We start from the raw sequence: 42,277 nt of genomic DNA on the forward strand, positions 1-42,277 counted from the left end.
ACATCGAGATCCACTGGGAACCCGGCCACGGCTGGCAATTCACCGACCAAAACGGCCAACCACTCCGACCAGAATGAGGATCAACCTTTCCCGCCGAAGCGGGCGCAGGCAGTCCGGACGCCGCAGTCCGGACGCCGCAGTCCGGACGCCGCAGCCTCAGAACAATGAGCCCTTGAACACCACGGACTCAATAATTCCGAGCAACCCGAGAATCATGCCGAGCACGGCTTTCCGCTTGCCGATCGGCGCGTACCCGAACTGGCTCATCAGCGACGCCCGGTTGTAGCCGAACGCCGAGAACCCGATCGCGGCGATCCCCACCAGCAGGATCGGGTTCACCACCACGCTGACGAGCCCAAGGACCAGCCCGACCGTCGCCGCGGTGTTTCGCCCCGTCGTCTCCTCACGTGCGCAGTCACCGCTCGCTGCCGGTCGGTCCGGTGCGGATCTGCCGGGTTCGGGGACCGCCGACTCGAGACCTGCTGCCATGCTTCGCCACCGTTTCTTCCCCGGGTGTCTCGACACCCTCCAGCGGAGGGCTCGACTCTGCGGCTACGACTCTAGAGCGGCCGGCTGTGCCCGCTGGGCGTGCCACCCGGACATGACTGCGACATGACGGCCACCCGAAGGAGACTCCTGCCCCAGACGGGACGGTCGCCCCAGATTCGCGGCTCCGCGCCCGACCCGAGCGAGCCCGACCGCCACGCCTGAGACGATAGGGGGGTGTCCACCCTCACCGACCGCCCGCTCACGCTCTCCGCGCGGATGCCGGCGCAGCCGGACGCGGACTCCCTCTACGAGGCATTCATCGCCTGGGCGACGGATCAGGGTCTCGAGCTCTACCCCGCACAGCAGGAGGCGCTGCTCGAGCTGGTGACCGGTTCGCACGTGATCCTGTCGACCCCAACCGGTTCCGGGAAGTCGCTCGTCGCCATCGCCGCCCACTTCGTGGCACTCGCCCAGGGACGCCGCACCTACTACACGGCGCCGCTCAAGGCGCTCGTCAGCGAGAAGTTCTTCTCGCTCGTCGCGGCGTTCGGGTCCGAGAACGTCGGGATGATGACCGGCGACTCGTCCGTGAACCCCGGCGCACCGATCATCTGCTGCACGGCCGAGATCCTCGCGAACATCGCCCTGCGGGAGGGGGGCGCCGAGGGCGACCCGACCGTCGTCGGGCAGGTCGTCATGGACGAGTTCCACTTCTATGCGGACCCGCAGCGCGGCTGGGCCTGGCAGATCCCCCTCCTCGAGCTTCCCCAGGCGCAGTTCCTGCTCATGTCGGCGACGCTCGGCGACGTCACGTTCTTCAAGGAGGACCTCGAACGGCGCACCGAGCGCTTGGTCGCGGTCGTCGAGAACACCGAACGACCGGTACCGCTGACGTTCAGCTACGCCATCGAGCCGCTGCACGAGCTGCTCGAGGAGCTCGTCAACACCCACCGCGCGCCGGTCTACGTCGTGCACTTCACGCAGGCGGCCGCCGTCGAGCGAGCCCAGGCGCTGATGAGCATGAACGTCGCCACCCGCGAGCAGCGCGACCAGATCGCCGTCGAGCTGGGGGCGTTCCGGTTCGGCCCGGGCTTCGGCCGCACGCTGTCTCGCCTGCTGCGCCACGGCATCGGCGTGCACCACGCCGGGATGCTGCCCAAGTACCGGCGCGTCGTCGAGCGCCTCACGCAGAAGGGCCTGCTCAAGGTCGTGTGCGGAACCGACACCCTGGGTGTCGGGATCAACGTGCCGATCCGCACGGTCGTGCTGACCTCCCTGGTCAAGTACGACGGCGTCCGGATGAGGCACCTGTCCGCGCGGGAGTTCCACCAGATCGCGGGCCGCGCCGGGCGGGCGGGCTACGACACCGTCGGCGAGGTGATCGTGATGGCGCCCGATCACGTCATCGAGAACCGCAAGCAGCTCGAGCGCGCCGGGGACGACCCGAAGAAGATCCGCAAGGTCGTGCGCAAGAAGGCCCCCGACGGCGCGGTCAACTGGACGGACAAGACGTACGAACGACTGCGCGACGCCGCCCCCGAGCAGCTGACCTCGAGCTTCGCGGTCTCGCATGCGATGGTGCTCAACGTCCTGGCACGTCCGGGCGAGCCCATCGCGGCGATGAAGCACCTGCTCACGGACAACCACGAGCCCGAGTCCGCCCAGGGCCGGCACGTGCGTCAGGCGGTCGCCGTCTACCGCTCCCTGAAGGCGGCCGGCGTCATCGAGCGCGTGCCACGACCGGACGGGCACGGCCTGACCGTCCGGCTCACCGTCGACATCCCGGCGAACTTCGCGCTGAACCAGGCCCTCTCGCCGTTCGCGTTCGCCGCCCTGGACCTGCTCGACCTCGAGTCCCCCACCCACGCGCTGGACGTCGTCTCGGTCATCGAGTCGACCCTCGACAACCCGCGCCAGGTGCTGTCCGCGCAGGCGAACAAGGCGCGCGGCGAGGCGGTCGCGGCCATGAAGGCCGACGGCCTCGAGTACGACGAGCGGATGGCGCTGCTCGAGGACGTCACCTACCCGATGCCGCTCGCGGAGCTCCTCACCGGTGCGTTCGTCACGTACCGTCAGACCAACCCGTGGGTCGCGGACCTCGAGCTCTCCCCCAAGTCGGTCGTGCGTGACATGCACGAGCGCACGATGACGTTCGTCGAGTACGTCTCGTACTACGCGCTGGAGCGGACCGAGGGCGTCCTGCTGCGCTACCTGGCCGACGCGTACCGCGCACTGCGTCAGACGGTCCCCGAGGAGAGCCGCACCGAAGAGCTGGCCGAGCTGGTCGAGTGGCTCGGCGAGCTGGTCCGCCGCACCGACTCGAGCCTGCTCGACGAGTGGGAGCGGCTGCGCAATCCGGCCGACGACGGCTCGGACGCGGTGGTCGATGTGGACACCGAGGACGCCCCGAAGCCGATCACGACGAACAAGCGTGCCTTCCGCGCCCTGGTCCGCAACGCCCTCTTCCGGCGGGTCGACCTGGCCGCTCGCGAGAACTACGCCGCGCTGGGCGCGCTCGACGGCGCCGACGGCTGGGACTCCGAGGCCTGGGCCACCGCGCTCGACCCGTTCTACGTCGACCACGACGCGATCGGCATCGGCCCGAACGCGCGCGGCCCCAAGCTGTTGCAGATCACCGAGCGCACCGGTGAGGAGGGCGCGCGCTGGGAGGTCCGCCAGATGCTGGACGACGAGCCCGCCGGCGACCACGACTGGTTCATCGGGGCGGTCGTGGACCTCGCTGCCAGCGACGTCGCAGGTGAGGCAGTGCTGCACGTGACCGCCGTCGGCCCGATGTAGGGGGCAGTACACATGGCCAAGAAGTCGACCAAGCACTCCGCCGGCGGCACCCCTGCCCTCGTCGCCCTCGATGGCGCCGGTGTCGCCCACTCGGTGCACCCGTACGAGCACGATCCCGCGAGCGGGCTCGGGTACGGGCTCGAGGCTGCCGAGGTCCTCGGGGTCGAACCCGCACGGGTGTTCAAGACCCTGGTGACCTCCGTCGACGGCGCGCTCACGGTCGCCGTCGTGCCCGTCACCGGACAGCTCGACCTCAAGTCCCTCGCGCACGCCGTCGGCGGCAAGAAGGCCGCGATGGCCGAGCAGGCTGCGGCCGAGCGCGCGACCGGCTACGTGGCTGGCGGGATCTCCCCGCTCGGCCAGCGGCAGCGGCTACGCACGGTGGTCGACGTGACCGCGACCGGCCACGCGACGGTGTTCGTCTCAGGTGGCCGCCGCGGGCTCGACGTCGAGCTCGCGCCGGCCGATCTCGTCCGGCTGACCGACGCCGTCGTCGCCCCGATCGCCCGGGCATAGCGGGCCCGCATCAGGCGCAGCCGGGCAGAGCCGGCGCCAGCTGCGGTCAGCGCGCCCCGAACGGCGCGTCGCTCGAGACGATGTCCTTCCCGAGCGGCATGAGAGAGACGGGGATGAGCTTGAAGCTGGCGATCCCCATCGGGATCCCGATGATCGTCACGCACAACGCGATGCCGGTCATCAGGTGGCCGATCGCGAGCCAGATCCCCGCCACGATCAGCCAGATCACGTTGCCGATTGCCGAGCCGACCCCCGCCGACGGCTTGTCGACCACCGTGCGACCGAACGGCCAGAGCACGTAGTTCGCGATCCGGAACGACGCGATGCCGAACGGGATCGTGACGATCAGGACGAAGCAGATGATCCCGGCGACGGCATAGCCGACGGCCATCCAGAAGCCGGCCAGGACGAGCCAGATGAGGTTCAGGAGCGTGCGCATGCCCCCAGCCTGCCGCACTCGGGCCGCGGACTCACACCCGGATAGGGTGCCGTTCCATGACTGACGACGACGCCCACGTGGCGGGGATCGCGACCCGGCTGGGCGCGGTGCGCGCCCGGATCGCGGCCGCCGAGCACGATGCCGGCCGGCCCGCGGGTGCGGTGCGGCTCCTGGTCGCCACCAAGACCATGCCCGCGAGCCTGATCCGCGCCGCGATCGGCGCGGGGGTCGACCTGATCGGGGAGAACCGGGTCCAGGAGCTCGTCGCCAAGGGACCCGAGCTCGCGGGGCTCGGCGTCGAGATCCACCTCATCGGCCACCTGCAGGGCAACAAGGCCAATCCGGCCCTGCGCTGGGCGACCTGCGTCCAGAGCGTGGATTCCCCGGAGATCGCCGCGCGCCTCGGCGAGCGCAGCGCCGAGGCCGGGCGCGTGCTCGACGTCCTGATCCAGGTCAACGTCTCGGGCGAGCCGACCAAGTACGGTGTGCTGCCCGACTCGGCGACGGACTTTGCGGGCGCCGTCGCGGGCATCCCCGGCCTACGTCTGCGCGGCTTCATGACGATCGGGGCGAACTCCCCCGATGCCGGGCTCGTCCGCGCGGGCTACGCACACCTGCGCGAGCTGCGCGACGCCGTCGTCGGCTCGGGTCTGGCGGGCACGACGGACGTCACCGAGCTGTCCATGGGCATGAGCGGCGACCTCGAGCTCGCGATCGCCGAGGGGGCCACGATCGTGCGGGTCGGTACCGGCGTGTTCGGCGCCCGCCCCCGGTAGCCGACGCAGCAGGTCGTCGCCGCTGATCGCCTCACGGGACGCGCGTGAGCCACTCCGGCGTACCGAACTTGGTGCTGACCAGGTGCTCGGCCCGCGCGACCTCGGCCTCGCGGAGCTCGCCGTCGACCGTGTCGTAGCGCCCGCGGAAGTGGGTCTTGAACGCCTCGATGACCTCGGTACGCGGGCGGCCGGTCTGCGAGCGGACGGGGTCCACGCGCTTCTTGGCGCTCGTGGTGCCCTTGTCGGAGAGCTTCTCGCGCCCGATCCGCAGCACCTCGAGCATCTTGTCGGCGTCGATGTCGTACGCCATCGTCACATGGTGCAGCACGGCTCCCCCGGCCAGGCGCTTCTGCGCGGCGCCGGCGAGCTTGCCGGCCGGGGAGGCGATGTCGTTCAGGCCGGAGAACCCCGCGATGACGCCGACGTCGGCCAGCGCACCGATCACCCAGTCGTCCAGGAAGGCATAGGACTGCTCGAAGCTGAGCCCGTCGACGAGGGAGGCGGGCACCACGAGCGAGAACGTGATGCAGTTGCCCGCCTCCATGAACATCGCTCCGCCGCCCGAGATGCGCCGCACGACGGTGATGCCGTGCTTGTCGGCGCCGTCGGGGTCCACCTCGTTGCGCAGCGACTGGAACGAGCCGATGACGACGGCGGGCTCGACCCACTCCCAGAACCGCAGCGTCGGGCCGCGTCGGCCGGCCGCGAGCTCCTCGGCGAGCACCTGGTCGAGGGCCACGTGCAGCGCGGGCGCCTGCGGGCCGGTGTGGATCAGCTCGAAGGTGTGGTCGCGCCAGCTCGTCGCGTGGCCCAAGGCCCGCCGCACGGCGATCGCCACCGACTCGGCGGTGAACCCTACGAGCGTGACCGTGTCGTCGAGCGCGGCCTCGATCGCCCGGGTGAGCTCCGGAACCTTCGCCTCGACGAGCTGCCCGACCAGGGCGGCGTCGATCCGCTCGAGCGCGTCGTCGGGCTCGAGGAAGAAGTCACCGCTGATGGCAACCGACGCCAGCAGCCCGTCGGCGACCACGACGTCGGCCGCCACCAGCTTGCCGCCCGGAACCTTGTACTCCCCCCGCAGGGCGACGAGCTCGGCGGCGTCGCGGGGCTGGACGGAATCGGGCATCGACACGGGGATTGTCACGAAATCATCCTACGACCGGCCGGATGGCAGGCTGCCCGCGAGCCCTGCCCGTCGACGGTCAGCGGCGGGCCACGCCCGCGCGCAGCAGGCCGTAGACGATCGAGTCGACGATCGCCTCGAACGAGGCCTCGATGACGTTGGGGCCGACGCCGACGGTGCGCCACGTCGTCTCCGCACCGGAGTCCATGGTCTCCACGAGCACGCGTGTGACCGCGTCGGTGCCGTGCATCGTGTCCATGATCCGCACCTTGAAGTCGATCAGCTCGAGGCGCTCGATCTCGGGATACGTCGTGACCAGCGCCTGGCGCAGCGCGTGGTCGAGGGCGTTGACGGGCCCGTTGCCCTCACCCGTCGCGACGGTGCGCGTGCCACCCGCGGTGAGCTTCACGGTCGCCTCGGCGTTCGCATGGTCGAGGGTCCCGGGGAGCGTCTCGACGATGACCCGCCAGCTCTCGACGTCGAAGAAGGCGAGCCGCTCGCCGTCGACCTCCTCGCGCAGCAACAGCTCGAACGAGGCGTCCGCGGCGTCGTAGGTGTAGCCCTGCGCCTCAGCGTCCTTGATGCGGTTCATCACCCTGCCGAGCAGTTCGCTCTGCCCCGCCAGGTCGATGCCGAGCTCGCGACCCTTGAGCTCGATCGACGCGCGACCGGCCATGTCGGAGATGAGCATGCGCATGTCGTTGCCGACCCGGATCGGGTCGATGTGCTGGTAGAGGTCCGGATCCACGCGGATGGCGCTCGCATGCAGCCCCGCCTTGTGGGCGAACGCGCTCGCACCGATGTAGGGCTGGCGTGCGAACGGGCTGATGTTGGTGATCTCGCTGATGGCGTGCGCGATGCGGGTGGCCTCTCGCAGGCCGCCGGAACCGACGAGCAGGTTGCGTCCCTGCTTGATCTCGAGGTTCGCGACCACGGCGATGAGGTCGGCGTTGCCCGTGCGCTCGCCGTACCCGTTGACCGTCCCCTGCACATGACCTGCGCCGGCGCCGACCGCCGCGAGGGTGTTCGCGACCGCGCAGCCGGAGTCGTTGTGCGCGTGCATTCCCAGCCGGGGACCATGCCCGACGGCGGCCTGCACCTCGCCGACGATCTGCGCCACGCCGTCGGGCAGCATGCCGCCGTTCGTGTCGCACAGCGTGACGACCTCAGCGCCCGACCCGAACGCCGCCAGGATCGCCTCGAGGGCGTAGCCGGGGTCGTACCGGTAGCCGTCGAAGAAGTGCTCGGCGTCGAGCACGACGCGCCGCCCCTCGCCCACCAGGAGCGAGACGGTGTCGGTGATCATCGCGAGGTTCTCCGCGGCGGTCGTGCGCAGCGCGCGCTCGACGTGGCGGATGTCGGTCTTGGCGACGAGGGTGACCACCGGCGTCTGGGCATCGAGCAGCGCCCGCACCTGCGGGTCGTCCACTGCCTTCACCCCCGCCTTCCGGGTGGCCCCGAAGGCGGCGAGCACCGCGTTGGTCAGGTGCAGCTCCTTGGCCGCCCGAGCGAAGAACTCCGTGTCCTTCGGGATCGCACCCGGCCACCCGCCCTCGATGAAGCCGACCCCCAGCTCGTCCAGAAGCGGGGCGATGGCGAGCTTGTCCGCGACGGAGAGGTTCATCCCCTCCTGCTGCGCGCCGTCGCGCAACGTCGTGTCGTAGACGTCGAATGCACTGTGCTGCGAGTGGTCGCTGGTCACGATGAACTCTCTTGAGCATGGAGACGGTGACGTGCCGGGAGACAAGAGTCTTCGTCGATCGCGTATCCCTGTGCGGGGAGCTGCCGGCGGGGGGTGGTGCCGGACTGGCGATCGACGGGCTGTCGGGTAGGGGGGTGGGCCCGACAACAAAAAGACCCCCCGAGGGTACGGGAGGTCTGCGCGTTCGGCGGTCTGCCGAACGCGCTACACGATAAGGAGCTGGAACAGTGGCACGGGGTGATCATGGCACAGACGTCCGGGGCGTGAGAACTCCCGTCCACCTGCTGGATGAACGGGAGTTCGGAGCCAGCTGCTACACGAGCCGGCGGAGCCAGGCGTGACGGTCCGTCGCACGGCCGTACTGGATGTCGGTGAGCTCACCGCGGATCCGGGTGGTGACCGCGCCGGCGGCACCGTCGGCCACGGTGAGGTTGAAGTCCTCCCCCGCCAGCCGGCCGATCGGGGTGATGACGGCCGCCGTCCCGCAGGCGAAGACCTCGGCGATCGAACCGTCCGCGATGCCGTCCTGGAGCTCGGTGAGCAGGATCGTGCGCTCGTCGACCTCGTGCCCGGCGTCGGTCAGGAGCGCGATGATCGACGAGCGGGTGACGCCCTCGAGGATCGATCCGGTGAGCGCAGGCGTCGACACCCGGCCGTCGGCGTGCACGACGACGACGTTCATCCCCCCGAGCTCTTCGATCTGGGTGTTGGTCGCGGCGTCGAGGAAGCAGACCTGCTCGCACCCGCGCTCGTGCGCCTCCTGCTGGGGCAGCAGGCTGGCGGCGTAGTTGCCACCGCACTTGGCTGCGCCCGTGCCGCCGGCACCCACCCGGTGGTAGTGCTGCGAGACCCAGATCGACACCGGCGCGACCACGGCGCCGAAGTACGACCCGACGGGCGACGCGATCACGAGGAACTCCGCCTCGAGCGTCGTGCGCACACCGAGGTACTTCTCCGAGGCGTACATGAACGGGCGCAGGTACAGGCTGGTCTCGCCGCCCGACGGCACCCAGGCCACATCCGTGCGGACGAGGGCGGTGATGGCACCGAGGAAGTCCTCCTCGCTCAGCTCGGGCAGCGCGAGCCGGCGGGCCGACGCCGCGAACCGGGCCGCGTTCGCCTGGGGCCGGAAGGTCCAGATCGAGCCGTCCGCGTGGCGGTACGCCTTGAGCCCCTCGAAGATCTCCTGGCCGTAGTGCAGCACGGCCGACGCCGGGTCGAGCAGCAGCGGCCCGTACTTCACCACGCGTCGGTCGTGCCATCCGGTGCTCGCCGACCAGCTGATCCGCGCCATGTGATCGGTGAAGACCGTGCCGAACTTGGGCGCGGCGATCTCCGCCTCGCGCTCCGCCGTGGGTACGGGCGTGTCGCTCAGGCGCAGCTCGAATGCCGTGGAGCTGTCGCCGCGCGCACCGAGGGCGTCGAGATCGGAGGTCGTGGTCATGAGGAGGGCCTTTCAGCAGGTAGACGAGAACGACGGTACCCGCGGTCGCGGCCGGGTTCGTGGCGGCGGTGCGGGCGGGGCCGGTCGAAGGTCAGCCGCGGATCCGCGCAGCGAGATCGGTACCGACCTCGGTGGTCGACCGCACCCGCCCCACGTGCGCGAGGCGATCGGCGAGGTCGGCCGCCACGGCGCGCTCGACGCGTGCGGCGGCGTCGGGCAGCCCGACGTGGTCCAGCAGGAGCGCGACGGACAGGACCGTCGCCGTCGGGTCCGCCTTGCCCTGGCCCGCGATGTCCGGAGCCGAACCGTGCACGGGCTCGAACATCGACGGAGCGACGGACTTGCCCGCGGCGTCGCGGTCGGGGTTGATGTTGGCCGACGCGGCCAGCCCGATGCCGCCCGTGATCGCCGCGGCGAGGTCGGTGAGGATGTCACCGAACAGGTTGTCGGTGACGATCACGTCGAACCGCGCCGGGTTCGTCACCAGCAGGATCGTCGCCGCGTCCACGTGCAGGTAGTCGACGGTCACCTCCGGGAACTCGGCGTTGACGGCCTCGACGGTGCGGCGCCACAGGTGCCCGGCGTGCACCAGCACGTTGTGCTTGTGCACGAGGGTCAGCTTCTTGCGCGGCCGGGCGGCCGCACGGGCGAACGCGTCGCGGACCACGCGCTCGACCCCGAACGCCGTGTTGACGCTCACCTCGTTGGCGACCTCGTGCGGCGTGCCCACGCGGATCGCGCCGCCGTTGCCGACGTACGGCCCTTCGGTCCCCTCGCGCACGACGACGAAGTCCACCTCACCGGGCGCGGACAGCGGGGAGGTCACCCCGGGGTACAGGCGGCTCGGCCGCAGGTTCACGTAGTGGTCCAGCGCGAACCGGAGCCGCAGCAGCAGCCCCCGCTCCAGGACGCCCGACGGGACCTGCGGGTCGCCGACCGCGCCGAGCAGGATCGCGTCGTGCGTGCGGATCGCTGCGAGGTCGGCATCGGTGAGCGTCTCACCGGTCGCGTGCCAGCGCTTGGCACCCAGGTCGAAAGCGGTGGGGTGCACGACGACGTCCTGCCCGCTCAGCGCCGCGTCGAGCGCGAGCAGCCCCTGCTCGACGACCTCCGTACCGATGCCGTCGCCAGCGATCACTGCCAGTTCGAGGGTGCGCGTCATGTGGGTCATCCTATCGCCGCGTCCCACCCATCGGGACGACTATCTCGAGATGTGGTCCGCGGTGGCGTCGTCGGAGGGGCTCCGACGGGGCGGGTACCGCAGCTCGAACTGCTCCAGCACCAGCTGGACCGACTCGTCGAAGCCAGAGCTCTCGACGGCGGGATCGACCGGCGCAACCCCGTGCGCTGCCTGGCTTCGGGAGAAGTAGGCCTGATGGCCTATCCGCCATGCCTCGAGCGACAGGTCGTCCTCACCCTCGAGCCGGGCGAACTCGGCGTCGACCTCGGCGAACGCGGCGATGCGCACGGAGGTGGTCCGCACGAGCGCCCGCGGATGCCCGCGACCATCGAGGATGATCGACAGGTCACCCTCCTGAGGGAGGGCCTCCGTTCCGGTCCCGCCCTGCGCGTCCGTGGCGGTCTCGTACTCCCAGACGCCGGAGGAGCACGCGGTCTTGGTGCCGTTCAGCACCGCCGCGAGCAGCCCGTCAGCGAGCTCCGGTGAGTCGCCGAACGCCCACGCCGGGGGCGGGATGCTCTCCGTCGGGCTGGGCCCGACGATCACGCCCAGCCGACCGAGCCCGACCTGTCGCCGCGCGAGCTCCCAAAACGCCGCGACCGCGTCGCCGTCGGGCAGGTCGACCTCATCGGACAGGTTGACCCCGTCGGACAGGTTGACCCCGTCGATCGATTCGCCGTCGCTTCGCTCGGCACCGTGCAACCCCGCGCTGTCCGTCACGCCACCATCCTCCCCCGCCGGGCAGCACCGGTCGGCCCGCTGGCCGACCCGACTGGCCCAGAACGACGATCCGCCCGTCGAAGGGTGCTTCGACGGGCGGATCGTGACTCACTCGCGACAGCGCGCGGTCAGCGGCCCGCGGAGCCCTCGACGTAGTCCGTCTCCGACGGCTTGACCCACGCGAAGAGCTTGCGGAGCTGGCGTCCGACGGCCTCGATGGGGTGCGCCTCGCCCTTGGCGCGCAGCGCCTTGAACTCGGGCGCGCCGGCGTCCTGGTCGTCGATGAACCGCTTGGCGAAGGCGCCACTCTGGATGTCCGCGAGGACCGCCTTCATGTTCTCCTTCACGCTCGGGTCGATCACGCGCGGCCCGGAGACGTAGTCGCCGTACTCCGCGGTGTCCGAGACGCTCCAGCGCTGCTTGGCGATCCCGCCCTCGTTGATGAGGTCGACGATGAGCTTGAGCTCGTGCAGCACCTCGAAGTAGGCGACCTCCGGCTGGTAGCCCGCCTCGGTGAGCGTCTCGAAGCCGTACTGGATGAGCTGCGAGACGCCGCCGCACAGCACGGCCTGCTCGCCGAACAGGTCGGACTCGGTCTCCTCGGTGAAGGTCGTCTTGATGCCGGCCGCCCGCAGGCCGCCGATCGCCTTGGCGTACGACAGCGCGAGCGCCCACGCGCCGCCGGTCGCGTCCTGCTCGACGGCGACGATCACGGGCACGCCGCGCCCGTCGACGTACTCGCGCCGCACCAGGTGTCCGGGCCCCTTGGGCGCGATCATCACGACGTCGACGCCGGCCGGCGGGGTGATGTAGCCGAACCGGATGTTGAAGCCGTGCGCGAAGACGAGCGCCGCGCCGGGTGCCAGGTTCGGGGCGATCTCGTCGCGGTAGACCGAACGCTGGGCCTGGTCGGGGGCGAGCACGACGACGACGTCGGCCTCCTTGACTGCGTCCGCGACCGAGAGCACGCGCAGGCCCTCGTTCTCGGCCTTGGTGCGGGACGCGCTGCCCTCACGCAGGCCGACGCGGACGTCGACGCCGGAGTCGCGCAGGTTGAGCGCGTGCGCGTGCCCCTGGCTGCCGTACCCGATCACGGCGACCTTGCGGCCGGCAATGATGGACAGGTCGGCGTCGTCGTCGTAGAAAAGCTCTGCCACGGTGGATCTCCTTGAGTGGGGGTGGTTCAGCGGACGGGTGGGGTGGGGGTCAGGCCGGTCGGCTGACGCGGTCCATGGCGCGGTCTGTGATGGAGCGGGCACCGCGGCCGATCGCGACGGTCCCGGACTGGACGATCTCGCGGATCCCGAACGGCTCGAGGGCGGCAAGCAGTGCATCGAGCTTGTCGGGTCCGCCGGTCGCCTCGATCGTCAGGGCGTCGGGCACGACGTCGACCACGTGCGCCCGGAAGAGCTCGACGACCTCCAGGACGCCGCTGCGCTGGGCGGGCTCGGCCCGGACCTTCACCAGCATCAGCTCACGCTGGACCGACGTCGGCCCCTCGAGCTCGACGATCTTGATGACGTTGATCAGCTTGTTGAGCTGCTTGGTCACCTGCTCGAGCGGCGCATCCTCGACGTCGACGACGAAGGTGATGCGCGAGATCTCGTCGTGCTCGGTCGGCCCGACCGCGAGGGAGTGGATGTTGAACGCCCGGCGGGCGAACAGCCCCGCGACGCGCGTGAGCACGCCGGGCTTGTTCTCGACCAGGACGGAGAGTGTGTGCCTGCTCATTGCCATTGTCCCCTCAGTCCTCTCGGTCCCACGCCGGGGAGATGCCCCGCGCGTACTGGACCTCGTCGTTGCTGACCCCGGCGGTGACCATCGGCCACACCATCGCATCGCGTGAGACGGTGAAGTCGATCACCACGGGCTGGTCGTTGATCTCCATCGCGCGCTTGATCGTCGCGTCGACGTCGCCCTTGCTCTCGCACCGCAGGCCCACGGCGCCATAGGCGTCGGCCAGCTTGACGAAGTCGGGGACGCGCACCGTGCCGTGGCCCGTGTGCAGGTCGGTGTTGGAGTAGCGCTCCTCGTAGAACAGGGTCTGCCACTGGCGGACCATGCCGAGCGAGGAGTTGTTGATGACGGCGACCTTGATCGGGATGTCGTTGATCGTGCAGGTGGCGAGCTCCTGGTTGGTCATCTGGAAGCAGCCGTCACCATCGATCGCCCACACGACGCGGTCCGGTGCGCCGACCTTGGCCCCCATCGCGGCCGGGATCGCGTAGCCCATCGTGCCCAGGCCGCCGGAGTTGAGCCAGGCGTTGGGACGCTCGTACTTGATGAACTGCGAGGCCCACATCTGGTGCTGGCCGACGCCGGCCACGAAGATCGACTCCGGCCCGGAGATCTCACCGATCCGCTGGATCACGTGCTGCGGCGCGAGGTGCCCGTCCTCCGGCTCGGAGTACCCGAGCGGGAACGTCTCGCGCCAGTCGTTGATCTGCCGCCACCAGCCCTCGAGGTCCGGCTTGCCGCGCTGGGCGTGCTCGCGCGCCAGCTCGGGCAGCAGGTCGGCGATGACCTCGCGCAGGTCCCCGACGATCGGCACGTCCGCGGTGCGGTTCTTGCCGATCTCCGCGGGATCGATGTCCGCGTGCACGATCGTCGCGTGCGGCGCGAAGCTCGACAGCTTGCCGGTCACGCGGTCGTCGAACCGTGCTCCGAGGGCGACGATGAGGTCAGCCTTCTGCAGCGCGGCGACCGCGGCGACGGTCCCGTGCATGCCCGGCATGCCGAGGTGCTGCGGGTGCGAGTCGGGCAGGGCCCCGCGCGCCATCAACGTCGTCACCACGGGGGCGCCCGAGGCGTCGACGAGCTGTCGCAGCTCGGCGGACGCGCCGGACCGGATGGCACCGCCACCGACGTAGAGCACAGGCCGGCGCGCCGTCGCGAGCAGCCGCGCGGCCTCCCGGATCTGCTTGGAGTGCGGCTTGGTGACCGGGTGGTAGCCCGGCAGGTTGAGCTGCTGCGGCCAGGAGAAGGTCGTGCTCGCCTGCATCGCGGACTTGGAGATGTCCACGAGCACGGGGCCCGGGCGACCGGTGGAGGCGATGTGGAACGCCTCCGCGATCACGCGGGGGATGTCGTCGGCGTTGGTCACGAGGAAGTTGTGCTTGGTGATCGGGAGCGTGATGCCGACGATGTCGGCCTCCTGGAACGCATCGGTACCGATCATCGACGCACCCACCTGACCGGTGATCGCGACGAGGGGGATCGAGTCCATGTTCGCGTCGGCGAGCGGGGTGACCAGGTTGGTCGCCCCGGGGCCCGACGTCGCGATGCAGACGCCGACCCGGCCCGTCGCGTGCGCATAGCCCGAGGCCGCGTGGCCGCCACCCTGCTCGTGCCGCACGAGGATGTGGCGGACGCGCTCGGAGTCCATGAGCGGGTCGTACATGGGCAGGATCGCGCCGCCGGGGATACCGAAGACGACGTCGACACCGACCTCCTCGAGGGAGCGGACGATCGCCTTCGCGCCGGTGACGGCTTCCGGCCCGATGGCGGCCGGGCGGGCGACCGCGGCGAGGCGGCTCGGCGCGGATGTGTCAGGCGTCGCTGCGCGCGAGCTGTCCGACGCGGACGTGCCGCGCAGACCGCTGCCGCGCGGCGGCGCCGGGTGGTGTCCCTGGACCATCGATCTCTCCTAAGACGTCGGTGCGGGTGCTGCTCTGCACTGCAGACTGCGAGATGCACGTGCCGTGACACAAAAAAGCCCCTCGGCCCAAGCGGGCTGGACGAGGGGAGGCGCGTTGCCGTTGATCCGTTGGATCTTTAGGCGACGCGCTCGTTAACTACGAGAATCGACTGCACCGGACGTACGTTACGCCCGCGCGGGGTCCGATGTCACTCCAACCCATCGCTGTCTCACATCGTGGTTCACGTGACCATCCAGTGGAACGCCCGGTGGGGGCGCCGTCGAGCTCGTCGAGGGCACCCGCACCGGTCGGGGTTCCGATTGCAGTCAGCAGCACCGCGCCAGCGTCAGCAGCACCGCGCCAGCGTCAGCAGCACCGCGCCAGCGTCAGCAGCACCGCGCCTGGACGGGAGAGTCGTGGCGCGAGCGCCAGTACTCGCGGATGCTCTCCGGTTCCTCGCCCGGGTGCACCCGGGCGAGGTGCGCGACGTAGCGCTCATAGTCGTGGTCACCCATCAGGGTCGTCCAGTACCACCGCACGCCGGCCGCCGCCCGCGCCACGGCGGCCCTCAATGGGTGCCGGTCGCGACGGGCCGGCGATCACCCTCGCGGCCACGGGCGTCCCACTCGGCCTGGATGGCCTTCTCGGTCGGCGTGGCGAGGAGCCCGCTCGGCGCGAACAGGTGCGACGGCAGCGCGGGGTCCTCGCTGGTCGGCATCCCCCCGAGCTTGATCGAGCGGACCATGACCGACACGGCCGCGCCCACGACGATCAGCACGAGCACCGCGAAGACGATCGACAGCGTCCCCTGGATGAAGGTGTTCCGGATGACGGCATCGATCGCCTGCGGCGTCGCCGCCGAACCGAACGTCTGCGCACCGGACGCCTTGGCCTCGAGGAAGGCCTGGTGGTTGGCCCAGTACCCGATCTTCGGGTTGCTCGAGAAGATCTTCTGGTACGACGCCGTCATCGTGATGATGAGGTCCCAGATCAGCGGGGCACCGGCGACCCAGGCCCACTTGCCGCGGCCCTGCTTGACCAGGACGGCGGTCACGACGGTCAGCGCGATCGCGGCGAGGAGCTGGTTGGCGATCCCGAACAGCGGGAACAGCGTGTTGATCCCGCCGAGGGGGTCGGTCACGCCCATGAGCATGATCGCCCCCCAGCAGGCCACCACGATCGCCGAGCAGAACCAGGCACCGAAGCGCCAGGACGGGTCCCGGAAGCGCTTGGCCCGCCCGCCCAGGTTGCCGATGGTGTCCGAGAGCATGAACCGGGCGACGCGAGTCCCCGCATCGACGGTCGTGAGGATGAACAGCGCCTCGAACATGATCGCGAAGTGGTACCAGAACGCCGCGAGCGCGGACCCGCCGAACACCCCCGAGAGCACCTGGGACATGCCGATCGCGAGCGTCGGGGCCCCGCCGGTGCGGGAGATGATCGACGCCTCGCCGACGTTCGCCGCCGCCTGGGAGATGTCGGCCGCCGTCATGGGCGCACCGCCGAGCCCGAGCGTGTTGACGTAGGCCGCCGCGGTCTCCGGGGTGCCGCCGGTGAGGGCGCCGGGGGCGTTCATGACGAAGTAGAGGTTCTGGTCGATCACGAGCGCGGTGACCAGGGCCATGATCGCGACGAACGACTCGGTCAGCATGCCGCCGTAGCCGATGATCCGTGCCTGGCTCTCCTTCTCGAGCAGCTTCGGCGTCGTCCCCGAGGCGATGAGCGAGTGGAACCCGGACAGTGCCCCGCACGCGATCGTGACGAACAGGAACGGGAAGAGCGACCCGGCGAACACCGGACCGTTGCCCTCGAGCGCGAAGGTCGTCACGGCGGGGGCGTGGATCTCGGGTCGGACGAACAGGATGCCGATCGCGAGCAGGGCGATCGTGCCGACCTTCATGAAGGTCGACAGGTAGTCGCGCGGCGCCAGCAGGAGCCACACCGGCAGGATCGAGGCCGCGAAGCCGTAGGCGATCAGGCACCACGCGATCGTGACGGGCTCGAGCGTGAACCAGGACTGGCCCCAGGCGGTCTCGGCGACCCAGCCGCCGGAGATGATCGCGAGGAGCAGGAGCACGAGGCCGATGACGGAGACCTCGGAGACCTTGCCCGGCCGCAGCGTGCGCAGGTACACGCCCATGAACAGCGCGATCGGGATGGTCATGGCGATGGAGAACACGCCCCACGGGCTGGCCGCGAGCGCGTTGACGACGACGAGCCCGAGGATCCCGATGACGATGATCATGATGACGTACACGCCGACCAGGGCCGCCGTCCCGCCGACCCGACCGAGCTCGTCCCGCGCCATCTGGCCGAGGCTGCGGCCGCCGCGGCGCACCGAGAGGGTCAGGACGAGGTAGTCCTGGACGCACCCGGCGAGCACCGCGCCGAAGATGATCCAGATGGTCCCTGGCAGGAACCCCATCTGGGCGGCCAGCACGGGCCCGACGAGCGGGCCGGCCCCCGCGATGGCGGCGAAGTGGTGCCCGAACAGCACGCGCCGGTCGGTCGGCATGAAGTCTTTGCCGTTGTCGTACGTCTCCGCGGGCGTCGCCCGGTCGTCACGCGGCTTCACGACGTTGTACTCGATCAGGCGCGCGTAGAACCGGTAGGCGACCACATAGGTCGAGACCGCCGCGAGGACGAACCAGACGGCGTTGACGCTCTCCCCGCGGAAGAACGCGATCATCGCCCACGAGACCGCCCCGAGCAGCCCGATCGCCGCGAACAGGAGGCGCTTGCGCGGGGTCATCGGTGATCTGTCGATCACCCCGACCGGGGGTGAGGTGGGATCGGTCCGAACCAGTTCGACGGCGATGTCGGCCACGAGGCTCCTGGGTGGGTGGGGTCACTCACCCGGGCCTGAACGGCGGCGATGTCGTGACAAAGATCAGACTAACCGACGAAAGACCCGCGCTTCCCACGGCCGGGCGATATCAACGCTTCCGGCGTCCGGGTAGTTCCCGAGCACGAGCTCGGCGTCGGCCCAGATCTCGGCGGCGGGCAGCACCACCAGCTGTTCGCGGTCGGTGAAGTTGCCCACCACGAGCAGCTCGGTGCCCGCCAGCCGACGCACGAAGGCGTACACCGCCTCGTCGTCGGCCATGAGCATCGTGAAGTCCCCGAGCGCGACGGCCGGTTCGGTGTGCCGGAGCTCGATCAGGCGCCGGTAGAAGTGGAAGACCGACCCCGGGTCGTCGTGCTGCGCGGCGGCGTTGATCTCGGAAGAGTTCGGGTTGACCGCGATCCACGGCTGGCCGGTCGTGAACCCCGCGTGCGGGCCGTCGTCCCACTGGACCGGGGTCCGCGCGTTGTCGCGACTCATCACCCGCAACGACTCGAGCAGGTCGTCCTGGGTCGCGTGGCCGTGCGCGATCGCCTCGGCGAAGTAGTTGAGGGTCTCGATGTCGCGGTAGGAGTCGATGGACTCGAAGTGGGCGTTCGTCATCCCGAGCTCTTCGCCCTGGTAGATGTACGGCGTGCCGCGGTGCAGGTGCAGCACCGTGGCGAGCATCGTGGCGGAGAGCTCGCGGTGCTCGCCGTCGTCGCCGAACCGCGAGACGATGCGCGGCTGGTCGTGGTTGTCCCAGTAGAGGCTGTTCCAGCCGCTCTCGGCGAGGCCGGCCTGCCAGCGACCGAACGACGCCTTCAGGTCCGTGAGCCGCAGCGGGTGCACGTCGAACTTGTTCGCCCCGTGGTCGAGGCCGACGTGCTCGAACTGGAAGACCATGTCGACCTCGGCGCGGGCCGGGTCGGTGAACAGCACCGCCTCCTCGACGGTCACGCCGGGCATCTCCCCCACGGTGAGCGGCGCGGACTCGCGTCCGGCGAAGACCTCGCGGTTCATCTCCTGCAGGTACTCGTGGATCCGCGGGCCGCACCCGTAGTGCGGCTGCCCGTCCCCGTACAGCGCGCCGTCGTGCACGATGCCGTCCGGCAGCGAGCCGTCCGCGCGCACGTCCTTGGAGATGAAGTTGATGACGTCCATCCGGAATCCGTCGACCCCGCGGTCGAGCCACCACCGCATCATCGAGTAGATCGCGGCGCGCACCTGCGGGTTCTCCCAGTTGAGGTCCGGCTGCTTGCGGGAGAACAGGTGCAGGTAGTACTCACCGGTCAGCTCGTCGAGGTCCCAGGCCGGACCGGAGAAGAACGAGCCCCAGTTGGTCGGCTCGGCCCCGGGAGCGCCGGCCTCCATGTGCGGCCGGGCCGGCCGCCACCAGTACCAGTCCCGCTTGGGGCTGTCGACCGACGACCGCGACTCGATGAACCACGGGTGCTCGTCGGAGGTGTGGTTGACGACGAGATCCATGACGAGCTTCATCCCGCGCGCGTGCACGTCGGCGAGCAGCGCGTCGAAGTCCTCGAGCGTGCCGAACGACGGGTCGATCGCCTGGTAGTCGCTGATGTCGTACCCGGCGTCGTCCTGCGGGGAGGCGTACACGGGCGACAACCAGATCACGTCGACCCCGAGCCGCTCGAGGTGGTCGAGCTTGCTGGCGATCCCCCGCAGGTCACCGATCCCGTCGCCGTTCGAGTCGGCGAAGCTGCGCGGGTAGACCTGGTAGACGACGGCGCTCGTCCACCAGGGTGCGGCGGTGGTGGTCACAGAAGAGCTCCTCGTGCTTCGACGAACGGCGGGATCTGGTCAGGTCCGGTCTAGCGCAGTTCCGCACCGGGGTCGATCCGCCGCGCGTGCAGCAGGACGGACCGTTCCGGGAAGAGCACCGGGGCGCGCAGCCCGACCACCGCCAGCGCCCGTCCCGTCGACCGCACGCCGGTCCCCCACCACGGCAGCGCCGACTGGCCGGTGCCGACGATCTGGTCCCCGGGCGCGAGCGGGCGCACCTCGTAGGTCGCGTCGGCGGCCAGGCCGGGCAGGGTCACCGATCCGGTCGGGTAGCAGACGCTGGTCTCGCGCTGGGTCAGGGCGTAGATGGCCTCGCCGCCGTCGGGAGCCACCACGCCGTGCAGCCGCAGCGCGGGGTCGGGCTGGTCGGCATGCACGACGACGCCCGAGTGCAGCAGTGCGCGATGCGCGCGGTGGGCAGCGACCCACTCGGCGAGGCGCGCGAGCTCGTCACCCGTCGCGGTCGTGAGGTCCCACTCGATCCCGAGGTGGCCGAAGAACGCCGCCGCCGCCCGGAAGTCGAGCGCGTGCGTGCGCCCGGTCGTGTGCGAGACGGGGCTCCCGATGTGGGCGCCGATCATCTCGGGCGGCACGAGCAGCTCGGTCCACCGCTGGATCTGGTCCCGTTCGAGCGGGTCGATGCAGTCGCTCGCCCAGACGCGCTGGGTGAACTGCAGGATCCCCAGGTCCACCCGGGCGCCCCCGGACGCGCAGGACTCGATCTCGACGTCGGGGTGGCGGCGCCGGAGCTCGGCGAGGAGCGCGTAGAGCGCAGCCGTCTGACCGTGGACCCCCGCGACCCCGCGCGGGCCGTGACCGGCGTCGATGAGGTCGCGGTTGTGGTCCCACTTGAGATAGGCGATGTCGTTCTCGGCCAGCAGGGCGTCGAGCCGCTCGAGGATGTGGTCGTACGCCTCGGGCCGGCCGAGGTCGAGAACCTGCTGGTTGCGCGCACTGGGCGGGGTGCGCCCACCGGTCTGCAGGATCCAGTCGGGGTGCGCCCGCGCGAGGTCCGAGTCCGGGTTGACCATCTCGGGCTCGACCCAGAGCCCGAACTCCATGCCAAGACCGCGCACCCGGGTGATCAGCGGCGCGAGCCCGTCGGGCCAGACGTCCGCATCGACGTACCAGTCCCCCAGGCCCGCCGAGTCGTCGCGGCGGTGGGAGAACCACCCGTCGTCGAGCACGAATCGCTCGACCCCCACGGTGGCCGCGGCCTCGGCGAGCGCCGTGAGGCGGGTCAGGTCGTGATCGAAGTAGACGGCCTCCCACACGTTCAAGGTCACCGGCCGGGGCCCGCGGGGGTGCTCGGGCCGCGCCCGGAGGTGCTCGTGGAACCGGGTGGCGAGCTCGTCGAGCCCGTCGCCGTGCGACCCGAACACCCACGGCGACTCGTAGCGCTCGTCGGGCGCGAGCAGGATCTCACCCGCGAGCAGGAGCTCGCCGGCGGCGAGGAACGAGACTCCCGAGATGGTGCGCTCGGCCAGCAGCCGCTGGTTCCCGCTCCAGGCAAGGTGCACGCCCCACACCCGGCCGGAGCGGGCCCCGAAACCCTCCTCGCCGGCCACGAGCAGCAGCGACGAGTCGGCGCCCGGCCGCCCGCGCCGCCCCTCGCGCAGGTGCGTCCCGACGTCCCACCGCTGCCGCTGGGGCGAGCGCTCGCGCAGGTGGCGCCCGGTCAGGTCGAGCAGCTCGGTCGCCGCGTCGGGCACGGGGAACGTCGCCAGGACACCGGTGAGCTCGAAGGTCTGCGCCCCGAGGTTGCGCACGGTCGCCCGTTGGCGCACCAGGCCGGCTGCGGTGACCTCGAGCTCGAGGGTCACCGCCAGCTCGGCCGCGGGATCGATCGCCTCGACCACGATGCCGGGCGCGTCCGGCGAACCTGTCGTCCGCACTGCGGTCGTCCGCACTGCAGTCGTCCGCACTGCAGTCGTCCGCAGCGCCGTCGAGAACGCGGCCCCGTGACGGTGACCGGTCAGACCCGGAGTGCCCAGCCACCCGCTGGACTGCTCCGGGAGCAGGCTTGCCGACGGCGTCTGATCCGTGCTGCCCGACACCCGTTGCGGCGCCTGGGCGTCGACCAGCGAGGCGAGCAGGTCGGGGGCGAGGTCGCCGAGGTCGGCCCCCCAGTGGACGATCCGCGGCAGGCTCTCGCCGCGCGCGTCCACGACCACGCTCGTACCGCCGGCCCGCAGGTGCAGGATCGATGCAGGGCACCCGTCGGGCATGAGACTCCTTCGTCCAGGTGCCGCCGGTGCGGTGGCGACCAGGGGGACGAGGGTATCCGCGCCGACCGCGATCCCCCGCGACCGCGATGCCCGGCGACCGCGATCCCCCGCGACCGCGATCGACGCCGTGATCAAGTCGCGCGCCGCCGACGCTCAGACGAGGACCGCACCCACCGACGCCGACTGCACCAGCTTGACGTACTTCGCGAGCACGCCCCGGGTGTAGGCGGACCGCAGCGGCTCCCAGCCTTCGCGACGGGCGGCGAGCTCGGCCGGGTCCACGAGCAGGTCGAGCCGGGCGTGCGCGACGTCGAGCCGGATCCGATCGCCGTCGCGCACGAAGGCGATGGGACCGGCGTCGACCGCCTCGGGGGCGACGTGCCCCACGCACAGGCCGGTCGTACCGCCCGAGAACCGGCCGTCGGTGAGCAGCAGGACGTCTTTGCCGAGTCCGGCGCCCTTGATCGCTCCGGTGATCGCGAGCATCTCGCGCATCCCCGGGCCGCCCTTCGGTCCCTCGTACCGGATCACCACGACATCGCCGGCCACGATGGTGCCGTCCGCCAGGGCGTCGAGCGCCAACCGCTCGCGCTCGAAGACCCGCGCGGTGCCCTCGAACACGTCGGAGTCGAACCCGGCGGACTTCACGACCGCGCCCTCGGGCGCCAACGTCCCCTTGAGGATCGTGATGCCACCGGTGGCGTGGATGGGGTTGTTCAGCGCGCGCAGGATCTTGCCGTCCGGGTCCGGCGGGTTGATCTCCGCGAGGTTCTCCGCGACGGTCTTGCCGGTGACGGTGAGGCAGTCGCCGTGGATCAGGCCGGCGTCGAGCAGCGCCTTCATCACCACCGGTACGCCACCGACCCGGTCGACGTCGCTCATCACGAACTGGCCGAACGGCTTGAGGTTCCCGAGGTGCGGCACCCGGGACGCGACACGGGTGAAGTCGTCGAGCGTGAGGTCGACCTCGGCCTCATAGGCGATCGCGAGCAGGTGCAGGACGGCATTCGTCGAGCCGCCGAACGCCATGACGACGGCGATCGCGTTCTCGAACGCCTCCTTGGTCATGATCTGCCGCGCGGTGATGCCGTGGCGCAGCAGGTTGACGACGGCCTCGCCAGACCGGATCGCGAAGTTGTCGCGGCGGCGGTCGGCTGCCGGCGGCGCGGCGGACCCGGGCAGCGACATCCCCATCGCTTCGGCGACCGACGCCATGGTGTTGGCGGTGTACATCCCGCCGCAGGCGCCCTCGCCGGGGCAGATCGCCCGCTCGATGCGGCCCAGGTCCTCGGTGCTCATGAGGCCCTTGCGGCACGCGCCGACGGCCTCGAACGCGTCGATGATCGTGACGTCCTTCTCGGTGCCGTCCTCGAGCTTGACCCAGCCCGGCGCGATCGTGCCCGCGTAGAGGAACACCGACGCGAGGTCGAGGCGGGCGGCGGCCATCAGCATGCCGGGCAGCGACTTGTCGCAGCCGGCCAGGAGCACGGAGCCGTCGAGGCGCTCGGCCTGCATCACGGTCTCGACGCTGTCGGCGATGATGTCGCGCGAGACGAGCGAGAAGTGCATGCCCTCGTGGCCCATGGAGATGCCGTCGGACACCGAGATCGTGCCGAACTCGAGCGGGAAGCCGCCGGCCGCGTGCACGCCGTTCTTGACCGCCTTCGCGAGCCGGTCGAGCGACAGGTTGCAGGGCGTGATCTCGTTCCACGAGCTCGCGACGCCGATCTGCGGCTTGGCGAAGTCGTCGTCGCCGAGCCCGACGGCGCGCAACATGCCGCGTGCGGCCGTCGCCTCGATGCCGTCGGTCACCAGCCGGCTGCGCGGCTTGATGTCGACGCCGTCGATGGCCGTGGCGCGCGGGGCGCCGGTCGTCGTGGTCGGGGTGCTTGCCGTCTCGGTCTTCGCCGTCATGACCGGGAGTCTAGGACCGCAGGTGGCAGCCTCGGCGGCTCGGATCGCTGGCCGGACACTTCCCGCGCCGACCGGCTCAGCCCTGGCGGTCCTGCTGGCGGTCCTGCTGGCGGTCCTTCCAGGTGGACACGCACGCCTCGTTGCCCTCGGGGTCGGCCAGCACCCAGAACGAGGGTGCGCGCCGGTCTGAGACGAGCCGGCCGCCCGCGGCGATCGCGGCCGCGACCCGATCGGGTGCGACGTCGTGCGGCACATCGACGTCGAGATGGATCCGACCTCGCTGCGGTCGGGGCGCGTCCATCTGCTGGAACCACACGACCGGCCCGACGCCGTCCGGGTCGACGAGCGCGGGCGAGCCGCCGAGGTCGGGCACGACCTCGTCGCGGTAGGCCAGCACGGCGCGCCAGAACGGCAGCACGCTCGGGATGTTCAGCGCGTCGATCGCGATCTCGAGGCTGTGCGGTCGGGCCGGTTCGCCGGCGATCCCGAGCTCGTCGGCGACGGCCGAGATCCTCGCCGCAAGATCGACGTCCTTGGCGGTGAGTCCGCCGGCGTCGTGGGTGGTGAGCGTGATCCGCACGCGGGGGTAGCGCAGGTCGACGTCGGGATGGTGGCCGGCCGCCTCGGCGAGGTCGGCGACCCGGCGCACGAGCTCGACCCCGCGGACGAACGTCTCGGTCCGGAAGCTCGCCTGCAGCGCCCCGAGCACGACCCGCCAGTGGCGCGCATCGACGGCGGACTGGACGGCGGCGTAGGTCAGGGTGGCGGCCATGCACTCACTGTGCCACCGGAGATGCTGGGCCACCGGAGATGCTGGGCCACCGGTCGCGAACACCCGCGCGAGGGGACTTGCAGTTGACGTAGCGTCAACTCCTATCGTCGAACTCGTGGCCGGATCTCCCGGCCTCGTGATGAAGGAGGTCGCCCGATGAGGGAGATCACCCGGGACACTGCGCGCACCTCAACCGAGGGCACATGGCTCATCGGGGACCTCGCCCGGCTGTCGGGCGTGACCTCGCGCACCCTGCGCCACTACGACGCGATCGGCCTGCTCGCTCCCCGCGGTGCGGGGCCCGGCGGCCGGCGCTTCTACGGGCGGTACGAGCTGCTGCGGCTGCAGCAGATCCTCGTGCTGCGCGAGCTGGACGTGCCGCTCGCGACGGTGGCCGAGATGCTGTCGAGCGGGACCGATCCCGCCGGCAACGACGCCGCTCTGCTCGCCCAGCTGCTCGAGCACCTGCGCGAGCACCAGGAGCGGCTGCTGGCCGAGCGGGACCGGTTCGACCGGCTCGCGCGGACGGTCGCCGCCACCATCACGGCACTGACGAAAGGTGAGGACATGGCAGCGGACAGGCTCTACGAGGGCTTCGACAACAGCGCCTACGACGCGGAGGCGCGCGAACGCTGGGGCGACGAGCCCGTCGACCGCAGCAACGCCGCATGGGCGCGCCTGGGCCCGGCCGGTCAGGCCGAGCACCACCGGGAGACGGCAGCGATCGGCACCGGCCTGGCTGCCGCGATGGCCGACGGCGCCACGCCCGACGACGACCGGGTCCAGGCGCTGGTGGCCCGGCACTTCGCGCAGATCGTCGTCTTCTGGACCCCGACCGCGGCGGCGTACGCGGGCCTGGGCCAGATGTACGTCGACGACGAGCGGTTCACCTCCACCTACGACGCGTTCGCCCCGGGGCTGGCCGTCTATCTCCGTGACGCGATGGCCGTCTACGCCCGGGTCAACCTGAGCTGACGGGCGGGGCGAGCTCCGGGGGGACGTCGAGGTCCGCGACGACGTTCAGGTCCGCGCGACGACGTTCGCGAGGGGCTCGCCTGCCACCAGCCGGTCGAGCTGCGCCTGCACCAGGGCGACCATCCGCGGGTGCGTCGCCGTCGTGTTGCCGCCCTCGTGCGGCGTGATGATCACGCCCGGCGCCCGCCACAGCGGGTGGTCGGCGGGCAGCGGCTCGGGGTCGGTCACGTCCAGCGCCGCGCGCAGCCGCCCCGATCCGAGCTCGGCCAGGAGCGCGGCGGTGTCGACCACGGTGCCGCGCGCCACGTTCACGAGGAGAGCGCCGTCGGGCATGAGGGCGAGGAAGCGCGCGTCGACCATGCCGACCGTGTCGGGCGTCTGCGGCACGATCACGATCACGACGTCGACCGTCGGCAGCAGCGCACCGAGCTCGTCGACCCCGTGCACGTGCCCCGTCGGCTCGTCCCGCGCCGTGCGGGCGACCCGCACGACGTCGACGCGGAACGGCACCAGCCGTGCGGCGATCGCGGACCCGACCGACCCGTGCCCGAGCACCAGCACCCGGCGGTCGGCGAGGGACGTCCGCTGGTGCGGGGCCCAGACCCGGTCCGCCTGCTGGCGCAGGCAGACGTCGAGGCCGCGCAGCGATGCGAGGACGAGCCCGATCGCGAGCTCGGCGGTCTCGTCGTCGTGCACCCCGCGCGCGTTCGCCAGCGTGATCCCGCGCGGCAGGTGCGGCAGGACGTGCTCGTAGCCGGCGCTGGGCAGCTGGACGTAGGACAGGCGCGGCAGGCGGTGCAACCGCGCGAACCCGGTCGGGTCGACCAGCCCGTGCGGTGCGACGACGGCGTCCACGACCGACGCGACGTCCGCCGGCAGGTCGGCCGCCAGGCCCCACTCCACCAGCCGGATCCCCGCCGGGGCACGCAGGTCGACCAGGGTGGCGGCGTCGGGCACGGTGACGGTCAGGGAGTGCGGAGTGGGCATGGCTCATTGTCTTCGGGAATCCAGGAGCCCGTGAACGCGGGCCCTGTGGCGAAAGTGGGGACCTTCGGCCCAGGACAGGCTTGCCTTCACTCGAAAACCTGGACATGTCGGTAGAAACCGGCAGGACCTCGGTACCAGGACTCGCCAGGAGGAAGCTCATGACCACGACCCATTCCTCGACCTCGCACACCGATCTGCCGCTGCAAGAAGACGTCGTCCGCTCCGGCACCGGCCGCCGGCTGCTCGCCGCGACCCGGATCGCGCTCGGCTTCATCTTCCTGTGGGCGTTCCTCGACAAGACGTTCGGCCTGCACTACTCGACCGGAGCCGCGGTGGCCGAGGGCGAGCCGACGCTCTCGTGGATCGCCGGCGGCACCCCGAGCCAGGGCTACCTCATGTTCGGGACGGCCGGACCGCTCAAGGACACGTTCGCGAACCTCGCGGGCACCGGGAGCGACTGGCTGTTCATGATCGCCCTGCTGGGGATCGGCCTCGCGCTCATCCTCGGCATCGGCATGCGGATCGCCGCCGTCTCGGCCACCATCCTGCTGGTGCTCATGTGGCTGGCCGCCTGGACCTTCGCCGAAGGCTCGAACAACCCGCTGATCGACGACCACCTCATCTACGCCCTCGTCGTGTGCACGCTGGCCGTGCTGTACGCGGGCGACACCTGGGGGTTCGGACGGTCGTGGGCCAGGCTCCCCCTGGTCCAGCGGGCGACCTGGCTGCGCTGAGTCACCCGAACCGACCGAGGCCACCACGACCGAGGCCGACCGACGAGGGCCGTGCACCCGAAGGTGCACGGCCCTCGTCGGCGCGCAGGGAGGTTCGACCGGTCAGGGAACGGCGAGCTCGGCCTCGTCGGCTGCCTCCGCGGCCTCGGCAGTCGTCTCCGCACCGGCCACGATGTGCCGCTCCACCCAGGGGGCGACCGCGAACAGCGCGAGACCGAAGAGCAGCGCGACGACCCCGATCCCGCCGAAGTACACCGTGTCCGAGGTCCCCTCGGTCGCGGTCACGAGCTGAGCCGTGATCGCCTGGCCCGCGGCCGGGGCGAGGAACCACAGCGCCATCGCCTGGCTCCGGAACGCCCGGGGGGCGAGCAGCGTCGTGGCCGCCAGACCCACCGGCGACAGGCACAGCTCACCGAGGGTCTGCACGACGTAGACGACGACGAGCACCCACGCGGGGGTCTTGCCGTCCACCCCGGCCACGGCCGAGGCCCCGGCGAGGAAGAGGAACGACAGCGCCGCGAGCGTGAGCCCGATCGCGAACTTCACGGCCGTCGGCGGCGGGTTGTCGAGCTTGACCCACAGCCAGGCGAACACCGGGGCGAACAGGATGATCGACGCCGGGTTGACCGACTGGAACAGCTCCGGGGCGATGTTCATCCCGAAGGCGGACAGGTCCGTGCGGTTCGCCGCGAAGCTCGCCAGCGTCGTCGCGGCCTGTTCGAAGATCATCCAGAACAGCGTCGCGGCGATGAACAACGGGATGTACGCCTGGAGCCGCGACCGCTCGGGCGACGTCACCTTGGGCGACCGGATCATGACGACGAAGTAGGCCACCGGCGCAGCGAGCGCCAGGATCGACAACGTGTCGATCAGGGCGCTGACCCCGAACGACCCGGAGACCAGTCGCGCGACCACCAGGACGGCCACGATGGCCGAGCCGATCAGGCCACCGGTGCGCAGGAGCGCGGGCCGGTCGGCCGGCGTGACGGGGTTGGGCACGGCCGCCCCGGCATCGCCGAGCAACCGGCGGCCGGCGACGAAGAACACCAGCGCGAGCGCCATGCCGACGGCGGCGACGGCGAACCCGGCGTGGTACCCGCCGAACGCACGGGCCGCACCGACGAGGATCGGCGCGACCAGCGAACCGATGTTGATGCCCATGTAGAAGATCGAGAAGCCCGAGTCGCGGCGACCGTCCTCACGGGTGTAGAGCTCCCCGACCATGGCCGAGACGTTCGGCTTGAGCAGTCCCGTGCCGAGGGCCACCAGGACGATGCCCAGGTAGGAGAACCCCGCGCCCGGGATCGAGAGGAAGACGTGGCCGGCCGCGATGACGACCCCGCCGTAGAGCGTCGACCGCCGCGCGCCCAGGACCCGGTCCGCGAGCCACCCGCCGACGACGGCGAGCAGGTAGACCGACGATCCGTAGATCGACACGATGGCCAACCCGGTCGTCTCGCCGATGCCCAGGCCGCCGTCGGCAACCGCGTCGGTCAAGTAGTACAGCAGGATGGCGCGCATCCCGTAGTAGCTGAACCGTTCCCAGAGTTCCGTGGTGAAAAGTGTCATCAGGCCGAGCGGGTGGCCGAAGAAACCGCGGCTTCGCGGTACCTCGCCGGCGACCGGCTGGGGTTCTAGAGGATGCAGACTCATTTGCACTATCGTGCCCCATGAGGCGGCAAAGTTTTACCACGCGCTAGTTATTGAGCGCCTATAGGTCAGGTAGAAAGGCTCCGAAACTCGTCCTCGAGGAGCCCCATCACGATGGCGTCGCAGTACCCGTCGCCGTCTCGATAGGCGTCCCGCAAGCGGCCTTCCACGGTGAATCCGACGCTCTTGTAGACCCCGAGCGCGCGGGAGTTGATCGACAGCACATCGCACCCGACCCGGTGCAGCCCGAGCCCCTCGAACGCGAGCCCCAGGACGAGGCCGATCGCCTCGCCGCCGTACCCGCGGCCGCGGCTCCCGGGCCGCATCGACAGCCGGATCACCGCACTCCCGCGCGGCTCGTCGATCTCGGACAGCACGATCACGCCGAGGTACTCGTCGCTCCCCCCAGCGGTCACCGCGAGGTCGATCCGGCCGTCGCGGTCCGAGATCGTCTCGCACCAGCTGTCGATCTCGGCCCGACTCAAAAAAGCCGTCTGACCTGTGACGCGACGACTCTCGGGGTCGGTGACGATCTCCCACAGGCCGTCCGCGTCACGGGCCGCGACGGGTCGCAGCCGGACGAGCTCCCCCTCCAGGGTGGGCTTGCGCATCACACCTCCCGCCGCATGGTCGACTCAGCCCTCGACGCCGAGCTTCTCGAGGATCAGGGCCCGGACGCGGCCCGCGTCGGCCTGCCCGCGGGTCGCCTTCATCACTCCGCCGACGACGCTTCCGACGGCGGCGATCTTGCCGCCGCGAATCTTCTCTGCGACGTCCGGCTGGGCGGCCAGGGCCTCGTCGATCGCGGCCAGCAGCGCGCCGTCGTCGGACACGACCCCGAGGCCGCGTGCGGTCACGACCTCCTGCGGCGAACCCTCCCCGGCGAGCACCCCCTCGAGCACCTGCTTCGCGAGCTTGTCATTGAGGGCGCCGGAGTCGACCAGGCCCTGCAGATCGGCCACCTGGACGGGGGTGATCGGCAGGTCCTCGAGCTCGCCGTCGGTCGTCTTGACCACGCGCGCGAGCTCCCCCATCCACCACTTGCGAGCCGAGGCGGGGCTGGCACCGGCGGCCACGGTGGCCTCGATGAGGTCGAGCGCACCGGCGTTGACGACGTCGCGCATCTCGGCGTCGGCGAAGGCCCAGTCACCCTGCAGCCGGTTGCGGCGCGCGACCGGCATCTCGGGCAGGCCGGCGCGGATCTCCTCGACCCACTCGCGGCTCGGGGCGATCGGCAGCAGGTCGGGCTCGGGGAAGTACCGGTAGTCGTCGGCGTCGGACTTGATCCGCCCGGCCGTGGTCGTGCCGGTGTCCTCGTGCCAGTGCCGGGTCTCCTGGACGACGACGCCGCCCGCCGCGAGCAGAGCAGCCTGCCGGGAGACCTCGAAACGGATCGCCCGCTCGACGGACCGGAACGAGTTGACGTTCTTCGTCTCGGAGCGTGTGCCCAACGGGGACTCGGGGGTGGCGCGCAGCGAGAGGTTGACGTCGGCGCGAACGTTGCCGCGCTCCATCCTGGCCTCGGAGACCTCGAGCGCACGGAAGATGTCACGCAGCGAGCGCACGTAGGCGCGCGCGATCTCCGGGGTCCGGGCGCCGCCGCCCTCGATCGGCCGCGTGACGATCTCCACGAGCGGGATGCCGGCACGGTTGTAGTCGACCAGGGAGTACTCGGCGCCCTGGATGCGGCCGGTGGCGCCGCCGACGTGGGTGTTCTTGCCCGCGTCCTCCTCCATGTGCGCGCGCTCGATCTCGACGCGGAAGATGGTGCCGTCCTCGAGCTCGACGTCGAGGTACCCGTCGAACGCGATCGGCTCGTCGAACTGCGAGGTCTGGAAGTTCTTCGGCACGTCCGGGTAGAAGTAGTTCTTCCGGGCGAACCGGCAGGTCTCGGCAATGGTGCAGTTCAGCGCCAGGCCGATCCGGATCGCGTACTCCACGGCGGTGCCGTTGACCACCGGCAGCGCGCCCGGCAGCCCGAGCGACGTCGGCGACACGGCCGTGTTGGGCTCGGCGCCGAACACCTGGGGTGCGGAGTCGAACATCTTGGTCTTCGTGCCGAGCTCGACGTGCACCTCGATCCCGAACACGGGGTCGAAGCGCGCGACGGCCTCGTCGTAGTCGATCAGGTCGATGGGACCGTGGGTCGAGATGCTCATCGGGTCGCCTCCACAGGTGAGTTCGCAGCGGTGGCCAGCTCGGGTGCACGCTCAAGCAGCGGGCCGCCCCAACGGGTCTCGAGGAGGGCCTCGAGGGCCGCGCCGACCCGGTACAGCCGGTCGTCGGCCTTCGCGGGGGCGAGGATCTGGAAGCCGACGGGAAGACCGTCGTCGGACAGGCCGTTCGGCACGGACATGCCCGGCACGCCCGCGAGGTTGGCCGGGATCGTGGCGACGTCGTTGAGGTACATCGCCAGCGGGTCGTCGAGCTTCTCGCCGAGCTTGAACGCCGTCGTCGGGGCGGTCGGCGAGACGAGCACGTCGGCCTTCTCGAACGCCGCGGCGAAGTCGCGCTGGATGAGGGTACGGACCTTCTGCGCGCTGCCGTAGTAGGCGTCGTAGTAGCCCGCGGAGAGGGCGTACGTGCCCAGGATGATGCGGCGCTTGACCTCGGGACCGAAGCCTGCGCCACGCGTGGCCGACATGACGCGCTCCGCGGTCGCGGCCAGCCCGTCACCGCCGTCGGGCGTGACGCGCAGGCCGAACCGCATGCCGTCGAACTTGGCGAGGTTGCTGGACGCCTCGGCCGGCAGGATCAGGTAGTACGCGCCGAGCGCGTAGGTGAAGTGCGGGCAGGAGACCTCGACGATCTCGGCACCCGCCTGCTGCAGCAGGGTCAGCGACTCGCTGAACCGGGCCCGCACGCCGTCGGAGTAGCCGTCGCCGTTGAGCTCGGTGACCACGCCGACCCGGACCCCCGTGAGGTCACCGAGCGCACCCTGACGGGCGGCGGCGACGAGCGGGGGCAACGGCTCGGGGATCGAGGTGGAGTCGTGCGGGTCGTGGCCGCCGATGAGCTCGTGGAGCAGCGCGGAGTCGAGCACGGTGCGCGTGACCGGACCGGCCTGGTCCAGGCTCGACGCGAGCGCGATGAGGCCGTAGCGCGAGACGCTGCCGTAGGTGGGCTTGACCCCGACGGTGCCGGTGACGGCTCCGGGCTGGCGGATCGAGCCACCGGTGTCGGTGCCGATCGCCAGCGGGGCCTGGTAGGAGGCGACCGCGGCGGCGGAGCCACCGCCGGACCCGCCGGGGATCCGGTCGAGGTCCCACGGGTTGTGCGTGGGGCCGAACGCCGAGTGCTCGGTGCTGGACCCCATGGCGAACTCGTCCATGTTGGTCTTGCCGAGGATCGGCAGCCGCGCGGCCTTGATCTTCGAGACCAAGGTCGCGTCGTACGGCGGGACCCAGCCTTCGAGGATCCTCGACCCGGCCGTCGTCGGGACACCCTTGGTCACGATGATGTCCTTGACCGCGATCGGCACGCCGGCGAGCGGGTGGAGCTCCTCGCCGGCCGCCCGGCGGGCGTCCACGTCGCGGGCGGTCGCGAGCGCACGTCGCCCGCAGATGTGCAGGAACGCGTGCACCGCCGGGTCGACCGCGGCGATCCGGTCCAGGTGGGCGCGGGTGACCTCGTCGCTCGACACCTCGCCGGCGGTGAGCTTGTCGGCCAGGGTGGCGGCCGAGAGACGCGTCAGATCTGTTGATTCAGCGCTCATCAGTCCTCCTCGAGAATCTGCGGGACCATGAAGCGGCCCTCTTCGGAGGCGGGCGCACCGGCCAGGACGTCGGCCACGGGGAGCGACGGCTCCGGGACGTCGGCGCGGAACACGTTGAACATGGGCAGCGGGTGGCTCGTGGCCGGAACGTCTGCTGTGGCGACCTCGCTGATCCGGGCGACCGACTGGACGATCACGTCGAGCTCGCCGGCAAGGCGGTCGAGCTCGTCGGAGGTCAGGTCGATCCGGGCCAGCCCGGCCACACGCGCGACCTCGTCGCGGGAGATGGTGGACATGCCGTGGAGTCTAGACGGTGGGCTCTGACGTCCCGCTAGGCGCCCGCGCCGACGTCAGTTCGGCGCCCCGCCGACCGCCAGTCCCACCAGGGCGAGCAGCGCCTGGGCATAGGCGTCGGCGGCCGAGTCCGCGTGGAACGTCGTCTCGATGCCCGACGGCGACGACGTCGTCACCAGGTAGGACCCGTCAGCCACCTCCAGCGAGCGGAAGGTCCAGCCGAGCATCGTGCGCAGCTGGTCCTCGCCGGGGAGCCAGAGCGCGTCGTCCTTCGCGACGGAGTCCATCGCCCACTCGGTGGTCCCGTTGAACCCGAGCACCGTCCCGGTGGGGAACTCGTGCGCCTCGACCATCATGTCGCTGATGGTGAAGACGTCACCCGTCAGCTCGGGCTGCAGGATCGTGAAGCGGTCGCCCGAGCGGGGATACCAACGCACCCCGGCGACCGCCAGCTGCCACGCGAGCTCGATCGAGATCATCGGATCATTATCTGGTGGACGGGTCGGGCGCGCGAGGGATGGATGCCCGAGCGACGGGCGGGGGCGAGAGGCGTCAGCGCTGGCGGTAGTGGTAGCGCTCGGCCGGGGTGAACCCCAGTCCCTCGTAGAGCGCGATGGCGGCCTCGTTCGACTCCTCGACCTGCAGGAAGGCCCGTCGGGTACCGCCGGTCGCGGCGACCCGCAGGGCGTCTCGGGTGAGCGCGCGCCCGATGCCCCGCCCTCGGACCGACGGCTCGACCGTGAGGCACGCCAGCCCCACCCAGTCCTGAGCGAACGCGGCCCGGATCACGCCCACCGTGGTGCCGCCGGCCAGCGCGCTGACGAACGCCGCGCGAGCCCCCGTGACGACGGACTCGGCCAGGGCCCGGTCGACCGGGCGAGCGGCGCGGTCGGCGAGCCACACCGAGAGCCACGCCTCGTCGGGCCGGTCCGCCGGCAGATACCTGACCGCGGCGATGCCCGACGACGTGCCATCCGGCTCGTCCCGGTCCGAGTCCGGGTCCAGGTCCGTTTCCGCGCCGGCGAACTCCTCGAGGTCCCCGCGCACCATCACCAGCGTGTGCGCGACGTCGCGGTAGCCGCGAGCGCGCAGCAGGTCGTCGAGATCCTCGGGCATCGACTGCGCGCAGACCCGGAAGATCGGCGGCTGGCCGGCCTCGGCGTAGATCCGCTCGACCTCGTCGATGCATCCCGGGACGTCGTCCGGCTCGGCGAGCGCGACGACGCTGTTGGCCCGGCGGGTGAAGCCCCCGGAGATCCCGACCCGCCACCCGTCGACGTCGCGCACCTCGCGGGGGCGCCAGACCGCGGTCTCGACCCGGATCCCGGGCCCGGCCGGGACGTCCCAGGCGTACACGCGCAGCGCGACCCCCTCGTGGTGCCAGTCGCGTTCGGGCTCGGCGGCGAACCCGAGCCGCCGGTACAGGCGATGGGCCGTCGTCATCGCCTCGAGGGTCGACAGGACCACCCGACCGGCACCGAGGGTCACCGCCTCGCGCATCGCGGCCCGCGTGAGCGCCTCAGCGATACCGCGTCGCCTCGCCTCGGGCGCGACGGCGAGCATCCGCACCTCGAACTCGCCCGGTTCCGCGATCTCGGCGTACGAGCAGCCGGCCGGGGCCAGCGTGATCGTCCCGACCAGCGCCATCGACGCCGCATCCGACCCGACCGGCACGAGCGCCACCAGCAGCGTCGCCTCGTGCGCGCGACGCTCGGCGTCGAGCAGCTCCTCGCGGTACTCGTCGGCGTCGTCGATCAACCCGTCGGAGTGATAGGCCTCGGCGGTGAGCGCGCCCGCCGCGGCGACGTCGTCCGCGGTCGCCACCCGGATGAGCAGGTCAGCCATCGTGCACGTCCGCGGTCCCGGTGGGCTCGCCGGCGTCGGGGAGCTCGGCCCCGTCCTCCGCCTCGACCCCGTCCTCCGGCACAGGCCCGTCCTCCGGCTCAGGCCCGTCCGCGAGCAGGCGGGTGAAGCCGGCCTCGTCGAGGATGGTCAACCCCAGCTCGCGCGCCTTGGCCTCCTTGGTCCCCGCGCTCGCGCCGACCACGACGAAGTCGGTCTTCTTCGACACGCTCCCGGCCGCCTTGCCGCCGCGGGCGATGATGGCCTCCTTGGCGCCGTCGCGCGAGTAGCCCTCGAGGGATCCGGTGACCACGACGGTGAGGCCCTCGAGCGTGCGCGGCACGGACTCGTCGCGCTCATCGGCCATCCGGACGCCGGCCGCCGCCCACTTGCGCACGATCTGCGCGTGCCACGCGTCGTCGTCCCCCGGCTGCTCGAACCAGTCGCGCACCGCGGCCGCGATCGTGGGCCCGACCCCGTCGACCACCGCGAGCGCCTGGGAGTCCTCTCCCCGGGCCACCTTCTCGATCGCGTCGAGCGAGCCGAACTCGCTCGCGAGCGCGCGGGCCGCCGTCGGACCCACGTGCCGGATCGAGAGCGCCACGATCACGCGCCACAACGCGGTGTCCTTTGCCTTCTCCAGGTTCGCGAGCAGGCTCTCCCCGACCGCGTTCAGGTCCCCCGCCTCGCGGACCCGGCCCTTGACCTTCGACCCGGCGGACAGCACGAACAGCGGCACCCGGCGCAGCGCGTCGGCGTCGAGCGCGAACAGGTCACCCTCATCGGTCACGACCCCGGCGTCGAGCAACGCCCCTGCGGCCTCCCACCCGAGCGCCTCGATGTCGAACGCGCCGCGCGAGGCGACGTGGAAGAGCCGCTCGCGCAGCTGGGAGGGGCAGGACCGCGAGTTGGGGCAGCGGATGTCGACGTCGCCCTCCTTCGCGGGGGCGAGCGCCGTCCCGCACGACGGGCAGTGCGTGGGCATCACGAACGCTCGCTCGGTGCCGTCGCGCAGCTCGACCACCGGGCCGACGATCTCCGGGATCACGTCCCCGGCCTTGCGCAGCACGACCGTGTCACCGATCAGCACGCCCTTGCGCCGGACCTCGCTCGCGTTGTGCAGCGTGGCCATCTCGACCGTCGACCCGGCGACGAGCGTCGGCTCCATCACCCCGTACGGCGTCACCCGCCCCGTGCGGCCGACGTTGACGCGGATGTCGAGCAGCTTGGCGTTGACCTCCTCGGGCGGGTACTTGAACGCGATCGCCCAGCGCGGGGCCCGGCTGGTCGCCCCGAGCCGGCGCTGCGAGGCGATCTCGTCGACCTTGACGACGACGCCGTCGATCTGGTGCTCGACGTCGTGGCGGTGCTCGCGGTAGTGCTCGATCATCTCCTCGACGCCAGCGAGGCCGTCGACCACCCGGCTGCGGGTCGACACGGGGATCCCCCAGCCCGCGAGCAGGTCGTACCCCTGGGACTGCCGCTCGACGGAGCCCTGCGCCCCGGCCCACCGCAGTGCGCCGATCCCGTGGGCGAGCATCCGCAGCGGCCGACCCGCCGTCACGCGCGGGTCCTTCTGGCGCAGCGAACCCGCGGCGGCGTTGCGCGGGTTCGCGAACGGTGCCTTGCCCGCCTCGAGCTGCGCGACGTTGAGCTCCTCGAAACCGGCCACCGGCAGGAAGACCTCGCCCCGCACCTCGATCAGCTCGGGGTGGTCGCTGCCCGCGAGCACGTGCGGGATGCCGTCGATGGTGCGGACGTTGTTCGTCACGTCCTCACCGGTCCGGCCGTCCCCGCGGGTGGCGGCCCGCACCAGCCGCCCGTTCTCGTAGAGCAGCGCGATCGCGAGACCGTCGATCTTCAGCTCGCACAGGTAGTGCACCGTGTCCAGGGCGCCGTCCAGGTCGCGGTGCACGCGCTCCGCCCAGGCAGCCAGGTCCTGCGTGGAGAACGCGTTGTCGAGCGAGAGCATCCGCTCCACGTGGTCGACCGCGGTGAAGTCGGTCGAGAACGTGCCGCCGACGAGCTGGGTCGGGGACTCCGGGGTCCGCAGCCCGAGCGTCGCGTACCGCTCCTCGAGCGCCTCGAGCCGGCGCAGCAGCGCGTCGTACTCGCCGTCGCTGATGGTCGGCGCGTCGCGGACGTAGTACGCGAACTGGTGGTCGCGGATCTGCTCGGCGAGCGCGGCCCAGCGGTGCCGGGCCGCGGCCTCGTCGAGACCGGCGTCGGCGAGGTCGGCGTCGGCGAGGTCGGCGTCGGCAAGGTCGGCGTCGGCAGGCTCGGCGCTGGCGGGGTCGATCGTCTGGTCGCTCACGACCCCATCATCGCGCGAGACGCCGACACGGTCAGTCCTCGGCGCGCTCCGCGATGACCTCGGCCGCACGGATGATGTCGGCGAGCGCCGTGCGGGCCGTGTCCGGCGTCGGGATCCCGGGCGCCTGCGCCGCCAGCACCACGACATCACGCAGGGAGGCGAGCGGCATCCCGAGCTGCGACCAGGGACGCAGCAGCTCGGCCGCCTGCCCGACGACGTCCGGCCCGGACTTTCGCGACGACGTCCGGTCGGGCAGCGCGGCGGGCAGGGCTGCCCAGAGCGCCACACCCCGCTCGACCGCCTCGCCGATCCGCTCCCAGCCCCGGTCGTTGAACCCCTCGACCGTCAGTCCCAGCCCGTCGGCGCCCGCGGCGACGATCGTGCGGACCGGGACCCAGGACGGGCCCGCCTGCACCACGACGCGCGTCGCCCCGGCGGCCCGTGCAGCCTCCGCGACGGTCCGCAGCAGCTCGCTCGCCACGCCGGACGGCACCGCCCGGATCACCGAGTTCCCCGAGAACGTCGAGATCCGCCCGAGCAGCACCTCGGCCAGCCGGGTCTCGTCGAGCGCCAGGATCGGTTCGGCGCCCGGGACGGCGACCCGCACGGCGGCGAGGTGGGCGGCGATCCCGGCACCGAGGGACTCCGCGAGCTCGCGCACCGCGCCGGCGTCGGACAGCACGCGGTCACCGCGCGCGAGGTACAGCCGCGCCGCCAGCGACAGCGGACCGGCGACGCCCACCACCACCGGGCCGGTGTACCCGTACGCCGCGACCGCGAGCGCGTCGAGGTCTTCGCGCAGGAACGCGGCCGCCCGGGACGCGTCGCGACCCGGTCGGTCGGCGAGCTTCCAGCCGTGCGGGCCGAGCTCGCACGACAGCTCGGCCAGGAAGACCGTCCCGCGGCCGGTCGGTTCGGCGCCGTATCCCCGGTCGGGCAGCTGGACGAGGAACGGCAGCCCGTCGACGCCGGTGGGAGTGCTCGTGAGCTCGCCGACGACGGCGGTCTGCGCCTCGAGCACGTCGGACCCGGCCCAGGGTCCGAGGCCGGAGACAGCCGTCATCCGGCGAGCCGCGCGTGCAGGAAGCCGACTGTTCGGGCGAGGGCGACCTCGGCCGCGCGCGGGTCGGCGAGCGCCACGTCCGCGTTCGCGAACGAGTGCTCGGTCCCGGCGTACGTGAACGTGTCCACGGGCGCGCCGGCGGCCCGCAGGGCCTCGACGAACTCCGCGACGTCCTCGGCGGGCTCGAACTCGTCGTCGTCGGCCAGGTGCAGCTGCACCGGGCAGGTCAGGCCGGCGGCGTCGTCGAGGCCGCAGGTCGCGTAGTAGACGACGACGGCGTCGAACACCCGGCCCGCGGCCACCCGCAGCACCAGGGACCCGCCGAGCGAGAAGCCCACCGCCCCGACGTACCCGGCGCCCGCCTCCCGCAGCCGCTGCGCCGCCGCGGCGATCTGCTCGAGCGCGTCGGTTCCGTCCAGGGCCTCGGCGAGCACCTCCGCCCGCCCGGGATCGTCCGTCGTCACCCCGTCGTAGAGGTCCACCAGCTCGACGTCGAACCCGGCCATGGTCAGCTCGTCGGCCAGCTCGGCGACGTGCGGCAGCGGGCCGTACCAGTCGTGCACGACGACGACCCCCGGACCGGTCGTGCGACGGTCGGGCTGGGCGGCCTCGATCTCGACCTCGTCCGGCTCCCCCGACGGCTCCACTGCCTGTGCGTTCATTCCCGTACCTCCGTCGTCGCCGTCATCCGCTCGGTCGCGCCGACCGTCGCCTGCCCGAGCACCCGGGTGCCGTCGTAGAGCACGATCGACTGCCCCGGCGCCACCCCGCGCAGTCCGGGCGAACCAGGGTCGCCGGTCAGCTCGACGCGCACCCGCCCGCCGGGCAGGACCCGGGCCCGCGCGTCGACGGCGGTGCCGTGCGCACGGACCTGCGCCGAGCAGTCGAACCACGCGGCGTCCCGGGACGGCACCCCGCCGATGCCGACCGGCGGCTCGACGTCGCCGGCGAGCCACCCCGCGTCGTCCGCCAGGATCGCACCCACGGCGAGGTCGGCGGCGGAACCCACGACCACCCGGTTGGTGATCGGCTGCACCTCGAGCACGTACCGGGGCTTGCCGTCGGGCGCGGGCCGGCCGATCGCGAGCCCCTTGCGCTGACCGACGGTGTACGCGTAGGCGCCGTCGTGCGCTCCGACGATCTGGCCCTCGGCGTCGACGATGTCGCCCGGACGCGCCCCCAGCTTGTCGCGCAGGAACCCGTGGGTGTCGCCGTCGGCCACGAAGCAGATGTCGTACGAGTCCGGCTTGGCCGAGACCCCCAGCCCGCGGCGGGCCGCCTCCGCCCGCACCTCGTCCTTGGACGCCACGTCCCCGAGCGGGAACATCGACCGAGCGAGCCGGTCGGGGCCGATCACCGCGAGCACGTACGACTGGTCCTTGGCGAGGTCGGCCGCGCGGTGCAGCTCGCGCGAACCGTCCGGGCGCAGCTCGATCCGCGCGTAGTGGCCGGTGCAGACCGCGTCGAACCCGAGCGCGAGGGCCTTGTCGAGCAGCGCCTCGAACTTGATGTGCTCGTTGCAGCGCACGCACGGGTTCGGCGTGCGGCCCGCCTCGTACTCGGCGAAGAAGTCGGCGACCACGGTCTGCTCGAACTTCTCCGACAGGTCCCAGACGTAGTACGGGATGCCCAGGACGTCGGCCGCGCGGCGCGCGTCGCCCGCATCCTCGATCGAGCAGCAACCGCGCGAGCCGGTGCGGAACTGGTCGCGGTTGCGCGACAGGGCCATGTGCACGCCGACGACGTCGTGCCCCGCGTCGACCGCCCGCGCGGCCGCCACCGCGGAGTCGACCCCGCCCGAGAGCGCCGCCAGCACCTTCATCGGGCCGACCGTGCCGTCAGGGTCGACAGGCCGGCCGAGCGCGCCCGGTCGACCACCCCGGGCAGCACCGCGAGCAGCGCGTCGACGTCGGCCGCGGTCGAGGTGCGTCCCAGGCTGAAGCGCAGCGCCCCGCGCGCGTCGCCCTCGTCGACCCCCATCGCGAGCAGCACATGGCTCGGCTGGGGCACCCCGGCCTGGCAGGCCGACCCGGTCGAGCACTGCACGCCGGCCGAGTCGAGCAGGTACAGCAACGAGTCGCCCTCGCACCCCGGGAACGTGAAGTGCGCGTTCGCGGGGAGCCGGTTGGCCGCGGCGGCGGGTGCGCCCGCGGCCCGGGGCTCGGGTCCACGCAGCAGCGCGCCGGGCACCGCCGCGCGCACGCGCGCGACCAGGTCGTCGCGCAGAGCGGTGAGGCGCGCGGCGAGCTCCGGCTGCTCGCGCACCGCGGCGTCGACCGCGACCGCGAACGACCGTGCGCCCGGGGTGTCGAGCGTGCCTGAGCGCACCCCCCGCTCCTGGCCGCCGCCATGGAGCACGGGCGTGAGCGCGAGCTCCCGACGCGCGAGCAGCGCGCCGGTGCCGTGCGGTCCCCCGACCTTGTGCCCGCTCACGGTCAGGGCGTCGAGTCCCGAGGCGGCGAAGTCGACGGGCAGCTGCCCGATGGCCTGGACGGCGTCGGCGTGGACGGGGACGTGGTGGCGCCGCGCGAGGGAGACGACGTCGGCGATGGGCGAGACCGTGCCGACCTCGTTGTTCGCCCACATGACGGAGATGAAGGCCACCTGGTCGCCCGAGGTCTCGAGCTCCGCGGCGAGCGCGTCGAGGTCGACCCTCCCGGCGGAGTCCACCGGGAGCAGGACGATCTCGGCACCCGCGTGCCCCGCCATCCAGAACGCGGGGTCGAGCACGGCGTGGTGCTCGATGGCGGTCACGACGATCCGCCGCCGGGACGGGTCCTGCGCGCGACGTCCCCAGAACATCCCCTTGACCGCGAGGTTGTCGGCCTCGGTACCACCCCCCGTGAGCACGACCTCGCTCGGCCGGGCCCCGAGGGCGGCGGCGAGCTGCTCGCGCGCCTCCTCCACGGTGCGCCGAGCGGCACGCCCCGCGGCGTGCAGCGAGGACGCGTTCCCGGTCCGCGCCAGTTCCGCGGTGAGCGCCTCGATGGCGGCAGGCCGCATCGGGGTCGTCGCCGCGTGGTCGAGATAAGCCGTCACAAGGGTCGAGTCTACGAACCTCGTCCGCCACCTCGACGACGTGCGGCAGGATGGGCCCGTGCAAGACGAGCGCGTGGACACCGAGGCCACCGACCTGCCCCCGGTCGCATTTTCGGGATCCCGCCTCAACTGGCAGGACCTGCCGAGGCACGTGCGGTCCCGGATCGCTGCGCTGGCCGGCGCCCAGGTGAGCTCGGAGACGAGCGCGACCAGCGGGTTCACCCCGGGTTTCGCCGCCGTCCTCGAGCTGGGCGACGGACACGAGGTCTTCGTCAAAGCTGTCTCGGCCGAACAGAACCCGCAGGCCCCGGACCTCGCCCGGCGTGAGATCGTCGTCGCCGGCGCGCTGCCGCCCGAGGTCCCGGCGCCTCGGCTGCTCTGGTCCCACGACGACGGCACCTGGGTGATCCTCGGCTTCGATGCCGTGCACGGCCAGTCCCCCGAGCAGCCCTGGCGCCCCGCCGACCTCGATCGAGTGCTGGTCGCGCTCGCCGACCTCGCCGTCGCCCGACCCCTCACCCCCAACGGGCTGCTCCCGGTCACCGACACCATGGCGGACGACTTCCGCGGCTGGCGCCGGATCGCTTGCGCACCGGACGGGCCGCGCACCCACAGCGCCGCCCGGTTCGGCGAGCGGGGAGTGTGGGTGATGGCGCACCTCGACCAGCTGGCGGACTGGGAGTCCGGGTGGGCCGTGGCCGCCGCCGGGACCGCGCTCGTGCACGGCGACCTGCGCGCGGACAACGTGATGCTCGACACCGACGCGACCTGGCTCGTCGACTGGCCCCTGGCCTCGCTCGGCGCGCCGTGGCTCGACCTCGCGTTCATGCTCCCGAGCGTGGAGATGCAGGGCGGCGGCGACGCCGACGCGCTGTTCTGGGCACATCCCGTCGCGGCCGGCGTCGAGCCCCATGCACTGCGGTCGGTGCTCGCGGCCCTCGCGGGACACTTCACCCTCGCGTCGGCCCAGCCCGCGCCCATCGGGGTCCCGAACCTGCGCCGGTTCCAGCAGGCACAGGCCGTGGTCGCGCTCGACTGGCTGCGGCGGCTCCCCGCCTGACGCCGATCAGCCCTTGCGGGCCCGGATCTCCGCGATGGTCTGGGGCAGCACGGTGAACAGGTCGCCCACGATGCCGAAGTCGGCGATCTCGAAGATCGGTGCCTCCGGGTCGGAGTTCACGGCCACGATCGTGCCGGCGGACTGCATCCCCCCGCGATGGTGCACGGCCCCGGACACCCCGGCCCCGATGTACAGGCGCGGTGCGACGGTCACCCCCGTCTGGCCGATCTGAGC

At 71.7% G+C, this 42,277-nt stretch carries 36 protein-coding genes; 6 read left to right on the forward strand and 30 right to left on the reverse strand.

The genetic code is table 11. The annotated features are described in order from the left end of the window. Positions 1-156: 156 nt before the first annotated feature. Positions 157-489: a hypothetical protein gene (locus EUA98_RS15095; protein WP_130103521.1), complete on the reverse strand. Its 333-nt coding sequence runs from the start codon at positions 487-489 to the stop codon at positions 157-159. A gap of 276 nt (positions 490-765) precedes the next feature. Here EUA98_RS15095 and EUA98_RS15100 point away from each other — a divergent pair, with 276 nt between their 5' ends. Both EUA98_RS15100 and ybaK read left to right on the forward strand, forming a co-directional pair. Beyond that, positions 766-3,288: a DEAD/DEAH box helicase gene (locus EUA98_RS15100; RefSeq protein ID WP_130103551.1), complete on the forward strand. Its 2,523-nt coding sequence runs from the start codon at positions 766-768 to the stop codon at positions 3,286-3,288. 12 nt (positions 3,289-3,300) lie between these two features. Continuing rightward, positions 3,301-3,804: a Cys-tRNA(Pro) deacylase gene (gene ybaK, locus EUA98_RS15105; protein WP_130103522.1), complete on the forward strand. Its 504-nt coding sequence runs from the start codon at positions 3,301-3,303 to the stop codon at positions 3,802-3,804. 46 nt (positions 3,805-3,850) lie between these two features. Here the strand turns inward: ybaK and EUA98_RS15110 are convergent, their stop codons facing one another. Continuing rightward, entirely contained in the window at positions 3,851-4,243 is a 393-nt protein-coding gene (locus tag EUA98_RS15110) for a YccF domain-containing protein (protein WP_130103523.1), read from the reverse strand. Positions 4,244-4,299: 56 nt separating this feature from the next. Between EUA98_RS15110 and EUA98_RS15115 the strand changes: the two genes are divergently transcribed. Then, positions 4,300-5,019: a YggS family pyridoxal phosphate-dependent enzyme gene (locus EUA98_RS15115; RefSeq protein WP_130103524.1), complete on the forward strand. Its 720-nt coding sequence runs from the start codon at positions 4,300-4,302 to the stop codon at positions 5,017-5,019. A gap of 31 nt (positions 5,020-5,050) precedes the next feature. Here the strand turns inward: EUA98_RS15115 and lplAB are convergent, their stop codons facing one another. The 14 genes from lplAB to EUA98_RS15185 all read right to left on the reverse strand — a co-directional run bounded on the left by lplAB (position 5,051) and on the right by EUA98_RS15185 (position 24,370). Beyond that, complete coding sequence (gene lplAB / locus EUA98_RS15120) at positions 5,051-6,100, reverse strand: lipoate-protein ligase LplAB (RefSeq protein ID WP_130103552.1); 1,050 nt, start codon at positions 6,098-6,100, stop codon at positions 5,051-5,053. Between the two features lie 121 nt (positions 6,101-6,221). Beyond that, complete coding sequence (gene cimA, locus EUA98_RS15125) at positions 6,222-7,844, reverse strand: citramalate synthase (protein WP_130103525.1); 1,623 nt, start codon at positions 7,842-7,844, stop codon at positions 6,222-6,224. A gap of 313 nt (positions 7,845-8,157) precedes the next feature. Beyond that, positions 8,158-9,288 (reverse strand): branched-chain amino acid aminotransferase, encoded by a 1,131-nt coding sequence (locus EUA98_RS15130; RefSeq protein WP_130103526.1) that lies wholly within the window; start codon positions 9,286-9,288, stop codon positions 8,158-8,160. Positions 9,289-9,379: 91 nt separating this feature from the next. Continuing rightward, entirely contained in the window at positions 9,380-10,450 is a 1,071-nt protein-coding gene (locus tag EUA98_RS15135; RefSeq protein WP_130103527.1) for a 3-isopropylmalate dehydrogenase, read from the reverse strand. Positions 10,451-10,489: 39 nt separating this feature from the next. Then, complete coding sequence (locus EUA98_RS15140; RefSeq protein ID WP_242511569.1) at positions 10,490-11,188, reverse strand: ASCH domain-containing protein; 699 nt, start codon at positions 11,186-11,188, stop codon at positions 10,490-10,492. A gap of 128 nt (positions 11,189-11,316) precedes the next feature. Then, the gene (gene ilvC / locus EUA98_RS15145) at positions 11,317-12,345 is read right to left on the reverse strand and encodes a ketol-acid reductoisomerase (protein WP_130103528.1); all 1,029 of its coding nucleotides are present in this window, start codon (positions 12,343-12,345) and stop codon (positions 11,317-11,319) included. 49 nt (positions 12,346-12,394) lie between these two features. Next, entirely contained in the window at positions 12,395-12,919 is a 525-nt protein-coding gene (gene ilvN / locus EUA98_RS15150) for an acetolactate synthase small subunit (RefSeq protein ID WP_130103529.1), read from the reverse strand. A 13-nt stretch (positions 12,920-12,932) separates the two neighbouring features. Continuing rightward, a complete protein-coding gene (locus tag EUA98_RS15155; RefSeq protein ID WP_130103530.1) occupies positions 12,933-14,825 on the reverse strand; it encodes an acetolactate synthase large subunit in 1,893 nt (630 codons plus the stop codon). 387 nt (positions 14,826-15,212) lie between these two features. Continuing rightward, entirely contained in the window at positions 15,213-15,398 is a 186-nt protein-coding gene (locus EUA98_RS15160; protein ID WP_130103531.1) for a CstA-like transporter-associated (seleno)protein, read from the reverse strand. Then, the gene (locus EUA98_RS15165; protein ID WP_130103532.1) at positions 15,395-17,578 is read right to left on the reverse strand and encodes a carbon starvation CstA family protein; all 2,184 of its coding nucleotides are present in this window, start codon (positions 17,576-17,578) and stop codon (positions 15,395-15,397) included. Before EUA98_RS15165 ends, EUA98_RS15160 begins: the two co-directional genes overlap by 4 nt. A 138-nt stretch (positions 17,579-17,716) precedes the next feature. Then, the gene (locus tag EUA98_RS15170) at positions 17,717-19,435 is read right to left on the reverse strand and encodes a glycoside hydrolase family 13 protein (RefSeq protein WP_130103533.1); all 1,719 of its coding nucleotides are present in this window, start codon (positions 19,433-19,435) and stop codon (positions 17,717-17,719) included. 50 nt (positions 19,436-19,485) lie between these two features. Further along, positions 19,486-21,684, reverse strand: a complete 2,199-nt coding sequence (locus tag EUA98_RS15175) for an alpha-galactosidase (RefSeq protein WP_130103534.1) — start codon at positions 21,682-21,684, stop codon at positions 19,486-19,488. A 153-nt stretch (positions 21,685-21,837) separates the two neighbouring features. Then, positions 21,838-23,598 (reverse strand): dihydroxy-acid dehydratase, encoded by a 1,761-nt coding sequence (gene ilvD / locus EUA98_RS15180; protein WP_242511571.1) that lies wholly within the window; start codon positions 23,596-23,598, stop codon positions 21,838-21,840. A 76-nt stretch (positions 23,599-23,674) separates the two neighbouring features. Beyond that, positions 23,675-24,370 carry a 4a-hydroxytetrahydrobiopterin dehydratase gene (locus EUA98_RS15185; RefSeq protein WP_130103535.1) on the reverse strand — a complete coding sequence of 232 codons (696 nt, stop codon included), beginning with the start codon at positions 24,368-24,370 and terminating at the stop codon, positions 23,675-23,677. A 156-nt stretch (positions 24,371-24,526) separates the two neighbouring features. Between EUA98_RS15185 and EUA98_RS15190 the strand changes: the two genes are divergently transcribed. Next, positions 24,527-25,345: a MerR family transcriptional regulator gene (locus tag EUA98_RS15190; protein WP_130103536.1), complete on the forward strand. Its 819-nt coding sequence runs from the start codon at positions 24,527-24,529 to the stop codon at positions 25,343-25,345. Between the two features lie 45 nt (positions 25,346-25,390). On the opposite strand, the gene EUA98_RS15195 is transcribed toward EUA98_RS15190, so the two are convergent. Next, entirely contained in the window at positions 25,391-26,332 is a 942-nt protein-coding gene (locus tag EUA98_RS15195) for a 2-hydroxyacid dehydrogenase (protein ID WP_130103537.1), read from the reverse strand. A 158-nt stretch (positions 26,333-26,490) separates the two neighbouring features. Here EUA98_RS15195 and EUA98_RS15200 point away from each other — a divergent pair, with 158 nt between their 5' ends. Then, complete coding sequence (locus EUA98_RS15200) at positions 26,491-27,066, forward strand: DoxX family protein (protein WP_130103538.1); 576 nt, start codon at positions 26,491-26,493, stop codon at positions 27,064-27,066. 102 nt (positions 27,067-27,168) lie between these two features. On the opposite strand, the gene EUA98_RS15205 is transcribed toward EUA98_RS15200, so the two are convergent. From EUA98_RS15205 to EUA98_RS15260, 12 genes are all read right to left on the reverse strand, one after another. Beyond that, on the reverse strand, positions 27,169-28,719 hold the full coding sequence (locus tag EUA98_RS15205; protein ID WP_130103539.1) for a peptide MFS transporter: 1,551 nt from the start codon (positions 28,717-28,719) through the stop codon (positions 27,169-27,171). A gap of 65 nt (positions 28,720-28,784) precedes the next feature. Then, on the reverse strand, positions 28,785-29,327 hold the full coding sequence (locus EUA98_RS15210) for a GNAT family N-acetyltransferase (RefSeq protein WP_130103540.1): 543 nt from the start codon (positions 29,325-29,327) through the stop codon (positions 28,785-28,787). A 24-nt stretch (positions 29,328-29,351) separates the two neighbouring features. After that, entirely contained in the window at positions 29,352-30,875 is a 1,524-nt protein-coding gene (gatB, locus tag EUA98_RS15215) for an Asp-tRNA(Asn)/Glu-tRNA(Gln) amidotransferase subunit GatB (RefSeq protein WP_130103541.1), read from the reverse strand. Then, positions 30,872-32,431, reverse strand: coding sequence for an Asp-tRNA(Asn)/Glu-tRNA(Gln) amidotransferase subunit GatA (gene gatA / locus EUA98_RS15220; protein ID WP_130103542.1), 1,560 nt, complete (start codon positions 32,429-32,431; stop codon positions 30,872-30,874). The genes gatB and gatA overlap by 4 nt, the downstream gene beginning before the upstream one ends. Then, on the reverse strand, positions 32,431-32,727 hold the full coding sequence (gene gatC / locus EUA98_RS15225; protein ID WP_130103543.1) for an Asp-tRNA(Asn)/Glu-tRNA(Gln) amidotransferase subunit GatC: 297 nt from the start codon (positions 32,725-32,727) through the stop codon (positions 32,431-32,433). Before gatC ends, gatA begins: the two co-directional genes overlap by 1 nt. A gap of 54 nt (positions 32,728-32,781) precedes the next feature. Continuing rightward, positions 32,782-33,204, reverse strand: a complete 423-nt coding sequence (locus tag EUA98_RS15230) for a pilus assembly protein CpaE (RefSeq protein ID WP_130103544.1) — start codon at positions 33,202-33,204, stop codon at positions 32,782-32,784. Positions 33,205-33,277: 73 nt separating this feature from the next. After that, the gene (locus tag EUA98_RS15235) at positions 33,278-34,570 is read right to left on the reverse strand and encodes a GNAT family N-acetyltransferase (protein WP_130103545.1); all 1,293 of its coding nucleotides are present in this window, start codon (positions 34,568-34,570) and stop codon (positions 33,278-33,280) included. Continuing rightward, positions 34,563-36,881: an NAD-dependent DNA ligase LigA gene (gene ligA, locus EUA98_RS15240; RefSeq protein WP_242511572.1), complete on the reverse strand. Its 2,319-nt coding sequence runs from the start codon at positions 36,879-36,881 to the stop codon at positions 34,563-34,565. The genes EUA98_RS15235 and ligA overlap by 8 nt, the downstream gene beginning before the upstream one ends. 31 nt (positions 36,882-36,912) lie before the next feature. Next, on the reverse strand, positions 36,913-37,944 hold the full coding sequence (locus tag EUA98_RS15245; protein WP_130103546.1) for a uroporphyrinogen decarboxylase/cobalamine-independent methonine synthase family protein: 1,032 nt from the start codon (positions 37,942-37,944) through the stop codon (positions 36,913-36,915). Further along, a complete protein-coding gene (locus tag EUA98_RS15250; RefSeq protein ID WP_130103547.1) occupies positions 37,941-38,606 on the reverse strand; it encodes a dienelactone hydrolase family protein in 666 nt (221 codons plus the stop codon). Before EUA98_RS15250 ends, EUA98_RS15245 begins: the two co-directional genes overlap by 4 nt. Next, complete coding sequence (gene mnmA / locus EUA98_RS15255; protein ID WP_130103548.1) at positions 38,603-39,766, reverse strand: tRNA 2-thiouridine(34) synthase MnmA; 1,164 nt, start codon at positions 39,764-39,766, stop codon at positions 38,603-38,605. Before mnmA ends, EUA98_RS15250 begins: the two co-directional genes overlap by 4 nt. Next, the gene (locus tag EUA98_RS15260; protein WP_130103549.1) at positions 39,763-40,983 is read right to left on the reverse strand and encodes a cysteine desulfurase family protein; all 1,221 of its coding nucleotides are present in this window, start codon (positions 40,981-40,983) and stop codon (positions 39,763-39,765) included. Before EUA98_RS15260 ends, mnmA begins: the two co-directional genes overlap by 4 nt. A 58-nt stretch (positions 40,984-41,041) precedes the next feature. Between EUA98_RS15260 and EUA98_RS15265 the strand changes: the two genes are divergently transcribed. Continuing rightward, positions 41,042-42,043: a phosphotransferase family protein gene (locus EUA98_RS15265; RefSeq protein WP_242511573.1), complete on the forward strand. Its 1,002-nt coding sequence runs from the start codon at positions 41,042-41,044 to the stop codon at positions 42,041-42,043. 6 nt (positions 42,044-42,049) lie between these two features. On the opposite strand, the gene EUA98_RS15270 is transcribed toward EUA98_RS15265, so the two are convergent. Continuing rightward, on the reverse strand, positions 42,050-42,277 hold a 228-nt coding region (locus EUA98_RS15270), incomplete at its 5' end, for an electron transfer flavoprotein subunit alpha/FixB family protein (RefSeq protein ID WP_130103550.1).

The sequence above is a fragment of the Pengzhenrongella frigida genome (assembly GCF_004168625.1).
GTDB lineage: Bacteria > Actinomycetota > Actinomycetes > Actinomycetales > Cellulomonadaceae > Pengzhenrongella > Pengzhenrongella frigida.

What these genes read in the sequence shown, in the direction of transcription:
- EUA98_RS15095 (WP_130103521.1), bottom strand. Translation starts at nt 489, where the DNA reads ATGGCAGCAGGTCTCGAGTCGGCGGTCCCCGAACCCGGCAGATCCGCA.
- EUA98_RS15100 (WP_130103551.1), top strand. Translation starts at nt 766, where the DNA reads ATGCCGGCGCAGCCGGACGCGGACTCCCTCTACGAGGCATTCATCGCC.
- ybaK (WP_130103522.1), top strand. Translation starts at nt 3,301, where the DNA reads ATGGCCAAGAAGTCGACCAAGCACTCCGCCGGCGGCACCCCTGCCCTC.
- EUA98_RS15110 (WP_130103523.1), bottom strand. Translation starts at nt 4,243, where the DNA reads ATGCGCACGCTCCTGAACCTCATCTGGCTCGTCCTGGCCGGCTTCTGG.
- EUA98_RS15115 (WP_130103524.1), top strand. Translation starts at nt 4,300, where the DNA reads ATGACTGACGACGACGCCCACGTGGCGGGGATCGCGACCCGGCTGGGC.
- EUA98_RS15130 (WP_130103526.1), bottom strand. Translation starts at nt 9,288, where the DNA reads ATGACCACGACCTCCGATCTCGACGCCCTCGGTGCGCGCGGCGACAGC.
- EUA98_RS15135 (WP_130103527.1), bottom strand. Translation starts at nt 10,450, where the DNA reads ATGACGCGCACCCTCGAACTGGCAGTGATCGCTGGCGACGGCATCGGT.
- ilvN (WP_130103529.1), bottom strand. Translation starts at nt 12,919, where the DNA reads ATGAGCAGGCACACACTCTCCGTCCTGGTCGAGAACAAGCCCGGCGTG.
- EUA98_RS15155 (WP_130103530.1), bottom strand. Translation starts at nt 14,825, where the DNA reads ATGGTCCAGGGACACCACCCGGCGCCGCCGCGCGGCAGCGGTCTGCGC.
- EUA98_RS15165 (WP_130103532.1), bottom strand. Translation starts at nt 17,578, where the DNA reads ATGACCCCGCGCAAGCGCCTCCTGTTCGCGGCGATCGGGCTGCTCGGG.
- EUA98_RS15175 (WP_130103534.1), bottom strand. Translation starts at nt 21,684, where the DNA reads ATGCCCGACGGGTGCCCTGCATCGATCCTGCACCTGCGGGCCGGCGGT.
- ilvD (WP_242511571.1), bottom strand. Translation starts at nt 23,598, where the DNA reads ATGACGGCGAAGACCGAGACGGCAAGCACCCCGACCACGACGACCGGC.
- EUA98_RS15185 (WP_130103535.1), bottom strand. Translation starts at nt 24,370, where the DNA reads ATGGCCGCCACCCTGACCTACGCCGCCGTCCAGTCCGCCGTCGATGCG.
- EUA98_RS15190 (WP_130103536.1), top strand. Translation starts at nt 24,527, where the DNA reads ATGAGGGAGATCACCCGGGACACTGCGCGCACCTCAACCGAGGGCACA.
- EUA98_RS15195 (WP_130103537.1), bottom strand. Translation starts at nt 26,332, where the DNA reads ATGCCCACTCCGCACTCCCTGACCGTCACCGTGCCCGACGCCGCCACC.
- EUA98_RS15200 (WP_130103538.1), top strand. Translation starts at nt 26,491, where the DNA reads ATGACCACGACCCATTCCTCGACCTCGCACACCGATCTGCCGCTGCAA.
- EUA98_RS15205 (WP_130103539.1), bottom strand. Translation starts at nt 28,719, where the DNA reads ATGAGTCTGCATCCTCTAGAACCCCAGCCGGTCGCCGGCGAGGTACCG.
- EUA98_RS15210 (WP_130103540.1), bottom strand. Translation starts at nt 29,327, where the DNA reads ATGCGCAAGCCCACCCTGGAGGGGGAGCTCGTCCGGCTGCGACCCGTC.
- gatB (WP_130103541.1), bottom strand. Translation starts at nt 30,875, where the DNA reads ATGAGCATCTCGACCCACGGTCCCATCGACCTGATCGACTACGACGAG.
- gatA (WP_130103542.1), bottom strand. Translation starts at nt 32,431, where the DNA reads ATGAGCGCTGAATCAACAGATCTGACGCGTCTCTCGGCCGCCACCCTG.
- gatC (WP_130103543.1), bottom strand. Translation starts at nt 32,727, where the DNA reads ATGTCCACCATCTCCCGCGACGAGGTCGCGCGTGTGGCCGGGCTGGCC.
- EUA98_RS15230 (WP_130103544.1), bottom strand. Translation starts at nt 33,204, where the DNA reads ATGATCTCGATCGAGCTCGCGTGGCAGCTGGCGGTCGCCGGGGTGCGT.
- EUA98_RS15235 (WP_130103545.1), bottom strand. Translation starts at nt 34,570, where the DNA reads ATGGCTGACCTGCTCATCCGGGTGGCGACCGCGGACGACGTCGCCGCG.
- EUA98_RS15245 (WP_130103546.1), bottom strand. Translation starts at nt 37,944, where the DNA reads ATGACGGCTGTCTCCGGCCTCGGACCCTGGGCCGGGTCCGACGTGCTC.
- EUA98_RS15250 (WP_130103547.1), bottom strand. Translation starts at nt 38,606, where the DNA reads ATGAACGCACAGGCAGTGGAGCCGTCGGGGGAGCCGGACGAGGTCGAG.
- mnmA (WP_130103548.1), bottom strand. Translation starts at nt 39,766, where the DNA reads ATGAAGGTGCTGGCGGCGCTCTCGGGCGGGGTCGACTCCGCGGTGGCG.